Source organism: Burkholderia sp. Bp8984 (assembly GCF_003853755.1).
Taxonomy (GTDB): domain Bacteria; phylum Pseudomonadota; class Gammaproteobacteria; order Burkholderiales; family Burkholderiaceae; genus Burkholderia.
Genome location: NZ_QTQN01000002.1, coordinates 395,981 through 445,598 on the forward strand (window position 1 = coordinate 395,981; position 49,618 = coordinate 445,598).

The 49,618-nt window shown below is 67.4% G+C and carries 35 protein-coding genes, 2 tRNA genes and 1 pseudogene (1 of these 38 only partly in view); 14 read left to right on the forward strand and 24 right to left on the reverse strand.

From position 1 onward, the window contains the following. Positions 1 to 400, reverse strand: partial view of a (Fe-S)-binding protein gene (locus tag DID98_RS03995; protein ID WP_124570265.1) — the 5' portion only. 323 nt of this gene lie to the left of the window's left edge; 400 of the gene's 723 nt are visible here — the first part of the coding sequence; the start codon lies at positions 398 to 400; the stop codon falls past the left edge of the window. Positions 401 to 582: 182 nt separating this feature from the next. Between DID98_RS03995 and DID98_RS04000 the strand changes: the two genes are divergently transcribed. After that, positions 583 to 1,392, forward strand: coding sequence for an IclR family transcriptional regulator (locus DID98_RS04000; RefSeq protein ID WP_124488314.1), 810 nt, complete (start codon positions 583 to 585; stop codon positions 1,390 to 1,392). A gap of 99 nt (positions 1,393 to 1,491) precedes the next feature. Here DID98_RS04000 and pbpG read toward each other — a convergent pair whose 3' ends face one another. Continuing rightward, positions 1,492 to 2,643, reverse strand: coding sequence for a D-alanyl-D-alanine endopeptidase (pbpG, locus tag DID98_RS04005; RefSeq protein WP_044848196.1), 1,152 nt, complete (start codon positions 2,641 to 2,643; stop codon positions 1,492 to 1,494). Between the two features lie 655 nt (positions 2,644 to 3,298). Between pbpG and DID98_RS04010 the strand changes: the two genes are divergently transcribed. Then, positions 3,299 to 3,865, forward strand: coding sequence for a phasin family protein (locus DID98_RS04010; protein ID WP_044848197.1), 567 nt, complete (start codon positions 3,299 to 3,301; stop codon positions 3,863 to 3,865). Positions 3,866 to 4,072: 207 nt separating this feature from the next. Here the strand turns inward: DID98_RS04010 and lpdA are convergent, their stop codons facing one another. From lpdA to aceE, 3 genes are all read right to left on the reverse strand, one after another. After that, on the reverse strand, positions 4,073 to 5,842 hold the full coding sequence (lpdA, locus tag DID98_RS04015; RefSeq protein ID WP_124570266.1) for a dihydrolipoyl dehydrogenase: 1,770 nt from the start codon (positions 5,840 to 5,842) through the stop codon (positions 4,073 to 4,075). 300 nt (positions 5,843 to 6,142) lie between these two features. After that, on the reverse strand, positions 6,143 to 7,795 hold the full coding sequence (gene aceF / locus DID98_RS04020; protein WP_124488316.1) for a dihydrolipoyllysine-residue acetyltransferase: 1,653 nt from the start codon (positions 7,793 to 7,795) through the stop codon (positions 6,143 to 6,145). A 70-nt stretch (positions 7,796 to 7,865) separates the two neighbouring features. After that, on the reverse strand, positions 7,866 to 10,562 hold the full coding sequence (gene aceE / locus DID98_RS04025; protein WP_044849249.1) for a pyruvate dehydrogenase (acetyl-transferring), homodimeric type: 2,697 nt from the start codon (positions 10,560 to 10,562) through the stop codon (positions 7,866 to 7,868). Between the two features lie 270 nt (positions 10,563 to 10,832). On the opposite strand from aceE, the gene fixL reads away from it, so the two are divergent. From fixL to DID98_RS04045, 4 genes are all read left to right on the forward strand, one after another. Continuing rightward, on the forward strand, positions 10,833 to 13,349 hold the full coding sequence (gene fixL, locus DID98_RS04030; protein ID WP_124488317.1) for an oxygen sensor histidine kinase FixL: 2,517 nt from the start codon (positions 10,833 to 10,835) through the stop codon (positions 13,347 to 13,349). Continuing rightward, a complete protein-coding gene (gene fixJ, locus DID98_RS04035) occupies positions 13,346 to 13,984 on the forward strand; it encodes an oxygen response regulator transcription factor FixJ (RefSeq protein ID WP_006493245.1) in 639 nt (212 codons plus the stop codon). Before fixL ends, fixJ begins: the two co-directional genes overlap by 4 nt. Positions 13,985 to 14,220: 236 nt before the next feature. Next, positions 14,221 to 15,078 carry a bifunctional methylenetetrahydrofolate dehydrogenase/methenyltetrahydrofolate cyclohydrolase FolD gene (folD, locus tag DID98_RS04040; protein ID WP_124522157.1) on the forward strand — a complete coding sequence of 286 codons (858 nt, stop codon included), beginning with the start codon at positions 14,221 to 14,223 and terminating at the stop codon, positions 15,076 to 15,078. Positions 15,079 to 15,362: 284 nt separating this feature from the next. After that, the gene (locus tag DID98_RS04045; RefSeq protein WP_124570267.1) at positions 15,363 to 17,450 is read left to right on the forward strand and encodes a M3 family metallopeptidase; all 2,088 of its coding nucleotides are present in this window, start codon (positions 15,363 to 15,365) and stop codon (positions 17,448 to 17,450) included. Positions 17,451 to 17,510: 60 nt separating this feature from the next. Here DID98_RS04045 and dinB read toward each other — a convergent pair whose 3' ends face one another. Continuing rightward, positions 17,511 to 18,800, reverse strand: coding sequence for a DNA polymerase IV (dinB, locus tag DID98_RS04050; protein WP_124570268.1), 1,290 nt, complete (start codon positions 18,798 to 18,800; stop codon positions 17,511 to 17,513). Positions 18,801 to 19,002: 202 nt separating this feature from the next. Here dinB and DID98_RS04055 point away from each other — a divergent pair, with 202 nt between their 5' ends. Then, positions 19,003 to 19,695 carry an aspartate/glutamate racemase family protein gene (locus DID98_RS04055; protein ID WP_124488321.1) on the forward strand — a complete coding sequence of 231 codons (693 nt, stop codon included), beginning with the start codon at positions 19,003 to 19,005 and terminating at the stop codon, positions 19,693 to 19,695. Between the two features lie 82 nt (positions 19,696 to 19,777). Here DID98_RS04055 and DID98_RS04060 read toward each other — a convergent pair. Beyond that, a tRNA-Met gene (locus DID98_RS04060) sits at positions 19,778 to 19,854 on the reverse strand. A gap of 181 nt (positions 19,855 to 20,035) precedes the next feature. Between DID98_RS04060 and xth the strand changes: the two genes are divergently transcribed. After that, on the forward strand, positions 20,036 to 20,812 hold the full coding sequence (xth, locus tag DID98_RS04065; RefSeq protein ID WP_221622524.1) for an exodeoxyribonuclease III: 777 nt from the start codon (positions 20,036 to 20,038) through the stop codon (positions 20,810 to 20,812). A gap of 25 nt (positions 20,813 to 20,837) precedes the next feature. Here xth and DID98_RS04070 read toward each other — a convergent pair whose 3' ends face one another. The 4 genes from DID98_RS04070 to glnA all read right to left on the reverse strand — a co-directional run bounded on the left by DID98_RS04070 (position 20,838) and on the right by glnA (position 27,326). Then, positions 20,838 to 22,955, reverse strand: a complete 2,118-nt coding sequence (locus tag DID98_RS04070; protein WP_124570269.1) for a prolyl oligopeptidase family protein — start codon at positions 22,953 to 22,955, stop codon at positions 20,838 to 20,840. Between the two features lie 81 nt (positions 22,956 to 23,036). Continuing rightward, positions 23,037 to 24,560, reverse strand: coding sequence for a nitrogen regulation protein NR(I) (gene ntrC / locus DID98_RS04075; RefSeq protein WP_124570270.1), 1,524 nt, complete (start codon positions 24,558 to 24,560; stop codon positions 23,037 to 23,039). Positions 24,561 to 24,606: 46 nt separating this feature from the next. Continuing rightward, positions 24,607 to 25,749, reverse strand: coding sequence for a nitrogen regulation protein NR(II) (gene glnL, locus DID98_RS04080; protein ID WP_044849106.1), 1,143 nt, complete (start codon positions 25,747 to 25,749; stop codon positions 24,607 to 24,609). A 161-nt stretch (positions 25,750 to 25,910) separates the two neighbouring features. Beyond that, positions 25,911 to 27,326, reverse strand: a complete 1,416-nt coding sequence (gene glnA, locus DID98_RS04085) for a type I glutamate--ammonia ligase (protein ID WP_044849105.1) — start codon at positions 27,324 to 27,326, stop codon at positions 25,911 to 25,913. Between the two features lie 405 nt (positions 27,327 to 27,731). Between glnA and DID98_RS04090 the strand changes: the two genes are divergently transcribed. Then, a complete protein-coding gene (locus DID98_RS04090; RefSeq protein WP_044849104.1) occupies positions 27,732 to 28,196 on the forward strand; it encodes a rhodanese-like domain-containing protein in 465 nt (154 codons plus the stop codon). Between the two features lie 147 nt (positions 28,197 to 28,343). Here DID98_RS04090 and DID98_RS04095 read toward each other — a convergent pair whose 3' ends face one another. From DID98_RS04095 to hrpA, 5 genes are all read right to left on the reverse strand, one after another. Next, the gene (locus tag DID98_RS04095) at positions 28,344 to 29,159 is read right to left on the reverse strand and encodes a molybdopterin-binding protein (protein ID WP_044849103.1); all 816 of its coding nucleotides are present in this window, start codon (positions 29,157 to 29,159) and stop codon (positions 28,344 to 28,346) included. Then, positions 29,156 to 29,983: an EI24 domain-containing protein gene (locus DID98_RS04100; protein WP_124570271.1), complete on the reverse strand. Its 828-nt coding sequence runs from the start codon at positions 29,981 to 29,983 to the stop codon at positions 29,156 to 29,158. The genes DID98_RS04095 and DID98_RS04100 overlap by 4 nt, the downstream gene beginning before the upstream one ends. 111 nt (positions 29,984 to 30,094) lie before the next feature. After that, positions 30,095 to 31,069, reverse strand: coding sequence for a sterol desaturase family protein (locus DID98_RS04105; protein ID WP_124488325.1), 975 nt, complete (start codon positions 31,067 to 31,069; stop codon positions 30,095 to 30,097). A 16-nt stretch (positions 31,070 to 31,085) separates the two neighbouring features. Then, entirely contained in the window at positions 31,086 to 32,075 is a 990-nt protein-coding gene (locus tag DID98_RS04110) for a beta-propeller fold lactonase family protein (protein ID WP_044847670.1), read from the reverse strand. Positions 32,076 to 32,254: 179 nt separating this feature from the next. Beyond that, a complete protein-coding gene (gene hrpA, locus DID98_RS04115) occupies positions 32,255 to 36,460 on the reverse strand; it encodes an ATP-dependent RNA helicase HrpA (protein WP_124570272.1) in 4,206 nt (1,401 codons plus the stop codon). A gap of 23 nt (positions 36,461 to 36,483) precedes the next feature. Here hrpA and argA point away from each other — a divergent pair, with 23 nt between their 5' ends. Both argA and DID98_RS04125 read left to right on the forward strand, forming a co-directional pair. Next, positions 36,484 to 37,863, forward strand: a complete 1,380-nt coding sequence (gene argA / locus DID98_RS04120; RefSeq protein WP_044847668.1) for an amino-acid N-acetyltransferase — start codon at positions 36,484 to 36,486, stop codon at positions 37,861 to 37,863. Between the two features lie 49 nt (positions 37,864 to 37,912). Then, positions 37,913 to 38,188 (forward strand): oxidative damage protection protein, encoded by a 276-nt coding sequence (locus DID98_RS04125; RefSeq protein ID WP_006478357.1) that lies wholly within the window; start codon positions 37,913 to 37,915, stop codon positions 38,186 to 38,188. Between the two features lie 259 nt (positions 38,189 to 38,447). Here the strand turns inward: DID98_RS04125 and DID98_RS04130 are convergent, their stop codons facing one another. The 3 genes from DID98_RS04130 to DID98_RS04140 all read right to left on the reverse strand — a co-directional run bounded on the left by DID98_RS04130 (position 38,448) and on the right by DID98_RS04140 (position 43,040). Further along, entirely contained in the window at positions 38,448 to 39,860 is a 1,413-nt protein-coding gene (locus tag DID98_RS04130) for an MFS transporter (RefSeq protein ID WP_124570273.1), read from the reverse strand. A gap of 190 nt (positions 39,861 to 40,050) precedes the next feature. Further along, positions 40,051 to 41,289, reverse strand: coding sequence for a CaiB/BaiF CoA-transferase family protein (locus DID98_RS04135; RefSeq protein WP_124570274.1), 1,239 nt, complete (start codon positions 41,287 to 41,289; stop codon positions 40,051 to 40,053). Beyond that, positions 41,286 to 43,040, reverse strand: a complete 1,755-nt coding sequence (locus DID98_RS04140; RefSeq protein ID WP_124570275.1) for an acyl-CoA dehydrogenase family protein — start codon at positions 43,038 to 43,040, stop codon at positions 41,286 to 41,288. Before DID98_RS04140 ends, DID98_RS04135 begins: the two co-directional genes overlap by 4 nt. Before the next feature lie 174 nt (positions 43,041 to 43,214). On the opposite strand from DID98_RS04140, the gene DID98_RS04145 reads away from it, so the two are divergent. Then, positions 43,215 to 44,117 carry a LysR family transcriptional regulator gene (locus DID98_RS04145; protein ID WP_124522172.1) on the forward strand — a complete coding sequence of 301 codons (903 nt, stop codon included), beginning with the start codon at positions 43,215 to 43,217 and terminating at the stop codon, positions 44,115 to 44,117. A gap of 36 nt (positions 44,118 to 44,153) precedes the next feature. Here DID98_RS04145 and DID98_RS04150 read toward each other — a convergent pair whose 3' ends face one another. The 4 genes from DID98_RS04150 to DID98_RS04165 form a co-directional block, all read right to left on the reverse strand. Continuing rightward, positions 44,154 to 45,572 (reverse strand): amino acid permease, encoded by a 1,419-nt coding sequence (locus tag DID98_RS04150; RefSeq protein WP_124570276.1) that lies wholly within the window; start codon positions 45,570 to 45,572, stop codon positions 44,154 to 44,156. A gap of 92 nt (positions 45,573 to 45,664) precedes the next feature. Beyond that, positions 45,665 to 46,735: a porin gene (locus tag DID98_RS04155; protein ID WP_409362327.1), complete on the reverse strand. Its 1,071-nt coding sequence runs from the start codon at positions 46,733 to 46,735 to the stop codon at positions 45,665 to 45,667. A gap of 100 nt (positions 46,736 to 46,835) precedes the next feature. Next, positions 46,836 to 47,222 (reverse strand): RidA family protein, encoded by a 387-nt coding sequence (locus DID98_RS04160; protein WP_124570278.1) that lies wholly within the window; start codon positions 47,220 to 47,222, stop codon positions 46,836 to 46,838. 30 nt (positions 47,223 to 47,252) lie between these two features. Next, a complete protein-coding gene (locus tag DID98_RS04165; RefSeq protein ID WP_044847661.1) occupies positions 47,253 to 48,467 on the reverse strand; it encodes an amino acid aminotransferase in 1,215 nt (404 codons plus the stop codon). Positions 48,468 to 48,658: 191 nt separating this feature from the next. Between DID98_RS04165 and DID98_RS04170 the strand changes: the two genes are divergently transcribed. Then, the gene (locus DID98_RS04170) at positions 48,659 to 49,141 is read left to right on the forward strand and encodes an Lrp/AsnC family transcriptional regulator (RefSeq protein ID WP_124488334.1); all 483 of its coding nucleotides are present in this window, start codon (positions 48,659 to 48,661) and stop codon (positions 49,139 to 49,141) included. Positions 49,142 to 49,224: 83 nt separating this feature from the next. Next, a tRNA-Val gene (locus DID98_RS04175) sits at positions 49,225 to 49,299 on the forward strand. Between the two features lie 158 nt (positions 49,300 to 49,457). On the opposite strand, the pseudogene DID98_RS04180 reads toward DID98_RS04175, so the two are convergent. Continuing rightward, positions 49,458 to 49,618 (reverse strand): annotated as a pseudogene (locus tag DID98_RS04180) (aspartate aminotransferase family protein); the annotation flags it as partial.

The window sequence follows — 49,618 nt, forward strand, 5'->3', positions numbered from 1 at the left end:
AGGTAACGGGCCCCGTGAATTCGCCGGGGGCGAGCGTCACCTTCGCGACGTTCGCGAGGAAATCGGTCAGTTCGTAGACTTTCTGCTGGAGTCGCGCATAGCGCCCCATCAGTTCGGGGTCGTCGCGGAACAGGTCGCCGTAGTGCGCGCGGATCATGCCGCCACACGAGCCCGACGGCGCGACGACGTAGTCGAACTGCTCGAACTCGCGCAGCGTCTTTTCGGCGAGATCCCGTGCGAGCGCGCGGTCGCCCGAGTTGTAGGCCGGCTGGCCGCAGCAGGTTTGCGCGGGCGGCACGAACACTTCGTAGCCGGCTTCGCGAATCAGTTTCAGCGCGGAAAAGCCGATTTCCGGACGCATCAGGTCGACCAGGCAGGTCACGAACAAACCGACTCGCATACGCGCTCCTTCGAGAAAACGGCTCTCATTATCCGCCGTTTGGCCGGCAAGACCAACGCCGGCACGCGCGCAAGTGCGCGATGCCGGAAACGAGGACTTCCTCGAACGGCGTTCGCTTTTTTCACGATACGAGATACAATCGACGCAACACCGCTTGACGCGTCAACCGATTCTCCCCCGACATGAGCCAACCCACCCCGGATTCCAAAACGTCGATCCAGGTGATCGAACGCATGATGCGGCTGCTGGACGCGCTCGCCGCGCACAGCGACCCCGTCAGCCTGAAAGAGCTTGCGCAGCGCACGGAGCTGCATCCGTCGACCGCACACCGCATCCTCAACGACATGGTGACCTGCCGCCTCGTCGACCGCTCCGATCCCGGCACCTACCGGCTCGGCATGCGGCTGCTCGAACTCGGCAACCTCGTGAAGGCGCGCCTGTCGGTACGCGACGCTGCGCTGATGCCGATGCGCGAATTGCATCGCCTGACCGGCCAGACCGTGAACCTGTCGGTGCGTCAGGGCGACGAAATCGTCTATATCGAGCGCGCGTATTCCGAGCGCTCGGGGATGCAGGTCGTCCGCGCAATCGGCGGCCGCGCGCCGCTGCATCTGACGTCGGTCGGCAAGCTGTTTCTCGCGGTCGACGAAACCTCGCGCGTGCGCGCCTATGCGACGCGCACCGGGCTGTCCGGCCATACGCAGAACAGCATCACCGACATCGCGAAGCTCGAGCGCGAGCTGACACTCGTGCGCCAGCAATCGTGCGCGCGGGACAACGAGGAACTGGAGCTGGGCGTGCGCTGCATCGCGGCCGGCATCTACGACGACTCGGGCAAGCTCGTCGCGGGCCTGTCGCTGTCGGCCCCGGCGGACCGCCTGCAGGACGCGTGGCTCGGCCAGCTGAGCCGCACCGCGCTGACCATCTCGGAATCGCTCGGCTACCGGCCCGCGCCCACGAAGGACGCCGAAGGGCTGCAACGGCACGCGTGAGCCGCGCCGCCCGCCGCACGGCGCCAGATGAAAAAAAGCCCCGCATCGCGGGGCTTTTTCTTTGCGGCGATCGGCACGGCGCGAACCGCCGTGACACGCTCAGGTGCCGCCGTTCGCCGTATTGGCGGCCGTCAGGCGCTCGCCGCCGCCGGCGTCGAGCCAGTTGCGCAGGCGTGCCGCGTCGGCGAAGCGCGAATACTTGCCGAACGAATCCAGCAGCACCATCACCATCGGCCGGCCATGGATCGTCGCCTGCATCACGAGGCATTCGCCCGCCTCGTTGATGAAGCCCGTCTTCTGCAGACCGATGTCCCACGAGCCGTTGCCGCGGATCAGCGCGTTCGTGCTGTTGTAGACCAGGTTGCGCTTGCCCGTATTGACGTCGTACGTGCGGTCGGTCGAGAACTGCCGGATCATCGGGTACTGGTACGCCGCGTTGACCATCTTCACGAGGTCGCGTGCGCTCGACACATTCGAGCTCGACAGGCCCGTCGAATTCTCGAAGTGGGTGTCGTTCATGCCCAGCGACTTCGCCTTCGCGTTCATCGCGGCGATGAACGCCGGACGGCCGCCCGGGTAGTAGCGCGACAGCGCGGCGGCCGCGCGGTTTTCCGACGCCATCAGCGCGATGTGCAGCATGTCCTCGCGCGACAGCACCGAGCCGACCGACAGGCGCGAACCCGTGCCCTTCTCGTAGTCGCGGTCTTCGTCGGTGACTTCGATCTGGTCGGTCATCGGTGACTTCGAGTCGAGCACGACCATCGCCGTCATCAGCTTCGAGATCGATGCGATCGGCACGACGGCGAGCGAATTCTTGTCGAACAGCGGCTCGCCGGTGTTCTGGTCGACGACGTACGCGACGCTCGAGCGCAGCGCGAGCGCGTCCGGCGTGTCGTGCAGGCCGAATGCCTGGCCGACCGTCGGGCGGCGCGGCTGGAACGCGACCTTGCGCACCGCGCCGCGATGGCCGTGCACGTTCGACGCGAGCGTCGCGCGCTTGCGCGATGCCTTCGGCGCATCGGCCGACGCGACGTTGGCGGATTTCGCGGAGGCGGCCTTCACCGTCCGCTTCTTTTCCGAAGAAGTGGAAGCGGCTTTCTTGGCGGCCTGGTGGGTCTTCGCAGTGGCGGCAAAGGCGTCAGCGGGCGCGACGGACGCGGCGGTCGCCAGCAAGGCGACGGCGACCGACACAGCCGTGCCGAGCGTCATGCTCTGCAACAATCTGCGCGGTGAAAACGATTCGGCTTTCATTGGGGTCTGGACAAAGCGGGCGGGGTTTCCGCAAGTGTAGTTAAAGCTGAAAAAAAGAGCAATATTAGGCACTTACCGATCGTCGTTAAACCGGAATGTAAGGGTCGACCAACGATGACTCGATCAACCCTCGCGCTCCCATCGAAAAAATTCATGGGATGCGCCGCCCGACAGTACCCGTCTCCCGAATTACCACGCGGTTAATTGAGATAACGTCACTTTGGCGACGAATTAAAGCGGGGAAAGTACGTATCCGGCGTTCGGTGTATCAGGCACCGGTCTTGACCGCGGCGGCGGCACATCGCCACGGCATGCGCATCGCGAAACGGCGCGCTTTTCGACAGGAACAGAAGCATAACGTTCCACATGCCTGTCAGGTTTACCTGTGCATGATCACGGTGCGGCGCGCCTGCCCCGGCCAAGTGCGCACCATGTGGGAACACGTCTGAAACCGATTCCGAACCGGCCGTGATAACCCGTTGTTTTATCGATAATTTGTCGTGATTGTGCAATGCACAAAAAGTGCTTGACAAGACTTTTCTCTGCCCTAAAATATGACTCATTGCTGCGTTGCACAAAGCACGCGGCGCCGAGGTTCCCCATCGTAGTGCCCTTTATCCCTGCGATCGACGTGATCGCTTTTCAGGAGCTTGACATGTCCTTGCTGACCCCCGAGCAAATCGCCGCCGCACAGAAAGCCAACCTCGAAAGCCTGTTCGGTCTGACGACCAAGGCGTTCGAAGGCGTCGAAAAGCTGATCGAACTCAACCTGCAGGTCGTGAAGTCGACGCTGACCGAAAGCCAGGAAAACGCGCAGCGCCTGCTGTCGGTGAAGGACGCACAGGAACTGATCGCGCTGCAAGCGAGCCTGTCGCAGCCGGTCGCGGAAAAGGTGCTGTCGTACAGCCGTCACCTGTATGAAATCGCGTCGTCGACGCAAGCCGAGTTCGCGAAGGTCGCCGAAGCGCAATTCGAAGAGCAGAACAAGAAGGTCCAGGCACTCGTCGACAACGTCGCGAAGAACGCTCCGGCCGGTTCGGAAACGGCTGTCGCCGCACTGAAGTCGGCACTGAACGCTGCGAACACGACGTACGAAACGGTCCAGAAGGCTGCCAAGCAAGCCGTCGAGATCGCCGAAACGAACTTCAACGCGGCTGCCGCTGTCGCGACGAAGGCTGCGAGCGCTGCTGCATCGCGCCGTTCGAGCAAGCCGGCCGCGTAAGCGTCCCCTGCTCCTGAAAAAGCCGCGCACTGCGCGGCTTTTTTGTTTCCGGCGACGGAACATCCGGGCATCCGGGCGGCGCCGGTGCGGTGGCGCGGCACGGACCGGGCACTGCCGTCGGCCGCGGGCAAAAGAAAACGCCGCCGTCCGGGTACCCGGGCGGCGGCGTTTTTCGTGGCCGGCGCGAGGCCGGCCGAGCCGATCGCGTTACTTCTTGCGTTGCGGCGGCAGGTCCGTACAGACGCCTTCGTACAGTTCCGCGGCCATGCCGATCGATTCGCCGAGCGTCGGGTGCGGATGGATCGTCTTGCCGATGTCTTCCGCGTCCGCGCCCATCTCGACGGCGAGACACACTTCGCTGATCAGGTCGCCCGCGTTCAGGCCGACGATCCCGCCGCCGATCACGCGATGGGTTTCCTCGTCGAAGATCAGTTTCGTGAAGCCTTCGTCGCGGCCGTTCGCGATCGCGCGGCCCGATGCGGCCCACGGGAACACGGCCTTGCCGTACTTGATGCCTTCGGCCTTGCACTGGTCTTCGGTCTTGCCGGCCCACGCCACTTCCGGATCGGTGTACGCCACCGACGGGATCTGTAGCGCGTCGAAGTACGCCTTTTCGCCGTGCGCGGCTTCCGCTGCGACGTGGCCTTCATGCACGGCCTTGTGCGCGAGCATCGGCTGGCCGACGATGTCGCCGATCGCGAAGATGTGCGGGACGTTCGTGCGCATCTGCTTGTCGACGTCGATGAAGCCGCGGTCGGTGACCGCGACGCCTGCCTTGTCGGCACCGATCTTCTTGCCGTTCGGGCTGCGGCCCACCGCCACCAGCACGAGGTCGTAGCGCTGCGCTTCTGCCGGCGCCTTCTCGCCCTCGAACTTCACGTAGATGCCGTCTTCCTTCGCTTCCGCGCCGACCGTCTTGGTCTTCAGCATCACGTTGCCGAAGCGCTTCGCGTTGTACTTTTCCCAGACCTTTACGAGATCGCGGTCCGCGCCCATCATCAGGCCGTCCATCATTTCGACGACGTCGATCTCGGCGCCGAGCGTCGCATACACCGTCGCCATTTCGAGGCCGATGATGCCGCCGCCGATCACGAGCATGCGCTTGGGCAGCTGGCGCAGTTCGAGGGCGCCCGTCGAATCGACGACGCGCGGGTCTTCCGGCATGAACGGCAGCTTCACCGCCTGCGAGCCGGCGGCGATGATTGCCTGCTTGAACTTGACGACCTTCTTGCCGTTCTCGCCCTGCACTTCCATGTGATACGGATCGACGAACGCGCCGACGCCGGTGACCACTTCGACCTTGCGCGCCTTCGCCATGCCGGCGAGGCCCGTCGTCAGCTTCTTGACGACGCCGCCCTTGAAGTCGCGCAGCTTGTCGAGATCGACTTCCGGCTTGCCGAACGAGATGCCGTGCGACGCGAGCGCCGCGGCTTCGTCGATGACGAGCGCCGTGTGCAGCAGTGCCTTCGACGGGATGCAGCCCACGTTCAGACAGACGCCGCCGAGCGTCGAGTAACGTTCGACGAGCACCGTCTTCATGCCGAGGTCGGCTGCGCGGAATGCGGCCGAGTAGCCGCCGGGGCCGGCGCCGAGCACGAGCATGTCGCATTCGATGTCGGCGGAGCCGCTGTAGCTGCCTGCTTGCGGAGCGACGGCCGGGGCGGCGGCGGGCGCGGCGGCCGGAGCCGGTGCTGCGGCCTTTGCGGGTTCGGCTGCTTTCGCGGGCGCGGCTGCGCCTGCCGCTGCTTCGACGATGGCGATCACGGTGCCTTGCGAGACTTTCTCGCCGGCCTTGACCTTGACTTCCTTGACCGTGCCGGCGACGTCGCTGGGCACTTCCATGGAGGCTTTGTCCGATTCGAGCGTGATGAGCGTCTGCTCTTTTTCGATCACGTCGCCCGGCTTCACGTTGACTTCGATGACATCGACGCCGCTGAAATCGCCGATATCCGGAACCTTGACTTCGATGAGACTCATTACTGTCCCCTTCTTGATTAGCTGCAGACAGAGGGGGAGAAACCCGCAAGAACCGACTACGGCCTGACAAAAGAACGCGAACCTGGGCAGGACCACCTTTGCCGTCCGCCCAAGGACGCGCCTTTCTTTTGGTTACTTTTCTTTGGAAGACGACCCGAAGGTAGTCCCTGTGGGACAAAGAAAAGTGACCGCCGCCCCGCGCAGGGGCGACGCTAGCAGACCATTAGCGAAACAGGTTCAACGACAGGGCGAGGATCACAGACATCAACCCCACGCCCCCGCGAGCCACTCCCACGCTCATCAAAGAATGATGCGACGGAAATCGGCCAGCAACGCGCCGAGATACGCATTGAACCGCGCGGCTTCCGCGCCATCGATGACGCGATGGTCATACGACAGCGACAGCGGCAGCGTGAGCCGAGGCACGAACTGCTTGCCGTCCCACACCGGCTTCATCTGCCCGCGCGACAACCCGAGGATCGCGACTTCCGGCGCGTTGATGATCGGCGTGAAGTTGGTGCCGCCGATCCCGCCGAGCGACGAGATCGAGAAGCAGCCGCCCTGCATCTGGTCCGGCTTCAGCTTGCCGTCGCGCGCGGCCTTCGACAGCTCGGCCATTTCCTTCGCGATGTCGACGAGGCCCTTCTTGTCCGCGTCGCGGATCACCGGCACGACGAGGCCGTTCGGCGTGTCCGCGGCAAAACCGACGTGGTAGTACTGCTTGAACACCAGGTTGTCGCCGTCGAGGCTCGCGTTGAAGGTCGGGAACTTCTTCAGCGCGGCGACGACCGCCTTGATCACGAACGCGAGCATCGTGAACTTCACGCCCGCCTTCTCGTGCTCCTTGTTCAGCTGCACGCGCAGCGCTTCGAGCTCGGTGATGTCCGCTTCGTCGTTGTTCGTGACGTGCGGGATCATCACCCAGTTGCGATGCAGGTTCGCGCCCGAGATCTTCTTGATGCGCGACAGCGGCTTCGCCTCGAACGGGCCGAACTTCGAGAAGTCGACCTTCGGCCACGGCAGCAGGTTCAGCTCGCCGCCGCCTGCCGGCGCGGCTGCCGCGGCCGGTGCCGCGCGCTGGCCCGTCATCACGCCCTTCACGAAGCCGGTGATGTCGTCCTTAGTGATGCGGCCCTTCGGACCGGTACCCTGAACGCGTGCGACTTCCACGCCGAGCTCGCGCGCGAACTTGCGCACGGACGGCGATGCGTGGCTCGCGCGGTACTCGCCCGACGTTGCGGCGGCCGGCGCGGCAGCAGCCGGAGCCGGTGCAGCCTTCGCGGGTGCCGGTGCGGCGGCGGGTGCCGGCGCGGCAGCGGCCGGAGCCGGCGCGCTCGCCTGCGGCGCGGCGGCAGGCGCGCCGCCAGCGGCGTCGAGCAGCACGATCAGCGTGCCTTCGGACACCGAATCGCCCACCTTGACCTTGATTTCCTTCACGACGCCTGCGGCCGGGCTCGGCACGTCCATCGTCGCCTTGTCGGACTCGAGCGTGACGAGCGATTGCTCCTTCTCGACCGTGTCGCCGACCTTCACGCCGATCTCGATCACCGGGACGTCCTTGTAGTCGCCGATGTCCGGCACCTTCACCTCGAGCGTGCCGCCCGACGTGGCCGGCGCGGCAGCCGGCGCTGCCGCAGCCGGCGCGGGTGCGGGCGCTGCCGCCGGAGCCGGTGCGGCTGCCGGCGCGGCCGCACCGTTCACCTGCGCCGCGGCGCCGCCTTCGAGCAGGACGATCAGCGAGCCTTCCGACACGGAATCGCCCACCTTGATCTTCACTTCCTTGACCGTGCCGGCTGCCGGGCTCGGGACGTCCATCGTCGCCTTGTCCGACTCGAGCGTGACGAGCGACTGCTCGGGCTCGACCGTGTCGCCCACCTTCACGAGCACCTCGATGACGGGCACGTCCTTGTAATCGCCGATATCCGGCACCTTCACTTCGATCGCTTGACTCATCTTTTTGTGTCTCCATGGCCGCGCGCGCCCCTCCCGGAAGCGGCGCGCGGCATCACACGGCGCGTGTGCGTTAAACGGTCATCGGGTTGGGCTTGGACGGATCGAGGTTGTACTTGGCAATCGCGTCCGCGACCACCTTGCGCTCGATCGTGCCTTCGTCGGCCAGCGCGTTCAGCGCGGCGACGGTGACCCAGTGACGGTCGACTTCGAAGAAGTGACGCAGCTTCTCGCGGGTGTCCGAACGACCGAAGCCGTCCGTGCCCAGCACGACGAAGCGGCGGTCGATCTGGCCGCGGATCTGGTCGACCAGCGCGCGCACGTAGTCGGTCGACGCGATGACCGGACCCTGCGTGTCCTTCAGGCACTTCTGCACGTGCGACAGGCGACGCTCCTCGGTCGGATGGAGCAGGTTCCAGCGCTCGATCTCGTGGCCTTCGCGCGCGAGTTCGGTGAAGCTCGGCACGCTCCACAGGTCGGCCGCGACGCCCCAGTCGTTCTTCAGCAGGTCGGCGGCAGCGATCACTTCGTTGAAGATCGTGCCCGCGCCGAGCAATTGCACGCGCGGCGCCTTCGCGTCCGCGTCGGCCTTCTTGAACGCGTACATGCCCTTGATGATGTCGGCCGCTACGTGCTCGCCCTGCGGAATCGCCGGGTGCTCGTAGTTCTCGTTCATCACCGTGATGTAGTAGTACACGTCTTCCTGCTCCTGCACCATGCGGCGCAGGCCGTCCTGGACGATCACCGCGAGTTCGTAGCCGAACGTCGGGTCGTAGCTGATGCAGTTCGGCACCGATGCGGCCCACAGGAGCGAGTGACCGTCTTCGTGCTGCAGGCCTTCGCCGTTCAGCGTCGTGCGGCCCGCGGTACCGCCGAGCAGGAAGCCGCGCGAGCGCATGTCGCCCGCCGCCCATGCCAGGTCGCCGATCCGCTGGAAGCCGAACATCGAATAGAAGATGTAGAACGGCACCATGATCTCGCCGTGCGTCGAATACGACGTCGCTGCCGCGATCCAGTCGCACATGCCGCCCGCTTCGTTGATGCCTTCCTGCAGGATCTGGCCGGTTTCCGATTCCTTGTAGAACATCAGCTGGTCGGAATCTTCCGGCACGTACTTCTGGCCTTCCTGGTTCCAGATACCGATCTGGCGGAACAGGCCTTCCATGCCGAACGTACGCGATTCGTCCGGGACGATCGGCACGACGCGCTTGCCGAGCGCCTTGTCCTTCAGCAGGATGTTCAGGATCCGCACGAACGCCATCGTCGTCGAGATCTCGCGGCCTTCGCCCGTGCCCTTCAGCAGCGGCTCGAATGCGTCGAGCGCCGGCACCGGCAGCGACGTCGCCTTCTCGCGGCGATGCGGCAGGTAGCCGCCGAGGTCCATGCGCTTCTGGCGCATGTATTCGAGTTCCTTCGAGCCTTCCTCGAACTTCAGGTACGGCACGTCGGCGATCTGCTCGTCGGTGATCGGCAGGCGGAACTGGTCACGGAACTTCTTCAGTTGCTCGACCGGCAGCTTCTTCTGCTGGTGCGTGATGTTCATCGCCTGGCCCGACTCGCCCATCCCGTAGCCCTTGATGGTCTTCGCGAGGATGACGGTCGGCGCGCCCTTCGTGTTGGTCGCTTCGTGGAACGCCGCGTAGATCTTGTGCGGATCGTGGCCGCCGCGGTTCAGCGCCCAGATGTCGTCGTCCGACCAGTCGGCGACGAGCGCCTTCAGTTCAGGCGTGTTGAAGAAGTGTTCGCGTACGAACGCGCCCGACTCCGACTTGTACGTCTGGTATTCGCCGTCGACGACTTCCATCATGCGGCGCATCAGCGCGCCCGTCTTGTCGCGGGCGAACAGCGCATCCCAGCGGCTGCCCCAGATGACCTTGATCACGTTCCAGCCGGCGCCGCGGAATTCCGATTCCAGTTCCTGGATGATCTTGCCGTTGCCGCGCACCGGGCCGTCGAGACGCTGCAGGTTGCAGTTGATCACGAACACGAGGTTGTCGAGCTTCTCGCGGCTCGCCATGCCGATCGCGCCGAGCGATTCCGGCTCGTCCGTCTCGCCGTCGCCGAGGAACGCCCAGACCTTGCGGCCGGCGGTCTTCGCGATGCCGCGCGATTCCAGGTACTTCATGAAGCGTGCCTGGTAGATCGCCATGATCGGGCCGAGACCCATCGACACCGTCGGGAACTGCCAGAAGTCCGGCATCAGCCACGGGTGCGGGTACGACGAGATGCCCTTGCCGTCGACTTCCTGGCGGAAGTTGTCGAGCTGCTCTTCCGACAGGCGGCCGAGCAGGAACGCGCGCGAGTACACGCCCGGCGACGAGTGGCCCTGCACGAACACGAGATCGCCGCCGTGCTGGTCGGACGCCGCGTGCCAGAAGTGGTTGTAGCCGACGTCATAGAGCGTCGCGGCCGATGCGAACGACGCGATGTGGCCGCCGACGTTCGTGTCCTTGCCGGCGCGCAGCACCATCGCCAGCGCGTTCCAGCGCGTGTACGAACGGATGCGGTGCTCGAGGTCCTGGTCGCCCGGAATCTTCGCCTGGGCTTCGACCGGGATCGTGTTGATGTACGGGGTGTTGGCGGAGAACGGCAGGTGTTCGCCGTGCATGCGGGCAAACTCGATCTGCTTTTCGATCAGGTAATGCGCGCGGCCGGTGCCCACCGAGGAGATCACGCCGTCGAGCGACTCGAGCCATTCAACGGTTTCTTGCGGGTCGTCGTCACGTTCGGCGGCGACATATTTCATCACTTCGTTCGGTACAGCGGACATTCTCGTCTCCTGGGTCCTGGAATGTGAGGATCGCTCTCGTGCAGACGACGCGGCGCGGCCTGCGGGCAAGCTCCGACGGATTGTAATGAGCGTCGCCGGCCCCGCGCAACAGAATTTTCGAATTATGAGATCTTTTCTCGTAATGCGGAATATTGCTGCGCTGCACCCTTGCGGCGGGCCTCTGCGGCACGCGCCGCGGGCATAAATCCGTTTCCGTTCAACATATCCGGTATAGGTTTTCCATGTATTGCGCTGCGCTACAATCCTGCCATGTTGACCGATCGGCTTTTCGCACGCTCGGCGCGACCGTCGGGCCCGCCGGCGGAGTCGCAGCCGTCCCGCTGGCACCACGGACCGTGGTGGTCCAATTCCTATTTGCTGACGCCGCTGCTGTCGATCCTCGTGTTCCTCGTGGTGATGAGCCTCATTCTATGGAGCCTCAATCGCCGCGAACAGCAGCAGCAGGAAGACACCCTGTTCCGTAACGTCGCGTGGGCGCAGCAGCAGATCCGCCTGTCGATGACGGGCGCGCAGGAGCAACTGCAGGCGCTGTCGCGCGATCTCGCGTCCGGCCGCCTCGACCAGAACGCATTCCAGATGGCCGTCGCGGACGTGATGCAGACGCATCCGGAAATCCTCTATCTGAACTGGTACACCGCGCCCGGCGTGCAGCGCTGGCCGACCGTGCATCCTCCACTGCTCGGCCAGCGGCTCGCGAAACCCGGCGACGCGCAGATGCAGGACGCCGTGCGCGGCGCGTACGACGAAGCGCGCAGCACGCGCCGCCAGGCCTATTCGCCGCTGATCTACGACGACTTCGGCAACGGCTTCATCACGCTGCAGACGCCCGTGATGCGCGGCGACCGCGAATATCTCGGCTCGCTCGCCGCGGTGTTCTCGGTCGAAGGGATCCTGAAGCACGACATCCCGCAGGAGCTGTCGTCGAAGTACAAGATCTCGATCACCGACTCGAACAACCGCGAGCTGTCGTCCACGTCGACGCGCCCGCGCCTGCCGCGCGACTCCCACTACGACCTGCCGCTCGACCCGCCCGGCCAGGGGCTGACCGTGCGCGTGTACGCGTTCCCGCAGCTCACGAACCTGACCAACAACACGCTCGTGTGGCTCGTGGCCGGCCTGTCGTGCTTCGTGCTGTGGAGCCTCTGGAGCCTGTGGAAGCACACGCGCCAACGCTTCGAGGCACAGCAGGCGCTGTACGCGGAGGCGTTCTTCCGCCGCGCGATGGAGAATTCGGTGCTGATCGGCATGCGCGTGCTCGACATGCACGGCCGCATCACGCACGTGAACCCCGCGTTCTGCCGGATGACGGGCTGGGACGAAACCGACCTCGTCGGCAAGGTCGCACCGTTCCCCTACTGGCCGCGCGACTCGTATCCCGAAATGCAGCGCCAGCTCGACATGACGCTGCGCGGCAAGGCACCGAGCTCGGGCTTCGAACTGCGCGTGCGGCGCAAGAACGGCACGCTGTTCCATGCGCGCCTCTACGTTTCGCCGCTGATCGACAGCTCGGGCCGCCAGACCGGCTGGATGTCGTCGATGACCGACATCACCGAGCCGAAGCGCGCGCGCGAGGAACTCGCGGCCGCGCACGAGCGCTTCACGACGGTGCTCGAAAGCCTCGACGCCGCGGTATCGGTGCTGGCCGCCGACGAAGCCGAGCTGCTGTTCGCGAACCGCTACTACCGCCACCTATTCGGGATCCGCCCGGACGGCCACCTCGAGCTGTCGGGCGGCGGCTTCGACCGCGCGCAGGCGTCGTCCGACTCGATCGACATGGTCGATGCGTTCGCGGGCCTTCCGGCCGCCGCGCTGACGAGCAGCACGGCAGACGCGCAGGAGGTGTACGTCGAGAGCATCCAGAAGTGGTTCGAGGTGCGCCGCCAGTACATCCAGTGGGTGGACGGCCACCTCGCGCAGATGCAGATCGCGACCGACATCACGACCCGCAAGAAGGCGCAGGAACTCGCGCACCAGCAGGAAGAGAAGCTGCAGTTCACGAGCCGATTGATGACGATGGGTGAAATGGCGTCGTCGATTGCGCACGAATTGAATCAGCCGCTCGCCGCGATCAACAACTATTGCTCGGGCACGCTCGCGCTCGTGAAAAGCGGCCGCGGCACGCCCGAGACGCTGCAGCCCGCGCTGGAAAAGACCGCGCAGCAGGCGCTGCGCGCGGGGATGATCGTCAAGCGGATCCGTGAATTCGTGAAGCGCAGCGAGCCGAAGCGCCAGCCGGCGCGGGTCGCGGACATCGTCGCCGACGCAGTCGGGCTCGCCGAAATCGAGGCCAGGAAGCGCAGGATCCGGATCGTCACGGAAATCCTCGCAAGAATGCCTATTATTTATGTCGACCCCGTGCTGATCGAGCAGGTGCTCGTGAACCTGATGAAGAACGCGGCCGAGGCGATGGCCGACGTGAAGCCGGCGTCGGCGGACGGCGTGATCCGCGTCGTCGCCGACATCGACGCGGGTTTCGTCGACATCCGCGTGATCGACCAGGGTCCGGGCGTCGACGAAGCGACCGCCGAACGCCTGTTCGAACCGTTTTACAGCACCAAGTCCGACGGCATGGGCATGGGGCTGAACATCTGCCGTTCGATCATCGAATCGCATCGGGGGCGTCTGTGGGTGGTCAACAATGTCGAACCGGACGGCCGCATTTCCGGCGCGACATTCCACTGCAGCCTGCCCATTGGGGAACCCGCTGATCTCGGCCAAGGGGGGCGCGAGGCATCGGCATCACATACCGTTACGGGAGAACTATGAATAGCCCTGTCACCACCACTCAGGAAACTGTCTTCGTCGTCGACGACGACGAGGCCGTACGGGACTCGCTGCGCTGGCTGCTGGAGGCGAACGGCTATCGCGTGCAATGTTTCTCGAGCGCCGAGCAGTTCCTCGATGCGTACCAGCCGGCGCAGCAGGCCGGCCAGATCGCCTGCCTGATCCTCGACGTGCGGATGTCAGGCATGAGCGGCCTCGAGCTGCAGGAGCGCCTGATCGCCGACAACGCCGCGCTGCCGATCATCTTCGTCACGGGCCACGGTGACGTGCCGATGGCCGTGTCGACGATGAAAAAGGGTGCGATGGACTTTATCGAGAAACCGTTCGACGAGGCCGAGCTGCGCAAGCTCGTCGAGCGGATGCTCGACAAGGCCCGAAGCGAAAGCAAGAGCGTCCAGGAACAGCGCGCCGCGAGCGAGCGCCTGTCGAAGCTGACCGCGCGCGAGCAGCAGGTGCTCGAGCGGATCATCGCCGGCCGCCTGAACAAGCAGATCGCCGACGATCTCGGGATCAGCATCAAGACGGTCGAAGCGCACCGCGCGAACATCATGGAAAAGCTCAACGTCAACACGGTCGCCGATCTGCTGCGCCTCGCGCTGTCGAAGAAGCAGGCCTGAACGTTGCGGGCGGCCGCCGGGCGCCTGCCCGGCCGGCCGCACCGCCGCGCCGCGCGATGCGGCCCACTCGCGCGGCACGGCACGGCGCCGCCTCCCGGGGCGCCGGCACCGCCGCCATGACGCTTTCCTTGTATTCGCTGTCGGACGACGGCAGGCGACCGGTATAATTCCGTGTTTTGCTGCGGCGTTTCGCGCGCCGTACGCCCGCATTCCAACTTCCCGGCAGGACCACCACCATGACAGCCCTCCTCATCGACGGCAACGCCCTCTCGAAGACCTTGCGCGCGCAGGCCGCCGAACGCGCCGCCGCCCTGACCGCACGCGGCCACCAGCCCGGCCTCGCGGTGATCCTCGTCGGCGCCAACCCGGCGAGCGAAGTCTACGTGCGCAACAAGATCAAGGCGTGCGAGGACAACGGCTTCTTCTCGCTGAAGGATGCGTACCCCGACACGCTGTCGGAAGCCGACCTGCTCGCGCGCATCGACGAACTGAACCGCGACCCGAAGATCCACGGCATCCTGGTCCAGCTGCCGCTGCCCGCGCACATCGACAGCCACAAGGTGATCGAGGCGATCGCGCCGGAGAAGGACGTCGACGGTTTCCACGTCGCGAACGCCGGCGCACTGATGACGGGCAAGCCGCTGTTCCGCCCGTGCACGCCGTACGGCGTGATGAAGATGTTCGAAGCGCACGGCATCCCGCTGCAAGGCGCCAACGCCGTCGTGATCGGCCGCTCGAACATCGTCGGCAAGCCGATGGCGATGCTGCTGCTCGAAGCCGGCGCGACCGTGACGATCTGCCACAGCAAGACGCGCGACCTCGCCGCGCACACGCGCCAGGCCGACGTCGTGGTCGCCGCGGTCGGCAAGCGCAACATCCTGACGGCAGACATGGTCAAGCCCGGTGCGACCGTGATCGACGTCGGCATGAACCGCGACGATGCGGGCAAGCTGTGCGGCGACGTCGACTTCGCCGGCGTGAAGGAAGTCGCCGGCCACATCACGCCGGTGCCGGGCGGCGTCGGCCCGATGACCATCACGATGCTGCTGATCAACACGATCGAAGCCGCCGAGCGCGCCGCCGCGGCCGCCTGAGCGCCTTCGACCCTCTCGCCCGTCCAGCCGGCGCGCATGCGTGCGCCGGCGTCCCGCCGGCCGCCCGCCGCGGCCGCGTCAGCGCCCTGCCACACTGCCGCGCTCCGCTTCATTCCGCCCCTTTCGACCCTTTCCGGCTCTGCGTCGCGCACCGCCAATCGCCTCGTTAGAAACTAACGATTGGAAAGCGCGCGTTGCGCCCCAATAATGTCGATATCGGGCGCCGCCGCATCGCGCCTCACCCTTTTCACCCCGGTTCATCCGGCAACAGACAGGGAGTCTTAATGTCCGCCAGCGCCAATTCCAATCCGCTCCTCGATTTCTCCGGCCTGCCCCGCTTCGGCGAGATTCGTCCGGAACACGTGACGCCCGCGCTCGACACGCTGCTCGATGCCGCCAACCGCGCGGTCGACACGGCGAGCGCACCCGCGACGCCGGCGACCTGGGCCGCGATCGTCGAGACGGTCGAGCAGGCGACGGAGCCGCTCGGGCGCGCATGGGGCGTCGTCGGCCACCTGAACGCGGTCGCCGATACGCCGGAACTGCGCGCCGCGTACGGCGAAAACCTGCCGCGCGTGACCGAATTCTGGTCGAGCGTCGGCCAGAACCTCGCGCTGTACGAGAAGTACAAGGCGATCGCCGCGAGCGCCGAATACGCGACGCTGTCCGCCGAGCGCAAGAAGATCCTCGACAACGCCCTGCGCGATTTCCGCCTGTCGGGCGCCGAGCTGCCCGAGGATCAGAAGCCGCGTTTCGCGGAATTGCAGGAGCAGCAGGCCGCGCTGTCGAAGGCATTCTCCGACCACGTGCTCGACGCGACCAACGCGTATGCGTATTTCGCGCAGGACGAGGCCGAGCTGGCCGGCCTGCCGGGCGATGCGATCGAAGCGGCCCGCGAGGCCGCGCAGAAGGAAGGCAAGGAAGGCTGGAAGTTCACGCTGCACTTTCCGTCCTACTTCCCGGTGCTGCAGTACGCCGAGAACCGTGCGATGCGCGAGACGCTGTACCGCGCGTATGCGACGCGCGCGTCCGAACTCGGGCCGCAATACGGCGGCGGCAAGGCCGAGTGGGACAACACGGCGATCGTCGCGGACGAGCTTAAGCTGCGCCGCGAAGAGGCGCAGATGCTCGGCTACCGCAACTTCGCCGAAGTATCGCTCGCGCCGAAGATGGCCGAATCGCCGCAACAGGTGATCGCGTTCCTCGAGGATCTCGCGACGCGCGCGCGTCCGCACGCGGACAAGGACTGGGACGAACTGCGCGCGTTCGCCGCGAAGGAACTCGGCCTGACCGAGCTCGCTCCGTGGGACGTCGCGTTCGCGGCCGAGCGGCTGCGTCAGCAGCGCTACGCGTTCTCGGAAAACGAGGTCAAGCAGTACTTCCCGGAACCGGCCGTGCTGAAGGGCCTGTTCAACGTCACCGAAACGCTGTTCGGCGTGCGGATCAAGCCGGACGACGCACCGGTGTGGCACAAGGACGTGCGCTTCTTCCGCGTGGAGAACCGCGACGGCTCGCTCGTCGCGCAGTTCTATCTCGACCTGTACGCACGCGAAGGCAAGCGCGGCGGCGCGTGGATGGACGATGCGCGTGCGCGCGCCAAGCGCGGCGACACCGTGCAGACGCCGGTCGCGTACCTGACCTGCAACTTCTCGGCACCCGTCGGCGGCAAGCCCGCCTGCTTCACGCATGACGAGGTCATCACGCTGTTCCATGAATTCGGCCACGGGCTGCATCACATGCTCACGCGCGTCGACGAGCTCGGCGTGTCGGGCATCAACGGCGTCGAATGGGATGCGGTCGAGCTGCCGTCGCAGTTCATGGAAAACTTCTGCTGGGAATGGGACGTGCTGTCGTCGATGTCGTCGCACGTCGATACGGGCGCCGCGCTGCCGCGCGAGCTGTTCGACAAGATGATCGCCGCGAAGAACTTCCAGAGCGGCCTCGGCACGCTGCGCCAGATCGTGTTCTCGATGTTCGACATGCTGCTGCACGTCGACTTCGACCCGTCCGGCACGACCGGCGTGAATGCGTTCGCGCGCGAGATCAACGAGCGCTACCACGTGATCCCGCAGGCCGCGTTCTCGCGCTGGCCGAACACGTTCAGCCACATCTTCGCGGGCGGCTATGCGGCCGGCTACTACAGCTACAAGTGGGCCGAGGTGCTGTCGGCCGACGCGTACGCGGCGTTCGAGGAAGCGGCCGCCGCCAGCGGCAGCGTGCTCGACGCGGCGACCGGCACGCGCTATCGCCGCGAAATCCTCGAAGTCGGCGGCAGCCGGCCGGCGATGGATTCGTTCAAGGCGTTCCGCGGCCGCGAGCCGGAAATCGACGCGCTGCTGCGTCACAACGGGATGGCCTCGCCCGCGCACTGAGCGCGCGCTGTCCGGCTTGTCCGGCTGCGTCGAAAGGCACCGCTGCGGCGGTGCCTTTTTTCATGGCGCGGGGGGTTTGGTGTTGGCGTCGTTGGCGGTGTTGGCGGCGTTCGCCTCGTTCGCCTCGTTCGCCTCGTTCGCGTCGGTTGCCGCGTTGGCGTTGGCAGCAGCAACATCGTCACTATCAGCCCCCTCGTCCGCATCGTCATCGAACAGCGAAAACTGCCCGTGACGCTCGGCCGTGTCCTCGTCGATGCGCACGCCCACGCCGAGCAACCGCACGGCCTGCGCGCGCCGTTGCAGCCCCTTCGCGAGCAGCGTGACGGCCGTCTGCGCGTTCGTCGCGTCGGCCACGCACTCGACCGTCGTACGCTGGAAATCGGCGAAGCGGATCTTTACGTACAGCTTGCGGATCGTGCGGGCCGCGCCCGCGCGCGCGATCCGCGCGTCGAGCTGCACGACGAGGCGGCGGATCTCGTCCGCGCATTGCTCGAGCGTCGTCAGGTCGGTCACGTAGGTCGTCTCGACGCTGACCGACTTGCGCTCCTGGTCGGCCCGCACCGGCCGCTCGTCGATGCCGCGCGCCAGCTGGTACAGCCGCCGGCCGAACGCACCGAACTCGCGATGCAGGTCGATCAGCGACCAGCCGCGCAACTGCGCGCAGGTCTTGATGCCCAGCCGGTCGAGCCGCGCGGCCGTCACCTGGCCGACGCCGTGCAGCTTGCGCACCGGCAGCGCCGCGACGAACGCATCGACCTCGTGCGGGCGCACGACGAACAGACCGTCGGGCTTGTTCCAGTCGGACGCGATCTTCGCGATGAACTTGTTCGGCGCGACACCCGCCGACACCGTCACGCCGACCGTGTCGTACACGCGCTGGCGAATCTCCCGCGCAATCAGCGTGGCGCTGCCCTGGCACAGCTGCGAACCGCTGACGTCGAGGTATGCCTCGTCGAGCGACAGCGGCTCGACGTCGTGCGTGTAGTCGCGATAGATCGCCATGATCTGCCGCGACGCCGCACGGTATTTGTCCATCGCGGACGGCAGGATCAGCAGGTCCGGACACTTGCGCATCGCGAGCGCCGACGACATCGCGGAATGCACGCCGTAGCGCCGCGCCTCGTAGTTGCAGGTCGCGATCACGCCGCGCTGGTCGGGCCGGCCGCCGACGGCGAGCGGCCGGTTGCGCAGCGACGGGTCGTCGCGCATCTCGACCGACGCGTAAAAGCAGTCGCAGTCGCAGTGGATGATCTTGCGCACGCGCGACGGCGCGTCGCCGGGCGGCGACCCGCGCGGATCGGCAGGCGGGATGATGGTCGGATTCACGGTGCCGATACTGTACAAAAACACAGTGGCCGTTTCAACTGTCGCGTGCTGCCGCGTTCGGCCGACGCCCGGCGCAGCCGGAACGCCTCGGATCGCCTCCACCCGCTCGCCGGCCACCCCCGACCGACAATGCCGTACCGGTCCGCTTCGCGCGGATCGTACCGCCGCGCGCCCGGGCCGCCCCCTATACTCGTCTGCCACGACATATGAAACGCACAGGTGACGGATGAAAACGATCGGACTCATCGGCGGAATGAGCTGGGAATCGTCGGCCGAGTACTACCGGATGATCAATCGCCATTCGAAGGCGCTGCACGGCGGCCATCACAACGCGAAGAGCGTGCTGGTCACGGTGGATTTCGCGGAGATCGAAGCGCTGCAGCGCGCGCAGGACTGGGCCGCGCTCGGCGAACGGATGGCCGATGCCGCGCGTCGGCTCGAAGCGGCCGGCGCCGATCTCGTCGTGCTGACGACCAACACGATGCACCGCGTGCACGGCGCGATCGAGGCTGCCGTATCGCTGCCGTTCCTGCACATCGCCGATCCGACCGGCACCGCGCTGCGCGCCGCCGGCGTCGAGCGCGTCGCGCTGCTCGGCACGCGCTACACGATGGAGCTGCCGTTCTATGCGGAGCGCCTGCGCGACAAGTTCGGCCTCGACGTGCTGGTGCCGGACGAATCCGCACGCAACGACGTGCACCGGATCATCTACGACGAGCTGTGTCACGGCGTGATCGATGCCGGGTCGCGTGCGACCTACGTGTCGATCATCGGGGAACTGGCGAAACGCGGCGCACAGGCTGTGATACTCGGCTGTACGGAAATCACGCTGCTGATCGGCGCGGACGACGCGCCGCTGCCGGTATTCGATACGACCGCGCTGCATGCGAAGGCGGCGGTCGAGTGGGCGGCGGGCTGAAAACAAAAAACCCGGCACGGGGCCGGGTTCCTGTCGACGAAGCGCGCATCGGTCACTTGCGCTGCACATCGCCTGGTGTGCTTGGTTGCGGGGGTAGGATTTGAACCTACGACCTTCGGGTTATGAGCCCGACGAGCTGCCAGACTGCTCCACCCCGCGTCAGAGAAATAAATTATAGGGTGATGAAGCACTCACGTCAATACTTTTGTCACAAATTCTTCGCAGGCCGTCGATATCGACACGCACGGCACCGGCTTCGCATCGTGTGTCGCGCGCGTTCGCGCCCCGTGCTCGCGGTAAGATGGCGGCCTTCGCATTCACCCCGCACGCATTCCCGTTCATGAAAATCGCCACCTGGAACGTCAACTCGCTCAACGTCCGCAAGCAGCACGTGCTCGACTGGCTCGCGCAAAGCGGAGCCGACGTGCTGTGCCTGCAGGAACTGAAGCTGCCGGATGAGAAATATCCGCGCGCCGATCTCGAAGCGATCGGCTACCGCAGCTGGTTCGCGGGCCAGAAGACCTACAACGGCGTCGCGATCCTCGCGCGCGACACGCTCGCCGTCGACGAATCGGACGTCGTGCGCAACATCCCCGGCTTCGACGACGCGCAGCAGCGCGTGGTCGCCGTGACGGTCGAAGGCGTGCGCATCGTGTCCGCATATTTCCCGAACGGCCAGGCACCCGACTCCGACAAGTTCGTCTACAAGATGCAGTGGCTCGACGCGCTGCAGGCGTGGCTGGGCACCGAGATGCAGCGCTACCCGAAGCTCGCGCTGCTCGGCGACTACAACATCGCGCCGGAAGATCGCGACGTGCACGACCCGGCGAAATGGGAAGGTCAGAACCTCGTGTCGCCGCAGGAGCGCGCGCATTTCGCGAAACTGATCGAACTCGGCTTCGTCGATGCGTTCCGCCGCTTCGAGCAGCCCGAGAAGACCTTCACGTGGTGGGACTATCGGATGTTCGCGTTCCGCCGCAACGCGGGGCTGCGCATCGACCACATCCTGCTGTCGCCGGCGCTCGCCGAAACCTGCACGTCGTGCGAGGTCGATCGCGTGCCGCGCACGTGGGAACAGCCGTCCGACCACACGCCCGTGATCGCGGTCGTCAGCTGAACGCCCTGCCCGCTCGCGCCTGCGCTCAAGCGCGCGCGGGCGCGGGCCCGAGATGCGCCCACAGGAAGCCGAATTCCGCCGCATCGGATTCGGCACGCTCCAGATCGTCGGCGCTGCCGTGGCCGCCGTCGGTGTTCTCCCAGTACCACACCCGTTCGTGTCCGAGCGCATGCATGCGCGCGGCCATCTTGCGCGCATGCGCGGGATGCACGCGGTCGTCGCGGGTCGACGTCGTCAGCAGCAGCGGCGGATACGCAACGCCTTCGCGCACGCGGTGATACGGCGAGTAGGCGGCGAGCGCCGCGCCCTCGCGCGCATCGTCCGGATCGCCGTACTCGTCGAGCCATGCGGCGCCCGCGTGCAGCTTCGGATAGCGCCGCATGTCGAGCAACGGTACGCGGCACAGCACCGCGCCGAACAGTTCCGGGCGCTGCACCATGCATGCGCCGACCAGCAGCCCGCCGTTGCTGCCGCCCTCGATGCCGAGTTGCGCAGCCGTCGTCACGCCGGTGCGGATCAGGTCCTCGGCCACCGCGATGAAGTCGTCGAACGAGCGCTGCCGATGCTCGCGTTGCGCGTCGACGTGCCAGCCCGGTCCGAATTCGCCGCCGCCGCGGATGTGCGCGAACGCCGCGACGCCGCCGCGTTCGAGCCATGCGATGCCGAGTGCATCGCTGTAGCCCGGCAGGTTCGGAATCGCGAAGCCGCCATAGCCTGACAGCAGGCACGGCCGCGCGACGCGGGCGCTGCCGTCGGGATGCGCCAGGCCATCGAGCGCATCACGCGGCCCGATCAGCGTGTACGGCACGACCGTGCCGTCGCGCGAGCGGGCATTCGCGCGACGCACGACGAGCCCGGCCGCATCGAATCGCACCGGCGGCCGGTCGAGCAGCACGCGACGCGACGGCGCATCGGCCGCGCGGTCGGCCAGATCGGCGAGCCAGCATTCGGGCGGATCGAGATAGGTGTCGACGTCCACGTACACGTCGTCGTTCAGCGTCGACTCGACCGGCTCGACGTCGATCTGCGCGTCGCCCGGCCATTCGAACGGCCGCGCGTGCCACGTCCACGCGCCGTCCTCACCCTGGCGCGGCTGCCACAGCATCGTGCGGTTGTGCACGTCGTCGAGCCAGCTCGCGATCAGCATCGTGCGCGTGTGCGTCCACGTGCATGCGGACGTCGTCGGCCGCGGCTCGAACAGCGTCGTGAGCTCGCGCGACCCGGCGAGGAACGCCTGCTCGCGGATCGCGAGCAGCGAGCCGCCCGCGTGACGCACGCCGCCGCAGTCCCAGTCGAGCCGCGGCTCCAGCATCAGCCAACCTTCCCAGAAACCGACCTCGACGTGCGTCGGCACGTCGTAGCGCGCCCACTCGCCCGCGTCGGTCAGCCGGTATGCATGCGCGTCGAAGAAATCGACGCTGCGCCACGCGACGTGGCGGCCGTCGATCGGATCGAACCCCGCGCCCGCGCTGATGTCGTCGGGTTCGCCGCGGAACACCACCGGCGCATCGGCGAGCGGCGTGCCGCGTACCCAGCGGCGCGCTTCGTACGGATAGCCGGCGGCGGTCGCATGCGCCTCGCCGCGATCCCAGCTCACGTAGACGGTATCGCGGTCGATCCAGCCTATCGTGTGATTCCCGGGCACGTCGATCGTGAAGCCGCCGTCGACGAAACGGCGCTGCACGAGGTCGAATTCGCGCACGACGACCGCGTCGGCGCCGCCCGGCGACAACGACAGCAGCGCGCGGTCGCCGTCCGGGTACAGGATCGCGTCCTGCTCGAACACCCACGACTCGCCCTCTTGCGCGCCGAGCGCGTCGACGTCGAGCAGCGTTTCCCACTCGGGCCGGCCCGCGCGCCAGTCGTCCCAGCGCGCGCGGCGCCACAGACCCTTCGGATGGAGATCGTCCTGCCACAGGTCGTACGCCCAATCGCGCCAGCGGGTCGGAATCACCGGGCGTTCGCGCGGCAGATACGCCTGCGCGAGCCGCGCGGTCAGCGCGCGATACGCATCGTCGTCGCGCAGCGCGACCCGTGTGCGCGCGTTCTGCTCGTCGACCCACGCACGGGCACGCTTGCTGTCGAGCGCTTCGAGAAAACGGAAGGGATCGGCGCCGGCGGGCCAGCGGAAGGAATCGGACATGACGGGAGCGCACGTAACGGCAAACCGCGATTATGTCCGATCGCGGCATGCGCGACGCACGCGCATGCCGCGACAGAGGCTTTACGGCTCCAGATGCAGTTCCTGGATCTTGCGCGTGATCGTGTTGCGGCCGATGCCGAGCCGCTCCGCCGCCTCGACCTTGCGGCCGCGCGTGAAATCGAGCGCCTCGCGGATCACGGCCGCCTCGAAGCGGCGCGCGAGCTCGTCCATCACGTCGGCCGAATTCTCGCGCAACAGCCGCGCGACTTCCGTGCGCAGCCCGCTTTCCCACATCGGATAGCCGGCCGGCGCGCCGTTCGGCGCGGCCGCGACGGGGGCTGCCGTCAACGGCGCACCCGCCGCCGGCTGCACGCGCGCGATGTCGCCACCTCCCATGCCGGTGCCGGCGTGCGCATCCGCGCCATCGGCCGTCGCCGTCACCGGCGCGCCTGCCGGCACGAGGTCGGGCGGCAGGTCCTTGATCTCGACCGTCTGCGCGGGCGCCATCACGGTCAGCCAGTTCGCGAGATTCTCGAGCTGACGCACGTTGCCCGGAAACGTGAGCGACGTCAGATACGCGAGCGCTTCGTCGGACACGCGCTTCGGCTCGACGCCGAGATCGCGCGCGCTCTTCTGCAGGAAGTGGCGCGTGAGCAGCGCGATGTCCTCGCTGCGTTCGCGCAGCGGCGGCAGCCGCAGCCGGATCACGTTGAGCCGGTGGTAAAGGTCCTCGCGGAACAGCCCCTGCCGCACGCGCGACTCGAGATTCTGGTGCGTCGCGGCGATCACGCGCACGTTCGCGCGCAGCGGGTTGTGGCCGCCGACCCGATAGAACTGGCCGTCCGACAGCACGCGCAACAGGCGCGTCTGCAGGTCGAACGGCATGTCGCCGATTTCGTCGAGGAACAGCGTGCCGTTCTCGGCCTGCTCGAAGCGGCCCTGGCGCGTCGTCTGCGCGCCGGTGAACGCGCCGCGCTCGTGGCCGAACAGTTCGGATTCGAGCAGGTCCTTCGGAATCGCCGCGGTATTCAGTGCGATGAACGGCCCGTTGGCCCGCGGGCTGTGACGGTGCAGCGCCCGCGCGACGAGCTCCTTGCCGGTGCCAGACTCGCCGGTGATCAGCACGGTCGCGGCCGAGTGCGACAGGCGGCCGATCGCGCGGAACATGTCCTGCATCGCGGGCGCCTGGCCGAGCATCTCGGGCGCTTCGGCCACACGCTCGTCCTGCGGCGCGCCGCCGCGCAGGCTCTCCTCGACCGCGCGGCGGATCAGCTCGACCGCCTTGTCGACGTCGAACGGCTTCGCGAGATATTCGAACGCGCCGCCCTGAAACGCCGCGACGGCGCTGTCGAGATCGGAGAACGCCGTCATGATGATGACGGGCAGGCCCGGCAGGCGCTCGTGCATCGCCTGCAACAGCTCGAGGCCGGAGCCGCCCGGCATCCGGATGTCGGACACGAGCACCTGCGGCGTCTCGTGGTCGAGCGCGGCCAGCGCGTCGCGCACGTTCGCGAAGCTCTTCGTCGCGAAGCTGTCCCGGGCGAGTGCCTTTTCGAGCACCCAGCGGATCGATTGATCGTCGTCTACTATCCAGATCGGCTTCATAGGTCGGTCAGGTATGGGTGAATCCGGTGAATCGCCATGCCGCCGCTCAATGATCGAGCGGCAGCAGGATCTGAAATTCGGTACGACCGGGCCGGCTCTCGACCTCGATCATCCCGTCGTGCTGCTGCACGAACGTCTGCGCGAGCGTGAGGCCGAGGCCGCTGCCGTCGTCGCGCCCGGACACGAGCGGGTAGAAGATCCGGTCGCGGATCTCCTCCGGAATGCCGGGCCCGTTGTCGACCACGTGCAAGTCCAGTGCCAGCCTGTACAGGCGCTTCGCGATCGTCACCTTGCGTGCGATACGCGTGCGCAGCTCGATCTTCGCGTCGCCCTGCGCGATCCGCTCGCGCAGCGCCTGCGCCGCGTTGCGCACGATGTTCAGCAGCGCCTGGATCAGCTGCTCCTTGTCGCCGCGCAGGTCCGGCACGCTCACGTCGTAGTCGCGCTCGATGGTGAGCCCGCGCGGAAATTCCGCGAGCATCACCGCGCGCACGCGTTCGCATACTTCATGAATGTTCACGTCGCCGACGATGTGCGGATGCCGGTGCGGCTCCAGCAACCGGTCGACGAGCGTCTGCAGGCGGTCGGACTCCTTGATGATCACCTGCGTGTATTCGCGCAACTCGCCGCGCTCGCGCCCGCTCAGTTCGAATTCGAGCAGCTGGGCTGCGCCGCGAATGCCGCCGAGCGGGTTCTTGATCTCGTGCGCGAGGTTGCGGATCAGTTGCTTGTTGACCGCGGTCAGGTCGTGGATGCGCTCCTCGCGATCGGTGCGCGACTGCCGTTCGTTCTCGAACAGCTCGACGAGCACGAAATCGGGCACGGTCTCGAGGAAGCCGACGATCGCATGCACGTGCAGCGGCTCGCGGCCGGGCCGGTCGAGCACGGTATCGAGATGCGTCGCGTGAAAGCGCTCCTGGCCGATCGCGGTGATCGTCGACGCGAGTTCGTTCGCATTGGGGAAAATCTCGCCCCACGGCCGCTGCGCGAGCTGCCGGCGCGAGATGTCGAGCATCGCCTCCGCGGACGGGTTCGCGAACGCGACCCGCAGCGTCTTGCGGTCGAGCACGATCACGGCCGTCGGCAGCGCTTCCAGCCCCGCAAGCAGGCCCGAGCGCGCGAGCCGCTCGTCTTCCGTCAGTCGCTCGGGCTGCCCCGTCTTCGCCTTGATGAGATTCTTCAGAGCCATCGTGCGTGTCGTCGCGCGTTACCGGGTCGGAAATTGGAAATTTTCGGAACAAAAAAGGGACGGCTGGACGCCGTCCCCCTTCAGACTCCGCGGTTCCCGCCGCAGGCCACGCGACGGGAACGAACCGGCATGACGGCGCTGAATCGAAGCGCCATCGCCGATTACAGCGAGTAGTACATCTCGAACTCGATCGGATGCGTCGTCATGCGGAACTTCGCCAGCTCCTGCTCCTTCAGCGCGAGGTACGCATCGATCATGCCGTCGGTGAACACGCCACCGCGCGTCAGGAACTCGCGATCCTTGTCGAGCGCTTCCAGTGCCTGGTCGAGGCCTGCGCAGACGGTCGGGATCTTTGCGTCCTCTTCCGGCGGCAGGTCGTACAGGTTCTTGTCCGCGGCTTCGCCCGGATGGATCTTGTTCTGGATCCCGTCGAGGCCGGCCATCATCAGCGCCGTGAAGCACAGGTACGGGTTCGCCATCGGATCCGGGAAGCGCGTTTCGATACGGCGACCCTTCGGGTTCGACACGTGCGGAATGCGGATCGATGCCGAACGGTTGCGCGCCGAGTACGCGAGCTTGACCGGTGCTTCGAAGTGCGGGACCAGACGCTTGTACGAGTTCGTCGTCGGGTTCGTGATCGCGTTCAGCGCACGGGCGTGCTTGATGATGCCGCCGATGTAGAACAGCGCCAGTTCCGACAGGCCCGCGTAGCCGTTACCCGCGAACAGGTTCTGGCCGTCCTTCCAGATCGACTGGTGAACGTGCATGCCCGAACCGTTGTCGCCGACGACCGGCTTCGGCATGAACGTCGCCGTCTTGCCGTACGAGTGCGCGACGTTGTGGATGATGTACTTCGACCATTGCGTCCAGTCGGCGCGCTGAACCAGCGTCGAGAACTTCGTGCCGATTTCGTTCTGGCCCTGGCCCGCCACTTCGTGGTGGTGCACTTCGACCGGGATGCCGAGCTGTTCGAGCAGCAGGCACATTTCCGAACGCATGTCCTGGAACGTGTCGACCGGCGCGACCGGGAAGTAGCCGCCCTTCGTGCCCGGACGGTGGCCCGTGTTGCCGCCTTCGAATTCCTTGGCCGAAGACCACGGTGCTTCTTCCGAGTTGATCTTCACGAAGCAGCCCGACATGTCCGTGTTCCACTGGACCGAGTCGAAAATGAAGAATTCCGGTTCCGGACCGAAGTAGGCGGTGTCGCCGATGCCCGTGCTCTTCAGGTACGCTTCGCCGCGCTTCGCGAGCGAACGCGGGTCGCGCTCGTAGCCCTTGCCGTCGGCCGGCTCGACCACGTCGCAGGTCAGCACGAGGGTCGACTCTTCATAGAACGGGTCGACGAATGCGGCGCTCGGATCCGGCATGAGCAGCATGTCCGACGCCTCGATGCCCTTCCAGCCGGCGATCGACGAGCCGTCGAATGCATGGCCGCTTTCGAACTTGTCTTCGTCAAACGCCGAAACCGGCACCGACACGTGCTGTTCCTTGCCGCGCGTATCCGTGAAGCGGAAATCGACAAACTTGACGTCCTCGTCCTTCACGAGCTGCATGACGTCGGCGACGGTTTTACTCATAACCTCTTCTCCTGATTGAACAATTCCGGCGGACTGGGAACCGCCTCGTTTATCGAGCTGCCCGGAGTCTGGCTTTGGCGCAGCGTGCCCCGGGTCGACCGAATTCTATATAGCAGCTTCCGTGCCAACCATCGCAAAACCGACGCGAATCACGCCGACCCGCGCCGTAGCGGGGCCCGGCTGCGCGATTCCGGGGCCGGGCGCCGCACCGGCGGCGGCGCCTCCGCACCGCAACGGTGCAATCCCGGGGAGGCGACGGCGTCGACGAATCTTTTTGGTGCGTTCGTGCCATTCTGCACTCTTTTGGTGAGCGCGTGGGCGGTGCATGCGCCACCGGGCACGCGGACATCCGCGCGGCGGCGCCGCGCTAGAATGTTCGTTTGACCGATACGGAGACCTCCTGCCATGAGTACGCTCGACCAGCTTTACGCGAAGGCCGAAGAACGCCGCGCCCAAGGCGCGCTCAACTATGCCGGCGCCCTGCTGCCGGCCGAGGCATTCGAACTGCTGCAGCTCGACCCGTCGGCACGCCTCGTCGACGTGCGCACCCGCGCCGAGCTCGACTGGATCGGCCGCCCGCTCGTCGGCGACGGCCAGTACCTGCACCTCGAATGGACGCGCTATCCGGGCGGCGTGCCGAACGCCGAATTCATCGATCAACTGAAAGCGGCCCTCCCGGCCGATACGCCGATCCTGTTCCTGTGCCGCAGCGCCGCGCGTTCGAAGCTCGCCGCGGTCGCGTCGACGCAGGCCGGCTTCACGAAAGCCTTCGACCTGCTCGAAGGCTTCGAGGGCGGCAAGGATGCCGAAGGCCACCGCAAGACGGTCGACGGCTGGTGCTTCCGGAAACTGCCGTGGATCGGCGCCTGACGGCGCATCCGCCCAGGCACGCCCGACTGCCACATCGTCGAGCCGGGCGATGACATCCCGATGACGGGCCGCGTTGCGCGGCCCGTGGTTTTTGCGGGGCCGTGCCACGGCCCGCATGCGCGATCGCCGCGCGCGGCCTTCAGGCCTTCAGGCGCGCGGCGCCTCCGGTTCGACCACGTCGCCGCCGAGCAGGTGCACGCCTTCGCGCAGCTTCACGAACGCGGCCGCGACTGCCTCCGGCTCGCCCTTCACGCCGAGGTCGATATGCCGGCGCGCATAGATCCCGCCGCGCTCGGCATCGCCGACGCTCGGCAGGCTGAACACGCGCACGCTCGGGAAATCGCGCTCGATCTTCTCCATCAGCGGCGTGAGCGTCGACTCCGGCAGTTCGAACACGTACAGCGAGCGCTCCGCGTGCGGCGTCGCGTGATGGAGATGCCGGTACTTCGTGTCGAGCACCCATTCGATCATCGGCCACGCCATCACCGGGAAGCCCGGCACGAAATGGAGATCGCCGACCGAGAAACCGGGAATCCGGTTATAGCCGTTCGGGATGATCGTCGCGCCCGCCGGGAACACGCCCATGTTGAAGCGATGCTGGTTTTCCGGCGATTCGAAGTCGACCGGCGTGGCCGCATCGGTGTGCGTCTCGCGAATGCGCTCCGAGATCAGCGCCTTCGCTTCCGGATGCAGCACGAGCGGCACGCCGAGCGCGGCGGCCGCGCACTGGCGCGTGTGGTCGTCCGGCGTCGCGCCGATCCCGCCCGTGGAGAACACGATGTCGCCCGACGCGATCGCGCGCGCGAGCGTCGCGGTGATCCGCGCCGGATCGTCGCCGACGTATTCGGCCCAGTCGAGCGCGAGGCCGCGCGCGCCGAGCAGTTCGATGACCTTCGCCAGATGCTTGTCCTGCCGGCGGCCCGAAAGGATTTCGTCGCCGATGATGATGATGCCGATGCTCATGCCTGCCCCATGTCGATTGCGGTGGCGCGCGAACTCGCGCGCAGGTCGTCCAGCGCGCGCAGGCAATAGTGCCCGAACCACAGCGCCGAGAAGACGAGGATGAAAGCGTAAACCCAGATCATGGCCGCCGCCACGAACGGAAACAGCACCATCATCCAGACCGACGACACCCACACGAAGGTCGGCACGGTGCCGAGCAGCCCGGTCGCGACGCCGATGCCGATCAGCGGCCAGCGATGCTGGCGCACGAGCGCGCGGCGTTCGTCGCGGCTCGCGTGCTGCGCGAGCGCGTCGTAGGTCATCACGCGGTACGTGAGCCAGCCCCAGATCACCGGCGGCAACAGCGCGAAGAACGGCGGGATCAGCCACAGCGGAATCGTGACGACGAGCAGCACGACGCCCACGATCGCCGCGCCGAGCGAATTGAACACGCTGCCGAAGAACGTGCCGCCCCGCTTCGCCTCCAGCGCGGCGAACTGCCGGTTGGACAGGTGCCTGATCACGACCGGCATCGAGATCGTCGCGATCAGCAGCAGCACGGTCAGCACGATCAGCGGAATCGCGAGCGACACGACGACGAACGGCGCGACGACCGCATGCAGCTGCGACATCCCGAGCGCGTCGAACGCGCGGTACAGCGCCGCGGTCAGCACGAAGCCGTCGAGCACGCCGCGCGCGGCGTCGATCAGCGTCTGCCACGAGAACCACAGCACGACGCCCCACAGCAGCGCGGAGACGACGAACGGCATCAGGGTGAGCCACAGCATGCGCGGGTGCAGCGCGCTGGCGAACGCCCGGACGAAGGAGCGCAGCAAGTCGTTCATGCGAACCTGTATCGACAATGAAAAACGGGAAAAGGATAAACCACACGGCCCGCAGGCGCCAAAGCGCATGCGGGCCGTGCGGGAAAGCCGTTCAACGGGAAAGTGACGCGCTCAGGCCGACGCCGCGCCGCGCTTCGCGGGAAAGAGGCGCCGGAAGATCCGCACGAACGCGAGGCCGTGCTGCGCCCAGAAGCCTTCGCCGTAGGACACGCCTTCGACCTGCTCGCGGATGCCGGTCGGCTCGACCGTGCGGTTCCACGACGCGGTGCCGAACATCATGTCCCACCACGGGAACAGCACGCCGAAGTTGCAGCCGTACTTGGTGCCTTCGTGGCCGTAGCCGACCGCGTGGTGGCGCCGGTGGAAGGTCGGGCTCACGAGCAGGCGCTCGCCGAGCCAGCCGAACGACAGCCGCGCATTCGTATGCTGGATGCTCTGCACGAAGTTCGTGACCGCGGTCAGCACGACGAACTGCGACGGCGTCACGCCGATCACGAGCGCGATCGCCGCGAAGAAACACGATTGCAGCACGTTGTCGAGCAGGTGGTTGCGGTCGTCGCACCACAACGACATCTGCCGCTGGCTGTGATGCACCGCGTGCAGCTCCCACCAGATGCCGAACTTGTGCTGCCAGCGGTGATACCAGTAGCCGGCGAAGTCGAGCACGACGAGGTAGATCGCGAACGCGACGATCGGCCGCGAGGTCACGCCCGGCCACAGATAATCGAGGTTGACGTTCGCAACGCCGTGCAGGCGCAGCCACGCCTGGAGGCGGTCGAACACCGGCTGCAGCGCGAAGAAGAAGAACAGCGTGTAGATGCCGAGCTTCGAGATCGCGGTATAGATCACGTCGACCCGCACCGCGCGGCGGTTCTTCCAGCGCTCGACGGGCGCCAGCGCCTCGAGCGGGCGCAGCAGCGCGAACATCAGCACCATCTGGAGTGCGCCGATGATCACCCAGTACAGCGCGTCGTAGGTGTCCTCGTCATAGTCCATCAGGTTGAACTTGAAGAGGAGCGGCTGCACGACGTCGACGTACAGCCAGGTCTGGATGTCCGACACGAACGCATCGATCAGGTGCAGCATCGTCCGCCTCCGCCCGTCACGCGCCGTTCGCAGCCTTCCACGGCGCGCGGTCGTAGAAGTAGATGCCGTGCGGCGAACGGCCGACGGAGATCGTCTGCACCAGCTTGCGCGAGGCCAGGTCGATGATCCCGACCTTCTTCGCGAAGCGGAACGTCACCCACAGCGTCTTCTTGTCGGCGGACAGCTCCATGTCGTCCGGGCCCGGCAGCAGGCCGGTGATGTCGCCGACCTTGGTGAGCGTGTTCTCGTCGATGATGCTGATCGTGTTCGCGACCCGGTTCGTGATCGCGACGTGCGTGCCGTCCGCGAGCGAGCGGAAGTTGTGCGCGCCCTTGCCGGTCTGGATGGTCTTCACGACCTTCTGATTGCGCCAGTCGACGACCGCGACGTAATCGGCGCCCGTCATGCCGACCAGCAGGTACTTGTCGTCCGGCGTCATCCACAGGCCCGCCGGCACGTTGCCGACCGGCATCTTCCACTTGACCGTCTGCGTCGCGAGGTCGACCGCCGCGATCTCGCCGGACACCTGCAGCGACACGAGCACGGTCTTGCTGTCCTTCGTGAACGCGATGTGACTCGGCATCACCGCGAGCGGCAAGCGCTTCACGAGATGCAGGTCGCGGCCGTCGTAGCTGTAGATGTCGAGCCGGTCGAGGCGCAGCCCGGTCGACACGAACCACTTGTTGTCGGGCGAGAAGCCGAGCTGGTACGGATCCTCGATGCCTTCGACCGTCCGCTGCAGCTTGCCCGTCTTCGGATCGACGAACATCAGGCTGTTCGAGACCGAATTCGCGACGATCAGCGACGAATTGTCCGGCGTCGCCATCAGGTGGTGCGGCTCCTTGCCGGTCGGCATCGTGCCGACGACCTGGCGGGTCTGCTGGTCGATCAGGGAAAGCGTCGCTTCGGCCGAATTGAGGATGATCACGTTATTCGCGTGCGCGGCAGGCGCCAGCACGGCGGCGGCCAGCGCAAGCGTGCGGCCGAAGGAAAGGAAAGTGCGCATGAAGACTCACGTCGTGGAACAGCAGTGATTGTAAAACGCTCGACCGGCCCTGCCGGTTGACGGAAGTCGGCCCTGCGCCACTTCGACGCACGCCGCGGCCGCCGTGCGGCCTGCCGCGGCAGGCGCCGCGCGGCCGGCCGGGCCGGCCGCCGGTGCGGGCCCGGACAACCGCCGTTACGCTAGCGCTGCATCGACTCCCAGACCTTGTGCAGACGCTTGACAGAGACAGGCATCGGCGTGCGCAGTTCCTGCGCGAACAGCGAAATTCGCAGTTCCTCCAGCAGCCAGCGGAATTCCGCGAGCCGCGGGTCGGCGACGCCGCCGCGCTGCGACACCGCGCGCTGGTACTGCTGGACGAGCGGCAGCAGCTCGCCGGACTGCTTCGCGTCGCGCGCCGGGTCGGCCTTCAGCTTGTCGATCCGCAGCGCGATGCCTTTCAGGTAGCGCGGGAAGTGTGCAAGCTGCACGTAAGGCGTGTCGATCACGAAGCGCTTGCCGACCAGCGCGGCGAGCTGCTGCTGCAGATCCGCGTGGGCCTGTGCGAACGGCTTGGCCTGCGCGAGCTTCTTCGCGAGCCCCGCGTATTCGGCGAGGATCTGCCCGACGAGCCGCGCGATCTCCTGCGCAAGCAGGTTCAGGCGGCTGCGGCCTTCGTCGCGGCGCGCGTGGAAGCTCGCGTCGTCGTCGGGCAGCGGATCCTGCAGGCACGCACGGTCGAGCGCCGTGTCGATCAGCTGGTCGCGCAGCTCGTCCTGCGTGCCGAGCGACATGTACTGCATCGCCATCTCGCGCAGCCCCGGCAGGTTCTTCTCGAGGAACTTGATCGGCTCCTTCAGCTGCAGCGCGAACAGCCGCCGCAAGCCGGCCCGGTGGATCCGCGCGGCCTCCTCCGGCGAGTCGAACACCTCGACGTCGCAATGCGTGCCGCGATCGACGAGCGCCGGATAGCCGTACAGCGTCTGGCCGCGCCGGCGGATCTCCAGCAGCTCGGGGAGCTTGCCGAAGTTCCACGTCGTCAGGTTCTCGTACAGTGCGGTCGCGCCGGCTTCCGCCGGGGCGGCCGTGTGCGGTGCGACGCCCTTGCCCGGCTTGCCGCCCTTCGCCGCCGAAGCCGCGGAACCTGCCGTGGCGGCCGGCGCCGGCGTGGCGCCCGCGTCGTCCGCGCCGGCTTCGCCGCCGGGCGCGATCGTCGACGCCGCCGCGATCTTCTGGAACTGCTGCTGCGCCTGCGCGCCGAGTTCCTGGCGCAGTTGCGCGAGATTGCGCCCCATCGCGAGCTGGCGGCCGTGCTCGTCGATCACCTTGAAGTTCATGAACAGGTGAGCGGGCAGCGTCTCGAGCTTGAAGTCGGCCGTCTTCATCGCGACTTGCGTCTCGCCGCGCACGTCGGCGATCAGCGCCTCGACGAGCCCGCCCGCGCCGAAGCGCTCGCGGCCCGTGCGCTCGACGAAGCCGGCCGCGTACTCGGGCAGCGGCACGCAATGCCGGCGCAGCTTCTGCGGCAGCGACTTCAGCAGCAGCTGCACCTTTTCCTTCAGCATCCCCGGCACGAGCCATTCGCAGCGGCGCGCGTCGACCTGGTTCAGCGCGTACAGCGGCACCGCGAGCGTCACGCCGTCGCGCGGCGTGCCGGGTTCGAAGTGGTAGGTCAGCGCCATCTCGACGCCGGCCATCGTCGCGCGCTTCGGAAACAGCTCGGTCGTGACGCCCGCCGCCTCGTGGCGCATCAGGTCGTCGCGCGACAGGTACAGCAGGCGCTGCTTGTCCTCCGCCTGGCCGCCCTTCTTCACTTCATCCCGATACCAGCGCTCGAACGCGACGCCCGTGTGAATTCCTTCCGGAATCGCCTGGTCGTAGTACGCGTAGATCAGCTCGTCGTCGACCAGCACGTCCTGCCGGCGCGACTTGTGCTCGAGCTGCTCGATGTCGGCGAGCAGCTTGCGGTTGTGCGCGAAAAACGGCAGCTTCGTGTCGAATTCGCCTTCGACCAGCGCGCCGCGGATGAACAGCTCGCGCGCCCGCGCCGGGTCCTGCTTGCCGAACGCGACGCGCCGGCGGTGGTAGATCGGCAGCCCGTACAGCGTCGCGCGCTCGAACGCGCTGACCTGCGCGGGACGCTTTTCCCAATGCGGCTCCGACAGCGATTTCTTCAGCAGGTGCGCGCCGATCTTCTCGACCCACTCCGGCTCGATCTTCGCGAGGCAGCGCGCGTACAGCCGGCTCGTCTCGACGAGTTCGGCCGCCATCACCCAGCGGCCGGCCTTCTTCGCGAGCGCGGAGCCCGGCCACAGGTAGAACTTGATCCCGCGCGCGCCGAGGTAGTGCGGATCGTCGTCGGCCTTCATGCCGAGGTTGCCGAGCAGGCCCGTCAACAGGGCCAGATGCACCTGCTCGTAGGTCGCCTCGACCTCGTTGAGGCGCCAGCCGTGTTCGCGCACGACCGTCAGCAGCTGCGAATGGACGTCGCGCCACTCGCGCAGCCGCAGGTGCGACAGGAAGTTCTGCCGGCACGCGTCGATCAGCTGGCGGTTCGACTTCTTGTGCGCGACGGCCTCTTCGAACCACGCCCAGATCTTCAGCCACTGCAGGAATTCGGAGCGCTCGTCGGCGAACCGGCGGTGCGCCTGGTCGGCCTGCTCCTGCGCTTCGATCGGCCGGTCGCGCGGGTCCTGCACGGACAGCGCGCTCGCGATGATCAGCACCTCGCGCAGCGACTGCTGGTCGCGCGCGGCGAGAATCATCCGGCCGACGCGCGGATCAAGCGGCAGCCGCGCGAGTTCGCGGCCCAGCGGCGTCAGTGCGTTGTCGTCGTCGACCGCGCCGAGTTCGTTGAGCAGCTGGTAGCCATCCGCGATCGCGCGGCCGGGCGGCGGCTCGAGGAACGGGAACGATTCGATCGCAGTCAGGTGCAGCGATTTCATCCGCAGGATCACCGACGCGAGCGACGAGCGCAGGATTTCCGGATCGGTGAAGCGCGCGCGCGCCTGGTAGTCGCTTTCCTCGTACAAGCGGATGCAGACGCCGTCGGCCACCCGGCCGCAGCGGCCCGCGCGCTGGTTCGCGGCGGCCTGCGAGATCGACTCGACCTGGAGCTGCTCGACCTTGTTCCGGTACGAATAGCGCTTCACGCGCGCGAGGCCGGTGTCCACGACGTAGCGGATGCCCGGCACCGTCAGCGAGGTTTCGGCCACGTTGGTCGCGAGCACGATGCGGCGCGCGTTCGACGCCTTGAACACCTTGTCCTGGTCGGCCGCCGACAGCCGCGCGAACAGCGGCAGGATCTCGGTGTGCGGCGGATGGTGCTTGCGCAGCGCCTCGGCCGCCTCGCGGATCTCGCGCTCGCCGGGCAGGAACACCAGCACGTCGCCGGGGCCTTCGCGGCACAGTTCGTCGACCGCGTCGACGATCGCGTCCATCAGGTCGCGCTCGGCCTCGCGCGCGGTCTTCACGCGGTCGCGCCCGCCGGTGCCTTCGGCGTTCTTGACCGCCGGGCGGTCCTCGGCCACCGGCCGGTAGCGCATCTCGACCGGGTACAGCCGCCCGCTCACCTCGATCACGGGTGCCGGGCGCTCGTCGGTGCCGAAATGGCGCGCGAAGCGATCGGCGTCGATCGTCGCGGACGTGACGATCAGCTTCAGGTCGGGCCGCCGCGGCAGGATCTCCTTCAGGTAGCCGAGCAGGAAGTCGATGTTCAGGCTGCGCTCGTGCGCCTCGTCGATGATCAGCGTGTCGTACGCCTTCAGCAGCGGATCGGTCTGCGTCTCGGCGAGCAGGATGCCGTCCGTCATCAGCTTGACGGACGCGCCCGGCGCGAGATTGTCGGTGAAGCGCACCTTGTAGCCGACCACCTCGCCGAACGGCGTGCCGAGTTCCTCGGCGATCCGGCGGCCGGTCGACGATGCGGCCAGGCGCCGCGGCTGCGTATGGCCGATCAGGCCCGTGCCGCCGGCGCCGAGGCCGCGGCCGAGATCGAGACAGATCTTCGGCAACTGCGTGGTCTTGCCCGAACCCGTCTCGCCGCAGACGATGACAACCTGATGACCGGCGATCGCGCGCGCGATTTCGTCGCGCTTGCCCGACACCGGCAGGCTTTCGGGGTAAGTGATCGGCGGAACGGGATTCGGCGCGACGGTGGCGCGCGGCGGACGCTCGCGGCGCGGAGCGCGCTCGCCGGCGGCCTGCGGTGCGCCCTTCGCGGACGGCTGGCGCGCATCGCCACGCCGTTCGTCGCCGCGCGGCGCGTGGGCCGGCTTGCCCGCCGGCTTTTCCTGCTGCTGGCGCGGCGGCTGGCCCTGCTGCTGACGCGCGTCGGCCGCACCATCCGGGTGCTTCGCCGACGGCGCTTTGGCCCGCGTCGGCGCGGGACTTTTAGGTACATTCGACATGGGGGCGCATTATAATCCCGCCCATGAATTCCCAAACCGACCTCCCTCCCGCCCAGACCGGCGCCGCGACGCCGCCGGCCGCCGACGATTCGGCCGCCAGCCACGCGCAGTTCGTCGACTGGATGCGTTCCGTCGCGCCCTATATCCACAAGTTCCGCAACAGCACGTTCGTCGTGGGGTTCGGCGGCGAGGTGGTGCAGCAGGGCCTGCTGAACGCGCTCGTGTCCGACATCGCGCTCCTGCAGGCGATGGGCATCCAGATCGTGCTGGTGCACGGCTCGCGGCCGCAGGTCGAGGAGCAGCTGAGCCTGCATGGTGTCGAATCCGAGTTTTCGCACGGGCTGCGCATCACCGATGCGCGCGCGCTCGAATCCGCGAAGGAAGCGGCCGGCGAAGTGCGTCTCGACATCGAGGCCGCGATCAGCCAGGGTCTGCCGAACTCGCCGATGGCGCACGCGCACATCAGCGTCGTGTCCGGCAACTTCGTGACCGCCCGGCCGGTGGGGATTCTCGACGGGGTCGATTTCGCGCACACGGGCATCGTGCGCAAGATCGACGCCGAATCGATCCGTCATTCGCTCGCGAGCCGCAAGCTCGTGCTGCTGTCGCCGCTCGGCTTCTCGCCGACCGGCGAGGCGTTCAACCTGTCGATGGAAGACGTCGCATCGGCCGCCGCGATCGCGCTGCGCGCCGACAAGATCATCTTCCTGACCGAAGCGCCCGGCATCGTCGACGACGAAGGCGGGCTGATCCGCGAAATGTCGCTCGACGCGGCCGCCGAGCTGCTCGATTCGGGCAACATCCAGGGCGACGACGCGTTCTTCCTGAAGCACTCGATCCGCGCGTGCCGCGGCGGCGTGACCCGGGCCCACCTGATTCCGCAGTCGCTCGACGGCAGCATGCTGCTCGAACTGTTCCTGCACGACGGCGTCGGCACGATGATCTCGTACGAGAACCTCGAGAGCCTGCGCGAAGCGACGCCGGACGACGTCGGCGGCATCCTGTCGCTGATCGAGCCGCTCGAGTCGGACGGCACGCTGGTGCGGCGCGGCCGCCACCAGATCGAACGCGACATCGACCACTTCTCGGTGATCGAGCACGATGGCGTGCTGTTCGGCTGCGCGGCGCTGTATCCGTACCAGCAGGAAAAGATCGGCGAGATGGCGTGCCTGACGGTCGCGCCGGAAGCGCAGGGCTCGGGCGACGGCGAACGCCTGCTCAAGCGCATCGAGCAGCGCGCCCGCGCGCGCGGCCTCACGCACATCTTCGTGCTCACGACGCGCACCGAGCACTGGTTCCTCAAGCGCGGCTTCGTCAAGGTCAGCGTCGACGACCTGCCGGAAGACCGCCGCAAACTCTACAACTGGCAGCGCAAGTCGCTCGTGCTGATGAAGCAGCTCTGAGCGCAGGCACGACTGCCCTCCCCCAGACCGATTACAGGAGAAGTACACGATGGCTCGAATGATCCAATGCGCGAAGCTCGGCAAGGAAGCCGAGGGTCTCGATTTCCCGCCGCTGCCGGGCGAACTCGGCAAGCGCATCTACGAAAGCGTGTCGAAGGAAGCGTGGCAAGGCTGGCTCAAGCAGCAGACGATGCTGATCAACGAGAACCGCCTGAACATGGCCGACCCGCGCGCGCGCCAGTACCTGATGAAGCAGACCGAGAAGTATTTCTTCGGCGACGGCGCCGACCAGGCGTCCGGCTACGTGCCGCCGACGGAAGGCTAAGCACCGCGCATCGCGATGGCCGGCCGTGCCGGCCTCGTCGCGCAGTCAAGCAACCGCCAGGCAAACGGCACCGTGGATCGCACGGTGCCGTTTGCTTTTGGGACGCGTGATTTGGCGCGAGTCGAGGCCATGCGGCGCGCGATCCGTCCGGCGCGCGATGTCGCCGGAGCGGCGAATTACCGCCTCACCGCCTCACCACATTACCGCGTTACCGCATTACCGAATCGCCAGCGTGCCGAATCACGTCGGCCCCCCCGTCTCACCCCGCCGGTTTCAACGCGCCGCGCTCGCCTGGCTGCGTGGTCTCGCCGGCCGGACTTTCAGCGCTCGCACTTTCGGCGCCCCACTCGGCCGCATCGCTGCGCTCGGCCGTCGACAGCTCGTCCGCGCGGTAGCCGGTGCGATTCAGCAGCGCGAGCATGCACGCGAGCGACGCGAGCGCGTACAGCCCCGACGCGATCGCGACGCCGACGATGCTGCCGGTCGCGTTCAGGATCGCCTGCGCGAGCACCGGCGTGCCGCCGCCGACGACGAGGGCGCTCAGCTGGTACGCGAGCGACAGGCCCGTATAGCGGATGTTGGCCGGAAACACGCGCGCGAGCACGCCGCCGACCGCACCGTAGAACATCGCCGACGGAATCGTCGAGATGCACATGCCCGCGACGGCGACCCAGTACGAGCGCGTCGCGAGCGCATGGAACATCACCGGCATCAGCACGATCTCCGGAATCAGGATCCAGCACATCGCGCGCCGCATGTCGACCTTCGACACGAACCACGCGCCGACCGGCTGCATCAGGAACTGCACGACGAGCGAGATCGACAGGATGCCGAGGAACGTGCCCTGCGCATAACCGAGCTCCTTGGTCGCCCACGACAGCGCGAACGTGCTGCGAAAGTACGTGACGTTGATCACCGGCAGCGTGCCGGCCGCGAGCAGCACGACGGGCCAGTGGTCGCGCACGACGTCGCGCAGCGGCAGCTTCACCGTGCGCTTGCGCGCGAGCACGCGCTGCATGTCGATCGATTCCTCGAGCCGCAGCCGGATCACCATCCCGATGATCACGAGCACCGCCGACAGCAAAAACGGAATGCGCCAGCCCCACATCAGGAACGACGGCGTCGGCAGCGCGCTCAGCGCGAAGAAGGCAGCGGTGGCGAGCAGGTTGCCGGTGGGCGAACCCTGCTGCGCGAACGCCGCATACAGGATGCTGCGATGCTTCGGCGCGTTCTCGCTCGCGATCAGCACCGCGCCGCCCCACTCGCCGCCGACCGCGATGCCCTGCAGCACGCGCAGCACGACGAGGCCCGCGGGCGCCCACACGCCGATCGACGCATAGCCGGGCAACAGGCCGATGCCGGTCGTGGCAAGCCCCATCATCACCAGCGTGATCACGAGCGCGGTCTTGCGGCCGACGCGATCGCCGAGATGCCCGAACACGATGCCGCCGAGCGGCCGCGCGGCGAAGCCGGCCCAGAACGTGACGAACGCAAGGAGCGTCGCGACGCCGGGATTCATCGTGCTCGAAAAGAACACCTTGCCGAATACGAGCGCGGCGGCGGTGCCGTAGATGTAGAAGTCGTACCACTCGATCGTGGTGCCGACGAACGCCGCGAGGGCGGCACGGCCGGGCCGCGGCTGCGCGGCGGACGGGGATTGCGGACGGCTCATCGATGTCTCCATGTTTGTGATCGGCGGCGCGACTGTCGCGCGCGTTGCCGGATGGCCGGCCTTGCGCCGCCGGCTGGCGGAGTTGCGTTACGAGCGATTGCTCGACGCGGGGCAGCGTTACGCTGCCCAACGTCGCTTTACGTCGCGATCTGTCGGTCCAGGTCACTCACCTGCAGGGCCACTCGTCCGGTCACGCCGGGTCCGGCGCGACCTTCAGCACGCCCGCGTCGAGCAGCTGCCGCTGGAGCGCGGGATCGACGCCGAGGCGGTCGAGCACCGCGCGCGTGTCGCGGCCGAGCGCGGGCGGCGGCGAACGATAGGTCGCCGGCGTGCGCGACAGCTTCACCGGCGATGCGGTGCCGCGATACGCGCCGATCTCGACGAACAACTCGCGATGCAGCGCATGCGGGTCGCGCGCGACGTCGGCGACCGTGCGCACCGGCCCGCACGGCACGCCCGCCGCCATCAGGTCGCGCGCGAGCGGCTCGCACGGATGCGCGGTGAGCCGTGCCTCGAGTTCGGCCTTCAGTTCGGGCCGGTGCGCGCAGCGGCTGCGGTTGTCGACGAAGCGCGGATCGCCGGCCAGCGCCGGCGCGCCGAGATGCGCGACGAGCCGCGCGAACTGCCGGTCGTTGCCGACCGCGAGGAAGATCGGCACGGTGGCCGTGCGATAGCTGTCGTACGGCGCGATGTTCGGGTGCGCGTTGCCGCTGCGCTCGGGCACGCGCCCCGAGCCGAAGAAGTTCGGCAGGTGCGGATGCAGCAGCGACACGCCGCAGTCGTACAGCGCGATGTCGATCGACTGGCCCTGCCCGCTCTGCTCGCGCTCCACGAGCGCGAGCAGGATGCCGGTCAGCGCGTTGAGTCCGGTGACCATGTCGACGATCGGCAGCCCGATGCGCGTCGCGTCGCCGTCGCGCTCGCCGTTCACGCTCATCAGCCCGGCCATCGCCTGGATCACCGCGTCGTAGCCGGGCAGCCCGCCGAGCGGGCCGTCGTCGCCGAAGCCCGTCACCGCGCAGTGGATCAGGCGCGGGAAACGCGGCTGCAGGTCGCGCGCGTAGTCCATGCCCCAGCGCGCGAGCGTGCCGGGCTTGAAGTTCTCGACGAGCACGTCGGCGCTCTCGAGCAGGCGCCACAGGATCGCGCGCCCTTCGTCGCGGGACAGGTCGAGCGCGACGCCCTCCTTGTTGCGGTTCACGCCCATGAAGTACCACGCGGTGTCGCCGAGGAACGGCGGCCCCCAGCCGCGCGTCTCGTCGCCGCCCGGCGGCTCGATCTTGATCACCGTCGCGCCGTGGTCGGCGAGCGCCTGCGTGCAGTACGGGCCGCCGAGCACGCGGCTCAGGTCGACGACCTTCAGGCCGTCAAGTGCGCCGCGTGTCGCTTTCGTCGCTTCCGTCGCTTCCGTCGCTTTCGTCGTGCTCATCGTTCGACCTCCGGCAGCAGGTCGAGCGCCATGTCGAGCGGTACCGGCGTGCCGCGCAGCAACGCATCGAACGCCGCTGCCTCGTCGTCGCGCGACGCCGGCGCGAGCGGATCGACCGGCAACAGCTTGTGACGCACGATCAGGTGCGCGAGCGCGAGGCGCCGGTAATCGGGCGCGAGCTGCGCGCCCTCGCATGCCATCAGCACGGCCGCGCTCGCGTAGTACAGCGCCGACGCGGCCTGCCGCACGCGCGCGTCGTCGCCTTCCGCCGCGACCCGGGCGAGCGCATCGCACGCGCGCGCGAGAATGCGCCGCAGCGCCGCGCGGCTCGCGTCGGGCAGCGGCGCCGCGCCGAGCCGGTCGGCGAGGAACGTGCGCAGCGCATCGAGCGCCTGCTCGCGCTGCGCGGCGCGCGCGACGTCGAGCGCGACGATGTTGCTGGTGCCTTCCCAGATCGAGCCGAGATGCGCATCGCGCACGAGGCGCGCATCGCTCCATTCCTCGATGTAGCCGGTGCCGCCGCGCACCTCCATCGCGTCGCCCGTCACACGGCGTGCGTCGCGGCACGCGCGGAACTTGATCAGCGGCGTCAGGATGCGCACGCAGCGCGCGGCCTGCTCGTCGCCCGCATCCGCCTGCGGCAGCAGCAGCGCGATCTGCATGAACATCGCGCGCGCGGCCTCGGCGGGCAGCAGCATCTTCATCAGCTGGCGCTGTATCAGCGGCATCTCGATCAGCTTGCGGCCGAATGCGGCGCGGTGGGCGGCCACGTGCAGCGACTCGTTCAGTGCGCGCCGCATCAGGCCCGCCGCGCGCACGCCGTTCGACAGCCGCGACATGTTGATCATGTCCGCCATCTGGTGAAAGCCGCGGCCGATCTCGCCGATCAGGTATGCCTGCGCGCCTTCGAGCGCGATCTCGCCGCTCGCCATCGAACGGCTGCCGAGCTTGTCCTTCAGCCGCACGATCCGGTAGCGGTTGCGCGTGCCGTCCGGCAGCGTCTTCGGCAGCAGGAACAACGCGAGCCCCTTGATGCCGTCCGGCGCGCCGTCGGGCCGCGCGAGCACCATCGCCAGGTCGGCGTCAGCGTTCGAGCAGAACCACTTGTCGCCGAAGAGGCGCCACACCGCCTCGCCCTGCGCGTCGGCATCGCGCACCGCGCGCGTCGCGATGCGGCCGACGTCGGAGCCGGCCGCCTGTTCGGTCATGAACATCGCGCCCTGGAACAGCGTGTCGAAATCGCGCGATGCGAGCATCGGCAGATAGCGCTCGACGAGCGCCGGGTCGCCGAAACGGCGCAGCGTGCGCGTCAGCGAATCGGTCATGCTGACCGGGCAGCACAGCCCGAATTCGGCCTGCACGAACAGGAACGTCAGCGCGTACTTGACGAGCGGCACGACCGCCTCGGGCTGGTGGCTCAGCGACGCGAGCCCGAGTTCCGCATACGCGACGCGTTCGAGCGCGATGTACGCGGGATCCTTGTCGATCCGCTGCACGGCTTCGCCGCGCCGGTTGCGGTGTTCGAGCACGGGCGGGTGCTTGTCCGCGCGCGACGCCCATGCGTCGAGCTCGCCCGACACGCGCGCGCCGAGCGCGTGCAGCTGCGGTTCGAGTTCCGCGTAGCGCGCGTCACCGAGATGCAGTTTCAGCAACGCGCCGAGATCGGGATCGGCCGTGAAGAAATTGATGCCCCGGCTATCGGGGATGTTGTTGGCCGCGCCGGTGTCCGGCGTGCGAGCGATGTCGTTCATGCATGCGTCTCCAGGATGGCGCCCGGCTATCGGCCGGCGCCGCGCGGCGGCAGCGCGGCCGGCTGATGCCAGGCGTTCAGCAGAGCGTAGGCGCGCGATCGATAAGCGTCCAATACAGGATTTATCCGGTACGATAGACGACGCTTATCGATGCCGATGCGGGAAGGAGACAGCATGGAACTGAGGCAGTTGCGCTACTTCGTGGCGGTCGCCGAGGAACTGCATTTCGGGCGCGCGGCGAAGCGCCTGTTCATCTCGCAGCCGGCGTTGAGCTTCGACATCCGCAAGTTCGAGGACGCGCTCGGCGTGCAGCTCTTTTCGCGCACCAACAAGACGGTCGCGCTGACCAACGCGGGCGCGGTGCTGCTCGGCGAAGCGCGCCGGCTGCTGCTGCAGGCGGCCGAGGCCGAGCGGCTCACGGTACGCTCGGCGTCCGGCCTCGCGGGCCGGCTGCGGATCGGCTTCGTCCATTCGATGCTGTATCGCGGGCTGCCCGATGCGGTGCGGCGCTTCGAAGCCGATTACCCGGGCGTCGAGATCGTGCTGAGCGAGATGAACACGCAGGCGCAGGTGCAGGCGATCCAGCGTGGCCAGATCGATCTCGGCTACGCGCACTGGGGCCACTGCCCGCCCGAGGTCGAATCGGCGCCCGTCTACGCGGAACCGTTCGTCTGCTGCCTGCCGGCCGCGCATCCGCTCGCGCGGCGCCGTCAGGTCGCGCTCGCCACGCTGGCCGAGGAACCGTTCATCCTGTTTCCGCGCGACGCGGCGCCGCACTATCACGACCTGATAATCGCGCAATGCGTGAACGCGGGATTCAGCCCGCTGATCCGTCACGAGGCGCGGCTGTGGCAGACGATCCTGTCGATGATCGAGTTCGGCATGGGCATCGCGCTGGTGCCGCGCGTGCTGCAGCAGGTGAAGAGCGACCGGCTCGCGTTCCGGCCGCTGAAGGATGCGTCGCTCGAATCGCGCACGCTCGAACTGAAGCGCAGCGGCACCGCCGAACCGGTCGCACTGCGCTTCGCCGACTACGTGCGCGCATCGATCGACGCGCTGCCCGCGCTCGCGGGCTGAGCCGGCGCGCCGGCATTTCGCGCCGGCACTTCCCCGTTACTTCGCTTCCGGCTGCAGCGCCGGCTGCGCGCGCCGGTACCACACCGCGTACACGACGGACAGCGCGATCAGGAACGGAATGCCGAAGATCAGCGTCATGTGGAATTCGGCCGTGAAGTAGGTCGTCACCATCACCGCGAGCATCAGCGCCGCGCCGAGCAGCGTCAGCAGCGGAAAGCCGCGCATCCGGAACGCGGGCGCCGGCAAACCGAGCGCCGCGCGACGCCGCCGGAAGCAGTAATGCGTGACGAAGATCATCATCCACGTGAACAGCGCGCCGAACATCGACACCGCCATCATGATCGTGAACGACGCGTCCGGGTACAGCACGCTCAGGACCGTCGCGAGCGCGATGCCGAGCGTCGACAGCAGCAGCGCGCCGAACGGCACGCCGCGCGCGTCGACCGCGCCGAGCGCCTTCGGCGCATAACCCGCGCGCGACAGGCTGAACATCATCCGCGTCGTGATGTAGAGCTGGCTGTTCATCGCGGACAGCGCGGCGATCAGCACGACGAAGTTGATCAGCCCGGCCGCGCCCGGCAGGTGGATCGCCTCCATCACCTTCACGAACGGGCTCTCGTCGCGCCCCGCCGCCGTCCACGGCACGATCGCGAGCATCAGCGCGAGCGTGACGAGGTAGAACAGCACGAGCCGCACGATCGTCGAGCGGAACGCGTGCGTCACCGCGCGCTCGGGATCCTCCGCCTCGCCCGCCGCGACCGCGATCATCTCGATGCTCAGGTAGCTGAAGATCGACACGATCACCGCGACCCACATCCCCCACATGCCCTTCGGGAAAAAGCCGCCGTGCCCGGTGTAATGGTGGAAGCCCGCGCGGGCCGCACCGTCGCCGACCAGTGCCGGATTGCCGAACACGACGTACGCGCCGAGCACGATGAAGCCGACGATCGCCGCGATCTTCACGACCGAGAAGCCGTATTCGACCGCGCCGAACACGTCGACGCTGCGCGCGTTGACGAACACGAGCAGCGCCGAGAAGCCGACGATCCACAGCCAGCCCGGCACGCCCGGGAACCAGTACTTCATGTACAGCGCGATCGCGGTGACTTCGGTGCCGACCGCGAGCACGATGCACGCCCAGTACGCGTAGCGCACGAGGAACCCGGCCCACGGGCTCACGTAATGTTCGGCGTATGCGCCAAACGACCCGGAGGTCGGATGCGCGACCGTCATCTCCGCGAGACAGCCCATCAGCAACAGCGAGATGAACGCGCCGATCGCGTAGCTGACGAGCACGCTCGGGCCCGCGAAGCCGATCGCGAATCCGCTGCCGAGAAAGAGACCGGTACCGATCGCACCGCCGATCGCGATCATCGCCATCTGCCGTGCGGAAAGCGTGCGGCGCAGACCCTGCTCGCGCGCCGCGATGTGCTGGAATTGCCCTTCTGGTTGCATCGAATGACCTCGTTCGAAAGCGTGTGTCCGGCCGAAACGTCGACGGCGCACGGACCGGTGCCGGACCGCACCGGCCACCGCGCGCCGCATGCTCAGAACAGGTGGCGCAAGCCGGCCGCGATGCCCGTCTGGTTGCCGCGTCCGGGCATTTCGGTGAACGCGCCGCCGGTCACCCGGTTGTAGTCGACCGTCGCGTAGACCTGCGTCGCCTTCGACAGCGCGTACTCGGCCTCGAGCACGCCCGTGTAGCGCTTTCCGCCGTTACCGGCGATGCCGTCGACGTTGCGGATGTCGTCGTAGTACGCGACGCCCGTCACCGAAACCGCCGGCGTGACCTTCACGCTCGCGCCGGTATAGAAGATCGCGTCGCGGCGCGGATTGTCGGCGAACGCACCGTAGGTCACGTCGCGGCCCGGCGCGTTCAGCAATTGCCGGTCGAGCGTGCCCGTGCGGTCGATGCCGCCGAGATAGCCCGCGTACAGCGTCGCCGCGCCGAACGCATAGCGTGCGCCCGCGCCCCACGCCTGCTGCGCGCGGCTCGTCAGGTCGCGTACCTGCTGGTAGGTCGCGCCGACCATCAGCCCGCCGAGCATGTACGACACATGCGTGCCCCAGTACGCATTCGCGCCGAGGCTGCCCGCGACGCCGCCGAAGCCGTAGCTCGCGCCGACGCTCAGCCCGCCGAACGTGCCGTCGTAGCTGGCCACGTTGCTCGCGCGGCCCTGCGTGAGGAAGTACGGCCACATGTTGGCCGTGTAGTTGCCGACCGTCAGCGGATCGAGATCGCCGAACAGGTTGAATGCCTCGGTCGCCTGCCGGCCGAGCTTCACGGTGCCCCAGTCGCTCGCCAGGCCGACATACGCGTAGCGGCCGAACAGCGCGCCGTCGAGCTGCCCGTTCTGCGGCTCGAAGCCGCTCTCGAGCCGGAAGATCGCCGTCAGGCCGCCGCCGAGCGCTTCGCTGCCCTTCAGGCCCCAGCGGCTGTTGGTGATCGCACCGTTGGTCATCTGCACGCTCGCGTCGTTCGACGCGTTCGCATGCGTCGTGTAGCGAATGCTCTGGTCGACGATGCCGTACAGCGTCACGCTGCTCTGCGCCATCGCGCCGCTCGCGGCGAGCATGCCGGCAATCGTCGGTAGTGCGAACCTATTGATACTCTTCATCTTCGTCTCCATCCTTGTCTGAATGTTTGATGTTCGTCGGGGTGTGTTGGTGCTTGTCGGTAATCGTGGGTACTGCAATCTTCGCGCGGTCGCGTGCCGGCTAGCCGCGTGCCGCCGGCAACGCCACGTATGCGACGAGTTCGACGCGCATGTCCGGGTGCGCGAAGCCCTGCACGCCCACGCACGTGCGGTTCGGGTACGGTTCGCGGAAGTGGCGCCGGTATTCGGCGTCGAATTCGGGCATCGCCTTCACGTCGGACAGGTAGACGAGCACCTGCGCGATGTCGTCCATCGTCGCGCCGGCCGCCGCGACGGCCTTCGCGAGATTGCCGAGCGTGAGGCGCGCCTGCCCCGTCATCGTGTCGCCTGCGATCGCGCCGGACGCATCGACCGGGCCGTGGCCGGTAAACATCAGCCCGCCCGCGCGGGTCGCCCACGAGAACGGCTGCGCGAGTTGCGGCAAGTCGACCGGGATCGTGTCTGCCATCGTGTCCTCCTTCGGTTCGGGATCGGCCGCTCAGGCAGCCTGGCGCGACGTGCCGCCGAGCACGTCGGCGATCGCGTACGCGACGTGCTCGACGTTCGCGTCGTTCAGGCCCGCGATGCACATGCGGCCCGAACGCAGCAGGTAGACGCCGTGCGACGCGCGCAGCCGGTCCACGTCGGCCGCGGCGATGCCCGTATAGCTGAACATGCCGCGCTGCGTGACGAGCGCGTCGAACGCGGGCCCGGCCAAGCGCGCGTCGAGCCGCGCCTTCAGCGCGCCGCGCATGCGCTTGATGCGCGTGCGCACCTGGGCCACCTCGTCTTCCCAGCACGCGCGCAGGACGTCGTCGTTCAGCACCGCCGACACGAGCTGCGCGCCGAACAGCGGCGGGCTCGAGTAGGTGCGGCGCACGCCGGCCTGCAGCTGGCTCAGCACCGTCGCCGCTTCGCCCGCGCTCGCGCAGACGATCGACAGGCCGCCGACGCGCTCGCCATACAGCGAGAAATTCTTCGAGAACGAGTTGCTGACGATCGCCGGCAGCCCGGCTTCGACGATCGCGCGCACGGCCCATGCGTCGTCGTCGAGACCATCGCCGAAGCCCTGGTACGCCATGTCGAGGAACGGAATCAGCCCGCGGCGCGCGAGCACGTCGATCACCGCGCGCCACGCGTCGCGGTCGAGGTCGAGGCCCGTCGGGTTGTGGCAGCACGGCTGCAGCAGCACGATGCTGCGCGCGGGCAGCGCGTCGAGCGCCGCGAGCATCGCGTCGACGCGCAGGTCGTTGCGCGCTGCGTCGTAGTACGGATACGTGTGCACGTCGAGGCCGGCCGCCGCGAAGATCACGCGATGGTTGTCCCACGTCGGATCGCTGATCCAGATCGCGCTGTCGGGGAAATAGCGCTTCACGAATTCGGCGCCGAGCCGCAGCGCGCCCGAGCCGCCGAGCGTCTGCAGCGTCGCGATGCGTCCTTGCGCGAGCGCCGCGCAACCGGCGCCGAACACGAGGCGCTGCACGCCCTGCCGATACGCGGCGAGCCCTTCCATCGGCAGATACGTATGCGGCGCGCCGGCTTCGCGCAGGCGCTCGGCCGCGAGGCGCGTGCTCTCCAGCACGGGGATGCGGCCCGCGTCGTCGTAATAGAGGCCGATGCTGAGGTTGACCTTGTGCGGATGGGCATCCTGCTGGAACGCCTGGAACAGCGACAGGATCGGATCGCCCGGATAGGCGGGAATGTGTTCGTACATGGCGGAATGACGGTCGGGGTTGAAGGCGGCGATACGGCCGGCGGCGTGACGGCACGTCAGGCCGTGCGGTCGAGGCATGGGGCGCATGTTATCGAGGACGAAATAGAATGAGCTTCACTTTTCGATGACGAATCCCGCCGATTGCAGTAGAGTCTGCGCCTACCATCTAAAAAATGACGGGATTCTGCGAAATGAATCTGGATCGAACCGACATGCGGATCCTCCGGCACCTCGAGCGGGACGGACGCATCAGCAATCAGGACCTCGCGAACGCGGTCGCGCTGTCGCCGTCGGCGTGCCTGCGGCGCGTGAAGCTGCTCGAGGAACGCGGCGCCATTTCCGGCTACCGCTGCACGATCGAGCCGAAGAAGGTCGGCGTCGCATTCGAGGCGCTCGTGCACGTGTCGATGCGGCCGGACGTGCCCGAATGGCACGACCGCTTCGTGGAGGCGATCCAGCAGTGGCCGGAAGTCATCGCCGCGCAGATCGTGACGGGCGGCTCGAACTACGTGCTGACGGTGCGGGCGCGCGACCTCGACCACTACTCGGACTTCGTGATCAACCGGCTGCATCGCGCGACGGGCGTGATGTCGATCAATTCGAGCATCGTGCTCGCGACGCTCAAGCGCGACGGCTCGATCCTCGATCTCGTCGAGCCGTCGACGGCCGGCTGACGCACCTTTTGCACCGGCCTGAAAAATATTTGAAGAAAGTGCTTTACGAACCCGAAAAGCTCTGACATAATTTCAGCTTCTTTGGGCGGTTAGCTCAGCGGTAGAGCACTGCCTTCACACGGCAGGGGTCACTGGTTCGATCCCAGTACCGCCCACCAAAGAATTCAAGGGCCTGCGTCTCACGACGCAGGCCCTTTTCGTTTTGTGCGTCGTCTTTCCGCGACTCGCCTCCCCTGCCCGCTTCCTTGCGCTCGCGAACGCGTTCGACGGGCAACGCCGCTTCGGCCACATGCAATCGAAGCGTCGCGACGACTCGCTACCCTGCCCGCCCGACCCGTTCCGCGGTCGCATCGAACGCGCGCTTCGCCTTGTCGACGATCTCGTCGACCTCCCCCTCGCGAATCACGAGCGGCGGCGACAGCAGCATCCGGTCGCCGGTCGCGCGCATGATCAGGTTGCCGTTGAAGCAGAAGTCGC

What these genes read in the sequence shown, in the direction of transcription:
- glnL (WP_044849106.1), bottom strand. Translation starts at nt 25,749, where the DNA reads ATGGCTCTGAAGAATCTCATCAAGGCGAAGACGGGGCAGCCCGAGCGA.
- aceE (WP_044849249.1), bottom strand. Translation starts at nt 10,562, where the DNA reads ATGTCCGCTGTACCGAACGAAGTGATGAAATATGTCGCCGCCGAACGT.
- DID98_RS04070 (WP_124570269.1), bottom strand. Translation starts at nt 22,955, where the DNA reads ATGTCCGATTCCTTCCGCTGGCCCGCCGGCGCCGATCCCTTCCGTTTT.
- DID98_RS04055 (WP_124488321.1), top strand. Translation starts at nt 19,003, where the DNA reads ATGAAAACGATCGGACTCATCGGCGGAATGAGCTGGGAATCGTCGGCC.
- xth (WP_221622524.1), top strand. Translation starts at nt 20,036, where the DNA reads ATGAAAATCGCCACCTGGAACGTCAACTCGCTCAACGTCCGCAAGCAG.
- fixJ (WP_006493245.1), top strand. Translation starts at nt 13,346, where the DNA reads ATGAATAGCCCTGTCACCACCACTCAGGAAACTGTCTTCGTCGTCGAC.
- argA (WP_044847668.1), top strand. Translation starts at nt 36,484, where the DNA reads ATGAATTCCCAAACCGACCTCCCTCCCGCCCAGACCGGCGCCGCGACG.
- DID98_RS04130 (WP_124570273.1), bottom strand. Translation starts at nt 39,860, where the DNA reads ATGAGCCGTCCGCAATCCCCGTCCGCCGCGCAGCCGCGGCCCGGCCGT.
- aceF (WP_124488316.1), bottom strand. Translation starts at nt 7,795, where the DNA reads ATGAGTCAAGCGATCGAAGTGAAGGTGCCGGATATCGGCGATTACAAG.
- DID98_RS04135 (WP_124570274.1), bottom strand. Translation starts at nt 41,289, where the DNA reads ATGAGCACGACGAAAGCGACGGAAGCGACGGAAGCGACGAAAGCGACA.
- DID98_RS04105 (WP_124488325.1), bottom strand. Translation starts at nt 31,069, where the DNA reads ATGCTGCACCTGATCGATGCGTTCGTGTCGGACATCCAGACCTGGCTG.
- DID98_RS04100 (WP_124570271.1), bottom strand. Translation starts at nt 29,983, where the DNA reads ATGAACGACTTGCTGCGCTCCTTCGTCCGGGCGTTCGCCAGCGCGCTG.
- pbpG (WP_044848196.1), bottom strand. Translation starts at nt 2,643, where the DNA reads ATGAAAGCCGAATCGTTTTCACCGCGCAGATTGTTGCAGAGCATGACG.
- DID98_RS04000 (WP_124488314.1), top strand. Translation starts at nt 583, where the DNA reads ATGAGCCAACCCACCCCGGATTCCAAAACGTCGATCCAGGTGATCGAA.
- lpdA (WP_124570266.1), bottom strand. Translation starts at nt 5,842, where the DNA reads ATGAGTCTCATCGAAGTCAAGGTTCCGGATATCGGCGATTTCAGCGGC.
- folD (WP_124522157.1), top strand. Translation starts at nt 14,221, where the DNA reads ATGACAGCCCTCCTCATCGACGGCAACGCCCTCTCGAAGACCTTGCGC.
- DID98_RS04165 (WP_044847661.1), bottom strand. Translation starts at nt 48,467, where the DNA reads ATGTACGAACACATTCCCGCCTATCCGGGCGATCCGATCCTGTCGCTG.
- hrpA (WP_124570272.1), bottom strand. Translation starts at nt 36,460, where the DNA reads ATGTCGAATGTACCTAAAAGTCCCGCGCCGACGCGGGCCAAAGCGCCG.
- DID98_RS04045 (WP_124570267.1), top strand. Translation starts at nt 15,363, where the DNA reads ATGTCCGCCAGCGCCAATTCCAATCCGCTCCTCGATTTCTCCGGCCTG.
- DID98_RS04010 (WP_044848197.1), top strand. Translation starts at nt 3,299, where the DNA reads ATGTCCTTGCTGACCCCCGAGCAAATCGCCGCCGCACAGAAAGCCAAC.
- ntrC (WP_124570270.1), bottom strand. Translation starts at nt 24,560, where the DNA reads ATGAAGCCGATCTGGATAGTAGACGACGATCAATCGATCCGCTGGGTG.
- DID98_RS04090 (WP_044849104.1), top strand. Translation starts at nt 27,732, where the DNA reads ATGAGTACGCTCGACCAGCTTTACGCGAAGGCCGAAGAACGCCGCGCC.
- DID98_RS04150 (WP_124570276.1), bottom strand. Translation starts at nt 45,572, where the DNA reads ATGCAACCAGAAGGGCAATTCCAGCACATCGCGGCGCGCGAGCAGGGT.
- DID98_RS04110 (WP_044847670.1), bottom strand. Translation starts at nt 32,075, where the DNA reads ATGCGCACTTTCCTTTCCTTCGGCCGCACGCTTGCGCTGGCCGCCGCC.
- fixL (WP_124488317.1), top strand. Translation starts at nt 10,833, where the DNA reads ATGTTGACCGATCGGCTTTTCGCACGCTCGGCGCGACCGTCGGGCCCG.
- glnA (WP_044849105.1), bottom strand. Translation starts at nt 27,326, where the DNA reads ATGAGTAAAACCGTCGCCGACGTCATGCAGCTCGTGAAGGACGAGGAC.
- DID98_RS04160 (WP_124570278.1), bottom strand. Translation starts at nt 47,222, where the DNA reads ATGGCAGACACGATCCCGGTCGACTTGCCGCAACTCGCGCAGCCGTTC.
- DID98_RS04155 (WP_409362327.1), bottom strand. Translation starts at nt 46,735, where the DNA reads ATGAAGAGTATCAATAGGTTCGCACTACCGACGATTGCCGGCATGCTC.
- DID98_RS04095 (WP_044849103.1), bottom strand. Translation starts at nt 29,159, where the DNA reads ATGAGCATCGGCATCATCATCATCGGCGACGAAATCCTTTCGGGCCGC.
- DID98_RS04140 (WP_124570275.1), bottom strand. Translation starts at nt 43,040, where the DNA reads ATGAACGACATCGCTCGCACGCCGGACACCGGCGCGGCCAACAACATC.
- DID98_RS04145 (WP_124522172.1), top strand. Translation starts at nt 43,215, where the DNA reads ATGGAACTGAGGCAGTTGCGCTACTTCGTGGCGGTCGCCGAGGAACTG.
- DID98_RS04125 (WP_006478357.1), top strand. Translation starts at nt 37,913, where the DNA reads ATGGCTCGAATGATCCAATGCGCGAAGCTCGGCAAGGAAGCCGAGGGT.
- DID98_RS04170 (WP_124488334.1), top strand. Translation starts at nt 48,659, where the DNA reads ATGAATCTGGATCGAACCGACATGCGGATCCTCCGGCACCTCGAGCGG.